The organism is Streptomyces sp. B3I8, assembly GCF_030816915.1.
Classification (GTDB): domain Bacteria; phylum Actinomycetota; class Actinomycetes; order Streptomycetales; family Streptomycetaceae; genus Streptomyces.
This window is the reverse complement of the sequence record NZ_JAUSYN010000002.1, coordinates 5,318,796-5,376,466: the sequence shown is the minus strand read 5'-3', so window position 1 is coordinate 5,376,466 and position 57,671 is coordinate 5,318,796. Positions and strand designations below refer to the sequence as shown.

The following is a 57,671-nucleotide window of genomic DNA, read 5'->3' as shown; positions in this document are numbered from 1 at the left end:
CTTCCCCCCGTGCGCCTTGTTTCCGCCTCCCCGCCGATCAGTGCCTCTATGCACCCTGGAGACGGCAAGCGTCGCCCACCGCTCGCCGGTCCCCGTCAGCCCTCCCGCATCCGACGGCCGGCGCACGGCCGCCTGAAAACGGGGGTTGCTCATATGACCGCACAGACCTCGCCGATACGGAGGTTCCGATCCGCGACCAGAGAAAGGCTGGCCTCGGCCGGCCGCGCCGTCACGGGCCGGTACGGGCGGAAACGACGGCGTGCGGCGCTCGTGGAACAGCACCGGCTCCACTTCGACCTGCTGTGCAAGGCCATGGACGACCCCGCGCTCGCCGCCGTCCTGGACACCTACGACGACGAGGTCCCGCCGGAACGGCAGCGCCAGTACCTGTTCGCCAACGCCCTGTACGTCAACGCGCTGTACTTCCACCGCATCGGGGCGCTGAGCCTGGCCGAGCTCTACGGCCACGTCCGGATGATGTGCCGCAACGCGGTCTTCCGGGAGTACTGGCAGGCGACGCGCAGGCACCGCGACAGCCTGCCCGCGTGGTCGGAGGAGGCGCGGCTCGGCAGGATGATGGACGCCCTGGTGCGCGACATGGAGTCGCTGGTCGCCGAACAGGACGACGGGGAGCACGAGGAGTGGTGGGTGGTGGGTGAACCGCCGTCCGAGTGACGTGGGTTGCTTCTCGTCAACCTCAGGCGTCCGCGTGGAGACGCGTGCATCGAGGGGCGCTATTCTACCCGCAGCTTGCCGGGGTCAAACCTGCTGCGAGCTGCTCTTTCTATGCGGCCTCCGTGCCGCAGGCGTCCCGGGCATCCGTGGGCGGCCCGCCCCCTCACCAGGCTAGGAACGGACTTGAAGATCGTGCGTCGAATCGGCGCCTCGCCCCGGGAGCGCGGCAGCGCGACCGGCCAGAGCTGCCCCGACATCTTCGAGCTGACTGACGGGAACTTCGCCGTCATCGGCACCGAGGCAACAGCGCAACTCGACGCCGAACTGCCCCCGGACGCGTCCCGCGCGGACTACGAACGCATCGTGGTCATCACGCGCGACACGCTGCTGCGCGCGAAGGCCCAGATCCCGGACGCGTGAGCGGGGCAGGGGGCGCCCCACCGGAACCGGGCGCCCCATAAGGGCGCGGGGGCTGTGTCGACATGCGGCTCCGCCGCGTGGGCGCGCGCAACCACCCAGGACGCCTCCGCACTCAACGACCACCCGAACCCCGAGCTCATGGGCGGGACAACCCGGGGGCGAAGAGGCGCGGCCCCGGCCGCCCCCGACCCCACACGGCACGCACGGTGAACTCAGGTTAGGCTCACCTCTGTGAGTACGTGCACCACCGCGTCCCAGGCCCTGGACGAGCCCCTCGCCGGCACCTCCGCCACCGCGCGGACCTGGCTGCTCCTCGAACAGCCCGGCCCCTGGGGCGTCAAGGCCCTCACCTCGAGCCAACTGGACCAGGGGCTCGGCCGCGCTCTGGAGGCCGCCGCGAAGGACACGGGCGTGCGCGTCGCCCTGATCCGCCGCCCCGGCCGCCACGCCGACCCGGACCCGGGTCCACCGGCCGGCGCCGACGAGACGGGCGCGCCCGCCGTGCGGCAGGTGTACGCGGCCCACACCGTCCCCGGCCGCACCTGGCTGCACGGCGCCACCGTCACCGACCCCGCCCACCTGCTCGACCTCGACTTCGCGGCGCTCGGCGCGGGCCACCCGCACACCTTCGACAGCGCCCTGGCGGGCCGCCCGCACACCGGTGACCCGCTGGCCCTTGTGTGCACCAACGGCAAGCGCGACCGCTGCTGCGCCCTCCTCGGCCGGCCCCTCGCCACCGAACTGGCCGCCGCCGGTGTGCCGGGCACCTGGGAGGTCACCCACCTGGGCGGGCACCGCTTCGCCCCCACCGTGCTCGTGCTTCCGTACGGCTACGCGTACGGGCGCGCCTCGGCGCCGCTGGTCCGCGACGCGCTCCGGGGTGTGCGCGAGGGGCGGATCGTGCTGGAGGGGTGCCGCGGCGGCTCGGCCTGGGAGCGGCCCGCGCAGGCCGCCGAGCTCGCCGTCCGCGCGCACACCGGCATCCACGCGGCGGACGCGCTCACCGTGACCCGTACCGAGGGCGCGGCACCCCACTGGGAGGTCACCGTCGCCCACGCGGACGGCCGGCTCTGGCGCGTCACGGTGGTACAGGGCGCCTCCTCGCCGCCCCGGCCGGAGAGCTGCGGCTCGGTCCTCGGCTCCCCGGCGCGGATGGACGTCGAGGCCGTACGCGAACTGCACCCGGCGACGACCTCGGGAACCGGTCGGCACTGACACAGCCACGGCACACGCTTCCCCCGCCTCACTCCCTGGGCGGCGCACGTTTCCCCGCCTCACTCCCTGGGCCACGGCGCTCGCGCCTCGTACCGTCGTACCCATGAGCCCCCGCACTCCCGTTCGCCGGCTGCGCCTCGGCCTGCCACGGCGCATGTTCTCGCAGGTCCTGCTGATGCAGGTGACGATCGCCGCGGGCGTCGCCGTCCTCGCGACCGGGCTGTTCCTCGCCCCGCTCGGGCAGCAGCTCGACGCCCAGGCGATGCGCCGCGCCCTCGCGATCGCCCAGACCACCGCCGCCCAGCCGCAGATCGCCGAGGACTTCCGCACCTCCCGGCCGACGCCCGACGGGCCGGTCCAGCGGGAGGCGGAACGCATCCGCCGGGCCAGCGGGGCGGAGTACGTGGTGGTGATGAACCTGCGCGGGGTGCGCTGGTCGCACACGGACCCCGCACGGATCGGCGGGGTCGTGTCGACCGATCCCAGCAGGGCCCTGGCGGGCGAGGAGGTCATGGGGATCGACCGCGGCACGCTGGGCCGCTCGGCCCGCGGCAAGGTGCCCCTGCGGGACAGCGACGGGAGGATCATCGGCGCCGTCTCGGTGGGCATCGAGTACAACAGCGTCCGCGCCAAGCTCGTGCACGCGATACCCGGACTGTTCGCGTACGCCGGCGCGGCTCTGGCGATCGGCGCGCTGGCGGCGTACCTGATCTCCCGGCGGGTCCAACGGCAGACTCGTGACCTGGCGTTCTCCGACATCTCCGCCCTGCTGTCGGAACGCGAGGCGATGCTGCACGGCATCAAGGAAGGCGTCGTCGCCCTGGATCGCACCGGACGCGTCCGGCTGCTCAACGACGAGGCGCGGCGGCTGCTCGGCATCGGCGAGGAGGCTGTCGGCCGCCCCCTCGACGAGGCGCTCGGCTCCGGACGCACCACGGACGTGCTGGCCGGACGGGTCACCGGCACCGATCTGCTGACGGTGCGCGGGCCCCGGGTGCTGGTCGCCAACCGCATGCCCACCGACGACGGCGGCGCCGTCGCCACCCTGCGCGACCGCACCGAGCTGGAGCGGATCGGGCGCGAACTGGACTCCACGCGCGGCCTCATCGACGCCCTGCGCGCCCAGGACCACGAGCACGCCAACCGGATGCACACCCTCCTGGGACTGCTCGAACTGGAGATGTACGAGGACGCGGTGGAGTTCATCGGAGAAGTCGTCGGGGACCACCGGGTCACGGCGGAGCAGGTGACCGAGAAGGTCCACGACCCGCTCCTCGCGGCGCTGCTGGTCGGCAAGTCGACCGTCGCGGCCGAGCGCGGGGTGGCCCTGTGGGTCTCGGACCGGACCCTGCTGCCGGACCGGCTGATCGACCCCAGGGGGCTGGTCACCGTTCTCGGCAACCTGGTGGACAACGCCCTGGACGCCGTCGGCGGGACAGCGCACGCGCGCGTGGAGGTCGAACTGCGCGCCGAGGGGCGGACGGCGGTGCTGCGGGTGCGCGACACGGGTCCGGGCATCCCGGCGGACCGGCGGGAGCTGATCTTCACCGACGGCTGGTCCACCAAGCAGCCGCCGGCCCACGGCAAGCGCGGGATCGGGCTCTCCCTGGTGCACCGCCTGGCCGACCGGCAGGGCGGGAGCGTGCGCGTGGGCGAGGCGGACGGCGGTGGCGCGGAGTTCACGGTCGTCCTGCCCGAGGCGCTCGCCGAGGAGCCGTCACGGGGCCCGGCCACCGGTCCGGCCGTCGGCGTCGGCGACCCGGTGCGCCCGCAGCGCGCACCTGGGGGCTCCCTGCTGCGGGAGCCCCCTCGATGACCGCTCAGCCGATCGGTCAGCCGGTGGCCTTCTTCACGAACTCCGTGGTGTATGTCTTGCTCAGGTCGATCTTCGCGTTCTTGATGTTGGGGTTGAACGCCTTGAGGACCCGCTCCACGGTGGCCGGACCGTCCGCGGGCATCACGCCGTCCTTGGTGAACATCGGCAGCGTGCTGTCGATCGCGTCCGTGTAGAGCTTCTTGTCGCCCTGGGAGTAGTCGGCGGGCATCTTGTCCGCGATCTGCGCGGCGCTGTGCGTGGACATCCACTTCAAGGTCTTCACGAAGGCGTCGGCCAGCTTCTGGACGGTGTCCTTGTGGCTGTCGACCCACTCGGTCTGCATGTAGAGGCTCGACGACGGGTACGGGCCGCCGAGCGCCTCCTGGGAGCCCTGCGGGGTGCGCATGTCGATGAGCACCTTGCCGATGTCCTTGCTCAGGATCTGCGCCACGGTCGGGTCCGTGGTCATCCCGGCGTCGATCGACCCCTTCTGGAGGGCGGAGATGAACGTGGGGCCCGCGCCGACGGCCACGGGGCTGAAGTCGCTCACCTTCACGCCGTTCTTGACCGCGAGGTACTTGCTGAGGAAGTCCGTCGAGGAGCCGAGGCCGGTGATGCCCAGCTTGCGGCCCTTGAAGTCCTTGGGCGAGGTGATGTCGTCGGCGTGCTTCTTGGAGACGACCTCGACCTCGCCGGGCGCCTGGGAGAACTGCACGACGGACTCCACATGCTTGCCCTTGGTCTGCAGGTCGAGGGTGTGGTCGTAGAAGCCGACGGCGCCCTGCACCTGTCCCGAGACGAGCGCGGTCTCGGCCTGCACACCGGCCGGCTCGCTCAGCAGTTCGACGTCGAGGCCCTCGGCGTCGAAGTAGCCGAGCCGCTGGGTGAGTATCGCGGGCATGTAGATGACCTTGTCCAGGCCACCGACCATGATCTTGACCTTCACGCCCTTGCCGTCACCCTTGCCGCCGGAGCCGGAGGCGGCCGTGCTGGAGGCGTCGTCGGCGCAGGCGGTGAGCGAGGTGAGGGCGAGCAGGGCGGCGGCGGCGAGGGCGGCGTGTCTGGCGGTGCTGTTCTTGCGCATGGTGGTTCACGTCCTTCGTGGGGTGGAGCGGAGAGGCCGGTCGGGGGGCGGGGCGTCGTGAGCCGGGAGGCCAGGAGCGGCGGGGGCGCCGTGGGCCGGGCGGCCGGGGCGTGGCGGGGTGCCTCGGTCCGGTCAGCGGCCGCTCTCGGACGGCTTCCAGCGGAAGATGCGGCGCTCGGCGAAGGTGAGCAGCCCCTCGGCGACGAGGGCGACCGCGGCCAGGATCACCATGGCGGCGTACACACCGGCCGCGTTGAACGTGCCCTGGGACTGCGCGACGAGCAGGCCGATGCCCTTGGTGGCGCCGATGTACTCGCCGACGATCGCGCCGATGAGGGCGAAGCCGAAGCTGACGTGGAGGCTGGTGAAGATCCATGAGGTGGCCGACGGGATGACGACCTGGAAGGTCACCCGGCGGTCGCTCGCCCCGAGGATGCGGGCGTTGGAGACCAGGTTGCGGTCGACCTCGCGGGCGCCCTGGAAGGCGTTGAAGAAGACGGGGAAGAAGACGAGGACCACGGCCGAGGCGATCTTGGACGCGGGCCCGAGCCCGAACCAGATGACGAAGATCGGCGCGAGGACGATCCTGGGGATCGAGTTGAGGATCTTGATGTAGGGGCCGAGGATGTCGGCGAGGAAGGCGATCCGGCCCAGGGCGATACCGAGGACGACACCGGCGACGACGCCGAACACCCAGCCGAGCAGCGCCTCCTGGAGCGTGTACCAGATCTGCTCGCCGAGCGAGCCGAGCGCCGTGCCGTGGGTGATCCAGGTCCAGATCTGGTCCCAGATCTTCGACGGCATCGAGAAGTTGAACGGATCTATGACCTCGGTGCGGGAGAGCAGCTCCCACAGGCCGAGCACGAGGACGAGAACCAGGGCGCGGGCGGCGTTGACCACCAGTCTGCGCCGGCGCGCGGCACGGGCGCGGGCCGGGGAACGGTCGGCGCCGGTCTTCTCGGCCGCCGTCACGGCGACCGCGGTCTCGGGGAGGACTTCAGGCGACATCGGCGACACCCCTCTCACGGGTGATGCGGACCTCTTCGCCGAGGGACTCCCAGATCTCGCGGTAGATCTCGACGAACCGGGGTTGCAGACGTACCTCCTCGACCTTGCGGGGCCGTGGCAGGTCGATGTCGTAGACCCGCTTCACGGTGGCGGGGCCGGCCGTCATGACGACGACCTTGTCGGCCAGGGCGATGGACTCCTCCAGGTCGTGGGTGACGAAGACGACGGAGGCCCGGGTGCCGCTCCACAGCTCCAGCAGCTCGTCCGACATCAGCGCCCTGGTCTGCACGTCGAGCGCGGAGAACGGCTCGTCCATGAGCAGGATCTCGGGGTCGTTGACGAAGGTCGCGGCGAGCGCGACGCGCTTGCGCTGGCCGCCGGAGAGCTGGTGCGGGTAGCGGTCCTCGAAGGCTCCGAGGCCGACCCGGTCCAGCCAGGCGCGCGCCTTCTCGCGCGCCTCCGCCTTGGGCACGCCGCGGAAGCGGGGGCCCGCCATGACGTTGGACAGGACCGTGCGCCAGGGGAAGGTGGCGTCCTGCTGGAAGACGAAGCCGACCTTGTCGCCGACTCCCCGCACCGGCCGGCCGGAAACGAGGACCTCGCCCTCGGTGGGCTCCTCCAGGCCGCTGACGAGGGTCAGCGTGGTCGACTTGCCGCAGCCGGTGGGGCCGACGACGGCCACGAACTCGCCCTGCCCGATGGTGAGGTCGAGCCCCCGGACGGCGGTGTGCAGACCCCCCGAGGGGGTCTTGAAGGTCTTGCCGGCGCCCCGCAGTTCGATGGCGGGGCTGAAGTCTGCGCTCATGGCCGGGAACGGTAGGTGTGACGAGGGCCACGACAGCAGTCTTCTGCGACCTGTACGTTCTTTTGCCTGCGACAGCCTGTTGTGCTCGTTTTGCTCGCGCTACAACCAGGAGGCCGAAAACAAACGGGTACCGCGCCCGTCGGCCTTGAGGGAGAGGCCCGATGATTGACGTCCTGGTGGTGGACGACGACTTCCGTGTCGCCGAGATAAACGCCAAGTACGTGGCGAAGGTTCCCGGCTTCCGGGTGTCCGCCCACGCGCACAGCGGTGCGCAGGCGCTGGCCGCCGTGGCGCGTTCCTCCGTCGACCTGGTGCTGCTCGACCACTACCTGCCCGACCGTACGGGGCTGGAAGTGGTGCACAGCATGCGCGAACACGGCCATGGCAGCGATGTCATCATGATCACGGCGGCCAGTGATGTGGCCACCGTGCGGGCGGCCATGCGGCTCGGCGCGCTGCACTACCTGGTGAAACCGTTCACCTTCGCCGCGCTGCGGGGCCGCCTCGAGTCGTACGCCGCCCTGCGCCGCACGGTGGAGCGGGTCGGCGGCCACGGCCCGGCGGGACAGGAGCAGGTGGACCGGATCTTCGGCGCGCTGCGGACGGGGCCCGCGCCGTCCGCCCCGGGGCTGCCCAGCGGCCACTCGGAGCCGACCACCGACCTCATCTGCGCGGTGCTGCACCGTGCCGGGCACCCTCTGTCGGCCCACGAGGTGGCCGCCGAGACGGGCCTGAGCCGCTCCACCGCCCAGCGCTATCTGCGCCACCTGGAGCAGGCGGGCCGGCTCAGCCTGTCCCTGAAGTACGGCGACACCGGGCGCCCGGAGCACCGGTACGCGTGGGTGGCGCCGTGACGGGCGGAGCTCGGGCGTCGCGGCGGGCCCGGGCGGGTGCCGGCCGGGGGCGCCGGAGCGACGACCCGGGGGCCGACCGGCGCCCCGCGGTCGCGGCTCCCGGTCGGTTCACACCGCGCCGGCGCCGGTGAGCGAGCGGACCTCGGTCTCGGCGTGCCTGGCCTCGTCCGGGGGTTCCGCCGAGACGACCGTGCCCAGCCAGCCGGCCAGGAAGCCGAGCGGGATGGAGACGATCCCGGGATTGCGCAGCGGGAAGTACTGAAGGTCGACGCCGGGGAACAGCGAGTCGGGACTGCCGGAGACCACCGGGGACAACAGCACCAGGAGCAGCGCGGGAATCAGGCCGCCGTAGACCGCCCAGACCGCGCCACGCGTGGTGAAGCCGCGCCAGAACAGCGTGTACATCAGCACCGGCAGGTTCGCGGAGGCGGAGACCGCGAAGGCGAGTCCCACCAGGAAGGCCACGTTGAGGTCGCGCGCGAGCAGTCCGAGCGCGATCGCGACGACGCCGACGCCGACCGCCGCGACCCGCGCCACGCCGACCTCCCCGCGCTGCCGTCCCCCGGTCCGGCGCAGGGCCGCGTAAAGGTCGTGGGCCACGGAGGCCGACGAGGCCAGGGTGATGCCGGCGACCACCGCGAGGATCGTGGCGAAGGCGACGGCGGCGACCACCGCGAACAGCACCGTCCCACCGGTGGTGTCGGGGCCGCCGCCCAGGTCGAGCGCGAGCAGGGGCACAGCGGTGTTGCCGGAGGCGTCGGACTTTCGCAGTGCCTCGGGCCCGACCAGTGCCGCGGCCCCGAAGCCGAGCACGATCGTCATCAGGTAGAAGCCGCCGATCAGCCCCACCGACCACACCACCGAGCGGCGTGCGGCCCGGGCCGTCGGCACGGTGAAGAAGCGCGACAGGATGTGCGGCAGGCCCGCCGTGCCCAGGACCAGCGCCAGCCCCAGGCTGACGAGGTCCGCCCGCGCGGTCCAGCCGCCGCCGTACTTCAGCCCTGGCGCGAGGAAGGCCGCCCCGTGCCCGCTGCGGTCCATGGCGGTGCGCAGCAGGTCGTCGACGTTCCCGTGGAACCTGACCAGCACCAACACCGTCAGCACGACCGTCCCGCCGAGCATCAGCACCGACTTGACGATCTGGATCCATGTGGTGGCCCGCATGCCGCCGAACGACACGTAGACCACCATGAGCGCGCCGACCCCGATCACCGTCCAGGACCGCGCCGCCTCGCCGGTGCCGCCGAGCAGCAGCGCCACCAGGCTGCCCGCCCCCACCATCTGCGCCACGAGATACAGCACCGAGACCGTCACCGACGAGGTGCCCGCGGCGATGCGCACCGGCCGCTCCCGCATGCGCGCCGCCACGACGTCGGCCAGCGTGAACCGTCCGCAGTTGCGCACCAGTTCGGCGACGAAGAACAGCACCACGAGCCAGGCGACGAGGAAGCCCACCACGTACAGCAGTCCGTCGTACCCGAACAGCGCGATGAGCCCGGTGACGCCGAGGAAGGAGGCGGCGGAGAGGTAGTCGCCCGAGAGGGCGAAACCGTTCTCCATCGGTGAGAACAGCCGCCCGCCCGCGTAGAACTCCTCGGCCGAGCCGTGCCGGTTGCGGCTCACCCATGTGGTGATGGCCAGCGTCACCGCCACGAATCCGCTGAACAGCGCCAGAGACAGCGACTGGTGATGCCCCGTCACCGCCGCCCACCCCCACTGCTCCGCGTCAACTCCTGTGTGCTCCAGCGCAGATCCAGGGCCGCTCGGTCCCGGCGCAGCCGGGCGTGCCGCGCGTAGGCCCAGGTGAGCAGGAACGTGCTGAGGAACTGCCCGAGCCCCGCCAGCATCGCCACGTTCACCGCGCCCGCCACCGGCCGCGCCATCAGTCCCGGCGCGGACGTCGCGGCCACGACATAGCCCACGTACCAGGTGAGGAAGACGACCGCCCCCGGGATCACGAACCTGCGGTACCGACGGCGCACCTCCTGGAAGGCGGCGCTGGACCGTACTTCCAGATAGACCTCGGCCACCCCCCGCTCACACTCCCGCCGAGGCGCCGGAACCGCCCGCGCGGTAAGGCCCGCACCGTCCGCCTCGCCCCAGCCGGCGGCGAGCGCGTCGTACCAGGGATCGTCGTATCCGGCGGCCGGCTCGCGCCCCCCGCCCGGGGGAACCGGATCACGGGGTGCGTGGTTCTCCGGGAGGTCCTCGGCGGTACCCCCGACGACAGGGGAACGGTCATTGCGTGACTGCATAGCCCAAGGATGGACAGACCAGGAGGTTCCCCGACTCTTCTTCCCTCAGGTCTTCACCCCATCAGGTGATTCATTCGACAGGTCTCACCAATCCCTTCCGGAAGGCGTAACGCACCGCCTGCGCACGGCCCTTGAGCCCCGTCTTGGCGAACATGTTGTTGATGTGGGTCTTCACCGTGGCGGTGGAGACGTGCAGCCGCCGGGCGATCTCCTGGTTGCTGAGCCCCTCCGCGATCAGCACCAGGACCTCCGCCTCCCGCACGGTGAGCCCGTCCGGTGCCTCCTCGGGGGACGTCACGACCGTCTCGGGCCGGTCCAGCCGCTCCAGCAGTCGGCGCTGGATGCTCGGGGCGAGGCCGGCCTGTCCGGAGACCACGTTGCGCACCGCCCGCACGATCTCGTCGCCCCCCGCGTCCTTGGTCAGATAGCCCCGCGCACCCGCCCTGAGCGCCGGGAACAGTGACTCGTCGTCCCCGAACGTGGTCAGCACGACGACCTGGGTGCCCGGGTACTCGGCCCGGACGCGCCGCGTCGCCTCCACCCCGTCGCAGCGGGGCATGCGCAGGTCCATCAGCACCACGTCAGGTGCCAGTTCCCCGACGAGCCGCACGGCCTCCTCCCCGTCACCGGCCGCGCCCACGACGTCCAATCCCGGCAGCAGTCCGAGCAGCATCACGATGCCCTCGCGCACCACCGTCTGGTCGTCCGCGACGACGACCCGCACCGGCTTCCCGTCCTCCTCCGACGTCATACCGGCACCTTCAACGTCACCACGAACCCCTCCTCGCCCGGCCCGGCCTCCAGCGAACCGCCCAGCAACTCGGCCCGTTCCCGCATGCCCAGCAGACCGTACCCGCCGCCCGTACCGCTCAGTTCACCCGACGGACCCCCGGTGTCGCGCACGTCCAGCGTCACGTGCCGCCGCGCGTACTCCAGCCTGAGGTGCACCCTGGCGCCCGGGGCGTGTTTGCGGACGTTGGTCAACGCTTCCTGGGCGACCCTGCGCACCGCCTGCGACGCCTCGGCCGGCAGCGGGCGACGTTCCCCCAGGACGGTGATGTCGGCCCCGTCCTCCAGAGTGACGAGCTCGGCCAGGAACTCCTCCACCGGGGACACCTCGCCCCGCAGCGCGGACAGTGCCTGCCGCGTCTCGGCCAGCCCTTCCCTGGCCATCCCCCGGGCCGCCACGACCCGCTCGAGTATGCGCTCGCGCTCGGCCCCCCTCTCGATCAGCAACCGGGCCGCCTCCAGGTGCACCAGCTGCGCCGAGAGACTGTGCGCCAGCACGTCGTGGATCTCCCGCGCTATCCGGGCCCGTTCCGCCAGCGCCGCCGACTCCGCCTCCGCCACCCGCGCCGCCCGCTCCTGCGCGAGCAGCCGCTGCGCCTGGCCCCGCGCCTCGGCGTCCAGCCTCAGCACATACCCGGCGAGCGCGAGCCCTGCGGTCGTCGCGACGGTGGTCAGCCGTGCGTCGTCGTTGACCACCGCATACCCCGACAGCGCGAGCGAGCCGACAGGCAGGGCCGCGACGAGGGGAAGCCGCTCCAGCGCCGTCACGGCACAGCCGCACCAGATCACCAGAGCCGGCACGGTCAGCCCGGTGGCCCGGGCCGCGACCCCCGCGGCCAGGAGGAGCGCGAGGAGCGCCAGCGACGGCACCAGCCGGTGCGCGAAGGTCGTGCGGTACAGCGCCCAGACGGCCACGGCCGCCGCGATCGTGCCCGCCACCGCCGCGCCGAGTGCCCAGCCCCCCACCGAGGCGTCCCGCAGCGCGCCCCACAACAGCATGGCCAGAACCGACACCCGTACCGTCCAACTGAACGCTCGCCGGGGCCGGGACGCCCCCGTCCTGCCGAGCGCTTCCCGGGAGGGCCACCGCGTCCACGCGTTGTCCGTCACACGGGCTCCTTCCGTGCGGGCCGGCCCACGGCCCCACCGACCACCGCGGCACGACCGCCCTCCGGCAGCGACGCCTGTGCCCTCCAGACCAGGATTCCCGAACGGACCAGCAGAGTCGCCGCCAGCGCCAGCACCAGGGCCGAGCTGTCCTGGTGGACGCCCAACGCGGCCCCGACCCCGAAGAGCCCGGCCCGCAGGGCTATGCCGACGCCCCACACGACCACCCCGGCCTTGGTGCTCCTGCTCCACACACCGCCGTCCGGCTCCGCCCATATCCGCGAGGTCCAGGCCCAGCCGGCCCCGACGGCCAGACCGATGAGCAGTTCGGCCACGAGCAGCACGACGGATCCCACACGGTGGTGCGCGTCGACGAGTCCCGGCTGGCGCACCGCGAGTACGGCGAGGACGACCGGCACGATCCACCAGCGCCGGTCCGTGTCCACACGACGCGTACGGAACTGGCGGACGACCACCAGCACCACAGCGGCGGCGATCAGCAGAACATCGACGTCACCGGACATCCCGGCCTCCGTGAACGAGAGAAGCGGACGGAACGGCAGGTGCCGTTCACGCCTACGACGCTACGGAGAAGCACGGACGGGCGGATCGGAGCAGGGGTGGAGCGCGGGTGGATCCTCACCCGCGCTCGACTCCACCCACGGGTGGAGACGCCACCGCCCGCCGCGGGCGCGCGGACCCGCCCCCGGCCCGCCGGCCCATCGACCAGAAACTAACCACCGGGCACCGGGCGGCACTCACGCGTCGATGCGCGACCGGTCCAACGTGGCCGCCGAACTGGAGATGAACTCCTTGCGCGGTGCCACGTCGTTGCCCATCAGCAGGTCGAAGACCGTCTCCGCGGCCTCCAGGTCGGTGAGGTTGATCCGCCGCAGGGTCCGGTGCCGCGGATCCATCGTCGTCTCGGCCAGCTGATCGGCGTCCATCTCGCCGAGACCCTTGTACCGCTGGATGGAGTCCTTGTATCGGATGTTCTTGCTCTGGAACTCCAGCAACCGGTCCCGCAGTTCGCGGTCCGAGTACGTGTACACGTACTTGTCCTGGCCCTTCTTCGGCTGGACCAGCTCGATGCGGTGCAGCGGCGGCACCGCCGCGAACACCCGGCCCGCCTCGACCATGGGCCGCATGTACCGGTGGAACAGCGTGAGCAGCAGCGTACGAATGTGCGAGCCGTCCACATCGGCATCGGTCATCATGATGATCTTGCCGTAGCGCGCCGTGTCGATGTCGAAGGTCCGCCCCGATCCCGCCCCTATGACCTGGATGATCGCCCCGCACTCGGCGTTCTTCAGCATGTCGGTGACGGACGACTTCTGCACGTTGAGGATCTTGCCGCGGATCGGCAGCAGCGCCTGGAACTCGGAATTACGGGCCAGCTTGGCCGTACCGAGCGCGGAGTCGCCCTCGACGATGAACAGTTCGCTGCGGTCGACGTCGTCGCTGCGGCAGTCGGCCAGCTTGGCCGGCAGGGACGAGGACTCGAGGGCCGTCTTGCGGCGCTGCGCGTCCTTGTGCTGGCGCGCGGCGATCCGCGTCCGCGCGGCGGCGACGGCCTTCTCCATGACGACACGGGCCTGCGCGGCGGCGTCCCGCTTCGTGGAGGTCAGGAACGCCTTGAGTTCCTTGGAGACGACGTTGGCCACGATGCGGCGGGCCGCGGACGTGCCGAGGACCTCCTTGGTCTGCCCCTCGAACTGGGGCTCGGCCAGCCGGACGGTGACGACCGCGGTGAGTCCCTCCAGCGCGTCGTCCTTGGCGATGTCGTCCTCGGCGACACGCAGCAGCTTCTTGGCGCGCAGGACCTCGTTGAAGGTACGGGCGACGGCCTGCTCGAAGCCGGCGACATGGGTGCCGCCCTTGGGCGTGGCGATGATGTTGACGAAGGACCTGACCGCGCTGTCGTAGCCGGTGCCCCAGCGCAGTGCCACGTCGACGCCCAGCTCGCGCACGACGTCGGTGGGGGTCATCTGCCCGTCGTCGTCGAGGACCGGGACGGTCTCCTTGAAGGTGCCCTGCCCGGTGAAGCGGAGGACGTCGCAGACCGGCCTGTCGGTGGCCAGGAACTCGCAGAACTCACTGATGCCGCCGTCGAAACGGAACGACTCCTCGCCCTTGCTGCCGCCGTCACCGAGCCCGTACTCGTCGCGTACGACGATGGTCAGTCCGGGGACGAGGAACGCGGTCTGCCGGGCGCGCTGGTGCAGGTTCTCCAGGGAGAGCTTCGCGTCCTTGAGGAAGATCTGGCGGTCGGCCCAGTAGCGCACCCGCGTGCCCAGGCGGGACTTGGGGATCTTCTTCGTCTTACGCAACCCCCCGCCGGCCTCGAACTTCGCGTCCGGTCCCGCTCCGGTGAAGGCACCGGGCACACCGCGCCGGAAGCTGACGGCGTGGGTGTGGCCGTTCCGGTCGACCTCGACGTCGAGCCGGGCGGACAGGGCGTTGACCACGGAGGCGCCCACACCGTGCAGGCCGCCGGAGGCCGCGTAGGAGCCGCCGCCGAACTTGCCGCCCGCGTGCAGCTTGGTCATCACGACCTCGACGCCGGAGAGGCCGGTCTTGGGTTCCACGTCGACCGGGATGCCCCGGCCGTTGTCGCGGACCTCGACCGAGCCGTCGTCGTGCAGGACGACCTCGATGTGGTCGCAGTGGCCCCCCAGGGCCTCGTCGACGGAGTTGTCGATGATCTCCCACAGGCAGTGCATCAGACCGCGGCTGTCGGTGGACCCGATGTACATGCCCGGGCGCTTGCGTACGGCCTCGAGGCCCTCGAGGACGAGCAGGTGCCGCGCGGTGTAGTTGGAACCGTCCCGGTCTGCTCCGGTCAGAAGCGCTGTGGACGGCACGGACGTCTCGGCGGTCACGCGGTTCGCTCCTCGCTGAATTTCGGATGAGGCCCTTGAGGGTAAGGGCGCGGCTTCGTCGCGGGTCCGAGCGTACCGAGCCCAGGTAGAGCCGTTGTCACGCCACCCTCCCCCGAAACCCACACTAGTTCAGACTCGCACGGGCGTTCGATCCCTCGATGGAGTGAAGTACATATCACGTTCCCATCGGGGCATGAACCATTTAGGCTCCGGGCACGTCCTCATGAACACCGGCAAGCCGGCCGGGAGGACCGATCCCCCTGACAGACAGCCCCAGACACCCCCTGACAGCGCGAAACCGTACGACACAGAGATACGCACTACGGCACATTCGCCGCCAACCGGCAGCAGACAGCCGGCCCCGGAGAGATTTTTCCGAGGAAAGCGCCGCGAGCGGGAACGTTTTCGGCCTGGTTGGATGTTGACCCTGGTACGACAGCTCGTCGAGCTAGAGAAGAGGCGACGTGACTACTGTTCTGACCCCCGCGACCCCGCTGACGGCGGCCGACCGCTGCGACCGTTGCGGCGCCCAGGCCTACGTACGCGTGGTCCTCCTGAGCGGCGGAGAACTGCTCTTCTGCGCCCACCACGGTCGCAAGTTCGAGCCGGAACTCAAGAAGATCGCCGCTGAGATACAGGACGAGACGCAGCGCCTGACGTCCGTTCCGGCGTCCCCTGCCGAAGAGGAGCGCTGACACTTCGCGTCAACGACGAGCGAGTGCCGGCATCAGGCCGGCGAAACGGGCGGCCGCCCCGGCCAATGGGGCGGCCGCCCGTTCGCATACCCGTGGCGCTCCGTGCCCAGGCGCCGCCGTGCGTTCGATGCTCAACGTCCGGCACCGAGCGTCCGTACGACGTCCGTGACGCGCGTGTAGACCCCCGGGCTCCCCGGCTGCCCACAGCCGCTCCCCCAGGACACCAGGCCGATCAGGCGCCCCCGCGCCACCAGCGGGCCTCCGCTGTCCCCCTGGCAGGCGTCACGGCCCCCACTCGCCTCCCCGGCGCACAGCATCGAACCGGCCAGGTAGGTGCCGCTCCGGCTGCTCGGATACGCCGCCCCGCAGGCCTCGTCGGACAGGACGTGCACGGAGGCAGCCCTCAGGTCACGCGGGTAGGCACCGGCCCCCGTGGTGTCCCCCCAGCCGTACACCGTCGCCTGCTCGCCCGGCGCGTACGCGGGATCCTCGGCGCCCGCCATCCTGATGACCGAGTTCTCGGGCAGCGGCGACGCGAGGGTGAGCAGCCCGAAGTCGCCGGCGTTGGTGTCGCTGTCGTAGCGCGGATTGACCCACACGCTGCGCACGGCGACCTCCTCGCCCTGAGCGGACAACAGATCCGTACGGTTGGCGATGATCTTGAAGTCGTCGGCGCGGGGTGAGCCCAGGACGTCCCGGTCCAGGCAATGGGCCGCGGTGAGTACGACCGTACGGGCGACCGCGACCCCTCCGCAGAAATGTCCCGACCTGTCTGCCCCGAACCGGTCACGGCTGGACAGGGCGACCGTCCAGGGGCTCTGGGAGATGTCGACGGGATGGCCACCGATGACGACGCTGTCGGCGGTGGCGGCGGCGGGTGTGGCCAGCGGTATCACGGCCGCTGCGGCCCCGAGAGCCAGCGCCCGGGCAGAGGGACGGCGCATGCGTACTCCTCACTCAGAGGTGGTCGTGGAACACCCAGAGTGATTCACCGGCTCTTCGCCCGCACACGCAGACGTCCGTCCACACGGGATACGGGGGCCGGGAAGCGGCGGCGCGGCGCAATGGCCGAGGGCCCGGCTCCTGGAGCAGGAGCCGGGCCCTCGGGCGCCGTAGAGGCGCCCCGGTCAGTCGAGGTAGTCGCGCAGGACCTGGGAGCGGGACGGGTGGCGCAGCTTCGACATCGTCTTGGACTCGATCTGACGGATGCGCTCACGGGTGACCCCGTACACCTTGCCGATCTCGTCGAGCGTCTTCGGCTGGCCGTCGGTGAGGCCGAACCGCATGGAGACGACGCCGGCCTCGCGCTCCGAGAGCGTGTCGAGGACGGAGTGCAGCTGCTCCTGGAGGAGCGTGAAGCTCACGGCGTCGGCCGGGACGACGGCCTCGGAGTCCTCGATGAGGTCACCGAACTCGCTGTCGCCGTCCTCGCCGAGCGGGGTGTGCAGGGAGATGGGCTCGCGGCCGTACTTCTGGACCTCGATGACCTTTTCAGGGGTCATGTCGAGTTCCTTGGCCAGCTCCTCCGGGGTGGGCTCGCGGCCCAGGTCCTGGAGCATCTGGCGCTGGACGCGCGCGAGCTTGTTGATGACCTCGACCATGTGCACCGGGATACGGATGGTGCGGGCCTGGTCTGCCATCGCGCGAGTGATGGCCTGGCGGATCCACCACGTGGCGTACGTGGAGAACTTGTAGCCCTTGGTGTAGTCGAACTTCTCGACGGCGCGGATCAGACCGAGGTTGCCCTCCTGGATGAGGTCCAGGAAGAGCATGCCGCGGCCGGTGTAGCGCTTGGCCAGGGAAACCACCAGGCGGAGGTTGGCCTCCAGGAGGTGGTTCTTGGCGCGGCGGCCGTCCTCGGCGATGATCTCCAGTTCGCGCTTGAGCTTGGGCGCCAGTTTGTCGGCGCTCGCCAGCTTGTCCTCGGCGAACAGACCGGCCTCGATGCGCTTGGCGAGCTCGACCTCCTGCTCCGCGTTGAGCAGGGGGACCTTGCCGATCTGCTTGAGGTAGTCCTTGACCGGGTCGGCGGTGGCGCCGGCCGCGGCGACCTGCTGGGCGGGGGCGTCGTCCTCGTCCTCGTCGGAGAGGACGAACCCGGCGCTCTCGGTGCCCTCGGGCTCGTCGGCGCTCTTGGGGGCGTCCTCGAGCGTCTCTTCCTCGGCCGACTCGGCGTCGTCCTTCTTGGACGTCGTCTTCTTGGCAGCCGTCTTCTTGGTCGCGGTCTTCTTCGCGACAGCCTTCTTGGCCGTCGTCTTCTTGGCCGCCGTCTTCTTGGCGGGGGCCTCGTCGTCGGCCGGAGCGACGGCGGGCGCCTCCGGAGCGACGGGGGCGACGGGGGCCGCCTTCTTCGAGGTCACCGGCTTCGCCGCGACCGTCTTGGTGGCGGTGCGCTTGGCCGGACTCTTCGCTGCGACGCTCTTTCGGGTGCGCTTGGGCTCCGCGGCACTGACCATCAGCGTCACACCCTCTTCCTCGAGGATCTGGTTGAGGCTGCGCAGTACGTTCTTCCACTGAGTGGCCGGAATCTGGTCAGCTTCGAAGGCCCGACGCACATCGTCGCCGGCGATCTGCCCCTCAGCCTTTCCCCGCTCGATGAGCGCCATGACAGAGACGGACTCGACGATCTCCGGCGGGAGCGTACGGGATGTGCTGGCCGACACGAACAACCTCTCGGAACGTTGGAAAACGGCTTCCGGCCCCGTCCACGACGGACAGGAGCCGACGACCGCCGACTTGGGGATGGGCCGACGGCGCGGGCGGGCGCCGGGAAGAGGCACAGCGCCGCGTGCGGCGTCCGTATTCCCTCCTCGGCTGTCACCTCTTAGGTCATCGCGCAGTTCCGAGGAGCGTTACGCCCATTCCGCGTGGCCCGAGTCACACCGCGTAACCACTCAAAGGTTGTTGAATCCGATCAGAAGGGAACATCTGTGATCGGATTCAGCGCTGCCGCCAGGTTCGGCCGGACCGGTACGGCAAGGGGCCACTGTCTTGCGCGGTGCCGCGACCGCCGGTACGCCGGGCAGGTACCGGGCGCGCCCTGCCCCAGGAGGCACCCGAGACGCCGTGCCGTCGCGCGTCGGGCCGTGCGGTGCGCCGAGTGGGCCCGGGCGGCACGACCCCCGTCACCGTGCCGCCTCGCCCGGTCCTCGCACCCCGCACCGTCCCGCGCCCTGCCCGCGGCGTTCCCGGAGCGCGGTCAGTGCTCGCGCGGGGCGGGCACCACGCGCTCGCCCTCGGGGTGGGTCGTGAGCAGCTGGCGCATGGCCACCTCGGCCGCCGCGCCGTCCCCCTCGGCGAGGGCGTCGACGATCCGGGCGTGGTGGGTGAGGGACGCCTCGGTCGGTCGGTCGCAGCCGGCGATCGGGCCGCCGGAGACCTGCAGGGCGGCGGAGACGATGCCGGAGAGGTGCTCCAGCATGCGGTTCCCGGCGACCTGGATGAGCAGCGTGTGGAACTCGGCGTCGGCGCGCGCGAAGGTCAGCGCGTCCCCCTGCGCCATGGCGTGACCCATGATCTCCACCATGTCCCCGAGCCGCTGCTGGACGTCCTCCCGGCCGTGGCCGGCCGCGAGCCGGGCGGCGAGCGGTTCGATCGTCCAGCGCAGTTCACTGAGCTCACGGCGCTGGTCGTCCCGCTGGGGTCCGAAGGCGCGCCACTCGATGATGTCCGGGTCCAGAAGGTTCCAGTCGCTCACCGGGCGCACCCTGGTGCCCACGTTCGGCCGGGCGCTGACCAGGCCCTTCGCCTCCAGAACGCGAAGTGATTCGCGGACGACGGTGCGGGAGACCTCGAACCGCTGGCCGATCTCCTCGGGAACCAACGGTCGGTCGGCGCCCAGGTCGCCTGAGACGATCATCTGACCCAACTGCTGGACGAGTTGGCCGTGCAGTCCGCGGCCCCGGCTGCCGGCGGCACGGCGGCCCACCCGGCCCAGTTCCGGATCCGGTGTCTCCCAGACGGGGGCGCCCACGCGCTCGACGGCGGGGGCCTCGGCGAAGGGGTAGCGGTCGAGTTCGCCCGGTCCGGTCAGGCCGGAGTCGGCGGAGCGGGCGGCGGTCATCATGGTCTGCGCAAGGGTAGTCACGGATCCTTTGTCGGCGCTGTTCTCAACTGCCTTGAGGGCTTTGGTGAAAAGCACACGAAAGGGTGATCGCTCACTCCGTCGCAATTGACGCCTTATCGGAAAGAAATGGGCGCTTTGCTGGGAGTTGTGGGCATGGCTGGACGTACGGTCGCGGACCGTCGTCACCGTGCCCTCGTGCGCAGGGTCGCACCCACATAAGCGCACAGGAGTGCCCCCAACGACAACGTCAGTGCCCCGCCGACGGGTTGGGCGATCAGCCGGGCCAGGGCAGTGAGGTAGCGCTCGCCGCCGAAGGGCCACTGCGGCAGGGCCAGCTCGCGCAGTCGTCGGACGATTCCGGCCGCTGTCCGGATGGACGAACCTCCGAACACGTGGTGCAGGAGGGGAACGACCGCCACCGGGACGGCCAGCACCGCGGCGAGCCCGGCGGTCGTCGAGCGGAAGACGCCGGCGGCGAGAACACCGGCCCAGGCACACCCCACGACCAGGGCGAACCATCCCGCGCCGAGTGACAGCCAGTTTCCGGGAACCCTGGTGAGCTCCTGTCCGTAGGCGAGGTAGAGCACTTCGAGGTCGCAGCCGAGCGAGAGGAAGGCGATCATCAGCGCGATGGCCCCGGAGACGAGGAGTTTCGCGGTGAGCAGTCCCAGACGCCGGGGGACGGTGCCGCGGTCCGCGGCCAGGGCGGGGTGGCGGAACTCGTCGCCGAAGGCGATCGCGCCGAGCAGTCCGGCTCCGAGCGCGGCGGGAGGCAGCGGGATCTGCCGCGGCCAGGCCGCCAGCAGACGGTACTGGGGCGTGTTCCCGGCGCGGGCGAGCAGGACGGCGACGAGGGCCGAGGTGACCAGGACGACGCCCGCGGTGAGGTAACCGGTGCCCACTCCGGCGGCGCGCCGCAGTTCGTAGCGCAGCGGCTGCAGGGGACTGGGCGCGGGACGGACGTGGATGAAGCCGGGCGGCACGGTGGCGGAACGCGCGACGAGATCCCGGGCGTGAGGACCCCGCGCACCGGAGGCCGGTGCGCGGGAGCCCGACGCACCGGAGCCTTGAGTGCCCGTGCCGGGTGCACCCGCGCCCGGTACGCCGGGGTTCCGCGTGCCGGAAGGGTGCTTCGCGGGCGAGGTGGATGGGGTCGGACCGGGCACGGACCGGGCCGGCGCCGCCGGACCGGATGCCACCGCTCCGGGTGCTGCGGCGCCGCGCGCCGCGGAACCGGACCGGGCCGATGCGGACTCCGTGACCCCGGACCGCTCCCCGGTACGGGACCGCGCCGAGCCGATCCGCACCGCACTGTCCGCAGAGGGTTCTGCGGAGCAGCCCATGTCGCCGATCTCGTCGGCGAGTTGATGGACGAGGATGCCGTGCCGGAAGGCGGTCTCCCCCACGTCGGCACAGGTGCTGCCGTACACCGAGAGCCGGTTGGCCTCCTCCCGCACCACCTCCAGGGGGCGTCGGTAGGTGCGCGCCTCCTTGGTGAGCAGTGCCGCGAGTCGGGCGGCGTGCGGGCTGCGGACGGCGACCCGCGGGCGCAGCCGGGTGCGGGCGAAGTCGGTCGCGGCGAGGTCGGCGACGACCTTGCCCTCGTTCATCGCGACGACCCGGTCGGCGTGGTGGGCGGCCTCCTTGGAGTCGCCCGTGGTGAACAGGACGGTGCCGCCCCGTTCGGCATGGGCGCGGAGCACGCCGTGCAGCCAGCGCGCCTCGCGGGGGGACAGGCCCGCGGCGGGTTCGTCCAGGACGAGGGTGTGAGGGTCGGCGAGCAGGGCGCAGGCGAGGCCGAGGCGGCGGTCGAGCCCGTGCGAGAGGCTGCTGAGGCGTTCCTCGCGGAGGCTGACCAGTCCGACCGCTTCCAGGAGTTCGTCGGCGCGGCGGACGGGCAGGCCGGTGGCCGCGCACAGCATGCGGAGGTGACCGCGGACGGTACGCGCGGGATGTCCGGGGACGTCACCGAGGAGGGTGCCGACCTCTCGCGCCGGGTGCGGGATCTCGTGCAGCGGGCGGCCCTTGAAATGGGTGACACCGAGGCCGGGTTGGAGTTCGAGCATGAGTCGGAGCACGGTGGTCCGGCCCGCACCCGGCGCCCCGAGGAGAGCCGTGACACGGCCGGCGTACGCCTCGAAGGAGACGTCGTCGACGGCGGGCGGAAGGTTCCTGCGGGGGTGGCTGGAAAGCCCGAGCACCTGGATCACCCGATGCAAGATAGCGTTATTTATCCCTTTTGCCGGGATGTTCGGGTTGCGTCGCGGGCCGGATCACCCGTGGTGCGCGCGGGAGTGAGGGAGTACCTGACAGGCAGTCAGGCATCGGGGCGCAGCATGGGTGGATTGAGCAGGGTGGCACCGCCTGCGCGGAAGAGCTGTGCGGGCCTGCCGCCCTGACGGGTCGTCGTCCCGCCGGTCGGGACGAGGAAGCCGGGGGTGCCGGTGACCTTGCGGTGGAAGTTCCGCGGGTCCAGGGCCACGCCCCACACCGCCTCGTAGACGCGGCGCAGCTCTCCGACGGTGAACTCCGGGGGGCAGAAGGCGGTCGCCAGCGAGGAGTACTCGATCTTGGAGCGGGCGCGTTCGACACCGTCGGCGAGGATCCGCGCGTGGTCGAAGGCGAGCGGTGCGGCCTGCTCGCCGTCCTTGCCGTAGCCGCCCTGCCGCAGCAGGTCCTCCACCGGGGCCCAGCGGGCGCTGTGGGCGTCGCCGCCCGGGCGCGGGGCGGGCAGATCGGGGGCGAGTGCGAGATGGGCGACGCTGACGACCCTCATGCGGGGGTCGCGCCCGGGGTCCCCGTAGGTGGCGAGCTGTTCCAGGTGCGCCCCGTTGTCCTGGGCGGGCGCGGACGGGTCGTGGGCGTGCAGCCCGGTCTCCTCGGCCAGCTCGCGCGCCGCCGCCTGCGCCAGGTCCTCGTCGTCCCGTACGAACCCGCCGGGGAGTGCCCAGCGCCCCTTGAAGGGCGACTCTCCCCTGCGGACCGCCAGTGCGCACAGGGCATGGCGGCGCACGGTCAGCACGACCAGGTCAACGGTGACGGCGAAGGGCGGGAAGGCTGACGGGTCGTAGGGCATGCGGTGATCATAGTCGTCTGCCTGACGATAAACACTCCCTTCTCCGGTCGCCGAACGAGGCCCGGTCCGGCTCCGCCCGTCCGGTGCCGCCATGGCCTCTCCGGGATCGGCCACGACCGCTCGGGCACCCGTCGCGGCGGGCATACAGCCGTGTCAGGCACCCAGTTGCAGTCCCTCTGCCGCCTCTTCGACCATGGCGAGGCCGAGCCGGCCGACCCGTACGGAGAAGGGGGCGCCGGCGACCCTCAGTCCCGTGAGCTCGATCTCGCCCAGCGGGGTGCCGCGCACCGGGTGGAGCGTGACCTTCCCCGCTGGTACGTCCGGCCGGATGCCGGCGAGTGTGGTCAGCAGCAGGAGGCCCGCGGCGGCTGCCGTGGCGGCGGGTCGGCAGGCGGCGGGGTGCGGAAGGGGGGCGCCGCCCTCGGTGCGCTGCTCCCCCGCGTACATCTCCGGCAGCCGGTAGGCGAACATCTCGGCCGCGGCCAGGGCGCCGCGCAGCAGAGAGCTCGCCTCCTTCTCGAAGCCGGCGGCGGCGAGCCCCGCGACGGCGACCGCCGTCTCCTGGACCCGCACCGCACCGCCGCGGTGGCCGAAGGGGTTGTACGCCGCGTCCCTTGTCTCCAGTGCGCGCAGTCCCCAGCCGGAGTCCATGGCCGGGCCGCCGAGCAGCCGGGCGAGTTGTCCGGCGCGCACCGTGTCGAGCAGGCCGGGCGCCGACGCCCCGGAGCCGAGCAGTCCGGTGTCGAGGAGGTGGACGCTGTGGGCGCCGAGGTGGGTCACGGGCCGCCCGTCGGGGGCGCGGGCGGCAGCGGGTCTGCCGCCCGCGCGGTCCTCGATCCAGAACTGTTCCCGGAAGGCGGTTCTGAGCGTCTGCGCCCACTGCCGCAGTTCTGTGCCGGCCGGACGGTCGTACGCGTCGAGGAGGTCGGCTCCCAGGAGTGCGGCACGGTGGGCATGGGCCTGGGTCTCGGCGCGCACCGGCCCGCCGGGCAGCGGGTCGACCAGGAACTCGCCGTCGCCGACGGTGCCGCGCAGCCAGCGCAGACAGCGCTCGGCGGTGGGCAGCAGTTCCTGTGTCCGCCGGTCGGGCAGGCCCCAGCGCCGGGCCTCGGCGAGGAGCACGGGGAACAGCAGGGTGGCCTCCGTAGCGGTGCAACCCGGTGGGAGCCGGGGACCGGCATCGCGCCGGGGGCCGGGGATCATGCCTGAGCGGGGGCCCGGCCCGGTGAGCTGGGTGCGGGCGAGCGCTCGCAGGGTGCCCAGGGCCAGGTCGGTGCCCAGCGGGAGGGTCATCCGGGCGGCCACCAGCGCCTCGGCCGGCGCCGGCCCGCAGCGCCAGGGCGCCCCGCCGGCGAGGTACAGGTCAGTGGGGTGCCCGGGGTCACGCAGCAGCAGGGCCCGCAGATCTTCGAGACAGGTCCGCCACAGGTGCGCGACGCGGGGGTCGTCGCCGCTCGCCCGGGCGGGGGCGAACGGGTTCACCGCAGCCCTGCCGGAGGTGGCGTCCGGGCCCCTGCCGTGCGTGCCCGTGCCGTTCGGGCGGACGCGCAGCTCGACCGTCCAGGTGCCGCCCGGTGGCAGCTTCGCCTCCCAGCGCAGCAGACCCGCGGAGGCGAGGGCGTCGGACGGTGGCGGGTCGGCCGTGACTGCACTGGCTCCCCGCGCGGTGCTCCAGCGCAGACCGGCGGCATGGACGTCGGCCGGGACCTCCGGGGCTTTCGCGCCGGTGGCCACCGCGGCCAGTTCCGCGAGGTCCGTGCCGAGGGCGGCCTCGACGGGCAGGCGCAGGGGACGCGCGGCGAAGCTGCGCAGGGTGATCCGTTCCGTGCCGTCCGCGTGCCGGACGCGTTCGACCAGGACGTCGGGGTCCGGCCCGGTGCCGGGGGACGCACGGACGGTCCCCACGAACCGGGCCCGGTCGGCGCCGACCGTCCGGGCCTGCACGGCGAGCGGTTCCCGTCCCGCCACCCGTACCTGGCACCGGGAGAGCAGCCGCCGGCCCGCGCGGTAGAAGCCCTCCATGCCGCGACCGGTCAGCTGACCGTCCTCCGCCGAGATGACCAGCCCCGGCAGGGACACGCACATCATGGCGGCGTGCACCGGGGGCGGTTCCGCCGGCCCGGGTCCCGGCCCCGCCGACCGGGATCGCGAGGAGGGGCTCCCGGCGCGCGGCGGAAGTTCCCCGGGGCGGACGGGCAGGTCCCGGGGACGGGACGGAACGGGCACCGGAGGCGTGGGCGTCGGCGGTGACGGGGTGAACGCCGTGGGTGGTGTCGGGGTGGGCGCACCCGCATCGAGGAGGCGGGGGGCCGGTGCACTGCTGTGCGGTGGCCGGGGGGAAGGGGGGTCGTCCGGCGCGGGACGGTCGTGGTGGGAGGGCGCGGTGTCGGGGAGGGGTGGGGTCGGCTGGGACATGGGGCGACTTCCTCTGCCCCGGGCGCGCCCGGGGGTGTCCGGCGGCGGGTGGGCGCTCCGGAGTGTCGGTGGCGGTGTGTCGGCGCGACCCGGCAGCGGGTTCCGCCACACAGGTGAACGGAGCGGACCGGCCCGGGGTCACGCTCCTGTTCCCGTGACCCGGCGGTGCGGGGGCGTGAGGGTGGGCGCGGGCTCATTCCCCGGCCCCCGGTTCCTGGGGCACCGCGCTCCCCCGTGCCCGGGAGCCCGTCCGGGTGCCGCGGCCCGGCGCGGCGGGCCCACGGTTGCCTTCGGCGGCGGGTGCGGTCGGATCGGCGGGGCGCCGGCGCCGCGCGTTCCCCGGCCTCGCCGTGCGGCGGTCCGGGCGTGCGGCGGTGTCCGACACGCGCGTCGGCCGGTGCCGTCGTCGTGCGGCGCGCTCCGCACGCGGGTCGGCGACGGACGGGCAGGGCGGTGCCTGCGGGAGCCCGGCGGCCGGTGCGGGGGAACCCGGCCGGGGCACGGCACTCGTGGGGAGGGCGATCGCGGACCCGGGTGGCATGTCGCCTTCCGTCCCGTCCGTCGGGCGGGGCGTGGTGGCGTCCGGGTGATCGTTCTCCCTGCGGCGGCGGTCGGCGCGCAGGCAGGCGCGGACGGTCTCCGGGTCCAGCCCCTCGTTGCAGGCCTGGTGGAGGAGGCGGGCGAAGAGGTAGTCGGGATCGGCGCCCAGGGCCATGGCCAGTGCCTCTCGGGCCTCCAGTTCGTCGCCGCAGGACCAGGCGACCCAGCCGGCCAGGGTCAGTGGCGCGGCGGCATGCTCCCGGTAGGGGCCGACGCAGCGGCGGGCGAGGGCGCGCCACAGGCGCAGGGCGGGGGCGGCTTCGTCGCCCTCCATCCAGGCGGCGGCGCGGTCCCGGGTATTGCGGTCCTGCAGTCCGAGGATCACGCCGGCCGCTTCCGCGTGTCCGATCAGCTCGTCGTCGCGGGCGTCGGCCGAGGCGGTGTCGGTGCCGGGTCCGATGCCGGCCTCGGCCTCGGTCGCGGCCGCGGAAAGGCGGCCGATGAGTTGCCGGGCCACGTCCAGCGTCTCCGCCTCGACCTCGTCACGGGAGGCTCCGTCCAGGATGCGGGGCACGAGTGCCGCGCCGGCCGCGTCGAGGGCGGTCTCCTGTTCCAGCGCCGCCGCGGTCTCCCAGGGCTGGAGCCTCGCCCTGAGGTCCCGCAGACTTCCCCGGACCTGGATGCCGGCGTAGGTGGCGGCCGCGGCCAGGACCGAAGTGCCCGGCAGTCCCATGGGACTGCCCTCGGCCGGGCAGCAGCCCGGGCTCGGGCAGCAGTAGGACCAGAAGCGGCCGTCGGCGATGCAGAGCGCCTCCACCACGGCGACGTCGAGGCTGCCGCAGGTCGTGCGCAGCAACTGGGCGAGCGGCCGCAGGCGTTCCATGACGTCCCGCCCCGTCTCCCCGTACGCGGGATCCTGGACGAGGTAGGCGACCATGCTCTCCGGCCGTGCTCCTCTGCGCTCGCTGCCCCACACCAGGCCGTGCGCCAGTTGACGGGCCGCGGCGGCCCAGTCCTCGCGCTGGGCGGGGATGCCGAGGCGGGCCCGTCCGCCGAACCTTCCGCCCTGCTCACGGTCGTGCAGTGCGACCAGCACGATGCTGTCCTCCGGCCGGTATCCCAGCAAGTAGGGCAGAGCGTCGGCCAGTTCGGCCGGAGTCCGCAGGGTGACCTGGTTCTCGCCGCGGGGGGTGCCGGGGATGCCGTGGCCCACGTACGTCGTGGGGTCTTCGTCGTGATGCGTCATGCCGCGACCTTCTCGCGGATTGTGAGGTTCCGCTTGGCCTGTGGACAACTCCGATCATGGCCACGCCAGGAGTTGTCCACAGGTGGCTCGCTCCGTCCCCAGGATGTCCGAGCCATCGGGTTGTATGGGGGCCGACCACCGCCCGACCGGGCCGATCCCGGCCGGAACGCGGAGGGCGCTTTCCGCTCCGGGCAGAGGGCGCTTTCCGCTCCGGGCAGGCGGCCGCGCCCCGGCTCCGGACAGCGGCCGCTCGCCCGGCGGTCTCCCGGGGAGGCGAGCGTCACCTATCCGGCGAGCGCGAGGACGAGGGGGAGCACATGGGCGGCACCGGCCTGGCGCAGGAGACGTGCGCCGACAGCCAGGGTCCAGCCCGAGTCGGTGTAGTCGTCGACGAGCAGGACCGGGCCGGGAGTGGCGCCCAGGGCGGCGGCGAGGGCGTCGGGCACGGCGAAGGAGCCGGCCAGGGCGCGCAGCCGTTGGGCGGAGTTGCTGCGGTGCGCGGCGTGCTCGCCGGCCCCGGGGGTGTAGGCCAGGCTCCCCAGGAACGGGAGCCGGCCGACCCGAGCCACTCCCTCGGCCAGGGTGGTGACGAGCTGGGGGCGGCTGCGGGAGGGCAGGGCGACGACACCCACGGGCCGCGCCGTCGCGTCGGGGGCGCCGCCGGCCCAGCCGCCCGGCGAGCGGGCCCAGTCCGCCAGCACGGTCACGACGGCGTTCAGCACGTCGTCCGGGACCGGGCCGTCGGCCGCCTGCGCCGACAGCAGCGGCCGCAACCGGTTGCCCCAGCCGATGTCCGACAGCCTGCCGAGGGCGCGCCCCGTGCTCGCCTGCTGCCCCGGGGGGATGCGGCCCTTGAGGTCCATGCCGACCGCGGCCAGCCCCGTCGGCCACATCTTGCGCGGTTCGACCTCGACCCCCGGCCGGTCCAGCTCGCCCGTCGCCTCCGCGAGGGAAGCGGGAGAGACCGCCGCCTCCAGCCACGGCCCGGCGCAGTTGTCGCAGCGTCCGCAGGGGACCGCCTTGTCGTCGTCGAGCTGCCGCTGCAGGAACTCCATCCGGCACCCCGTGGTCGTCACGTAGTCCCGCATGGCCTGCTGCTCCGCCGCCCGCTGCTTCGCGACCCACGCGTACCGCTCCGCGTCGTACACCCACGGTCGCCCGGTGGCGGCCCAGCCCCCCTTGACGCGCTTCACGGCGCCGTCGACGTCGAGGACCTTCAGCATCGTCTCGAGCCGGGAGCGCCGCAGGTCCACCAGCGGCTCCAACGCCGGCAGCGACAGCGGACGGCCCGCCTCCTCCAGCACCGCCAGCGTGCGCCGCACCTGCTCCTCGGGCGGGAAACCCACCGAGGCGAAGTACGCCCAGATCGCCTCGTCCTCCCTGCCGGGCAGCAGCAGCACGTCCGCGTGGTCCACGCCGCGCCCCGCACGGCCCACCTGCTGGTAGTACGCGATCGGGGACGAGGGCGAACCCAGGTGCACCACGAAACCGAGATCCGGCTTGTCGAAGCCCATCCCCAGGGCGGACGTGGCGACCAGGGCCTTCACCCGGTTCGCCAGCAGATCCTCCTCCGCCTGCAGCCGGTCGGCGTTCTCCGTCTTCCCCGTGTAGGAGGCCACGGGGTAGCCGTGCTGCCGCAGGAAGGCGGCGACCTCCTCCGCCGCCGCCACCGTCAGCGTGTAGATGATTCCCGAGCCCGGCAGGTCCCCCAGGCGCTCCCCCAGCCAGGCCAGCCGATGCGCCGCGTTCGGCAGCTCCAGCACGCCCAGCCGCAGGCTCTCCCGGTCCAGCGGCCCGCGCAGCACCAGGGCGTCCCCGCCCCCCGTGCCCAACTGCTCGGCCACGTCCGCCGTGACCCGGGCGTTGGCGGTCGCGGTGGTGGCCAGCACCGGCACACCGGCCGGGAGCTCGGCCAGCATCGTGCGCAGCCTGCGGTAGTCCGGCCGGAAGTCGTGGCCCCAGTCGGAGATGCAGTGCGCCTCGTCGACCACGAGCAGTCCCGCGGTGGCCGCGAGCCTGGGCAGCACCTGATCGCGGAAGTCGACGGAATTGAGGCGCTCGGGGCTCACGAGGAGGACGTCGGTCTCGCCGCGCTCGACCTCGCCGTAGATCGTCTCCCAGTCCTCGGGGTTGGCCGAGTTGATCGTGCGGGCCCGGATCCCCGCCCGTTCCGCCGCCTCGACCTGGTTCCGCATCAGTGCGAGCAGCGGCGAGATGATCACCGTGGGGCCCGCGCCGCGCCGTCGCAGCAGAGCGGTGGCGACGAAGTACACGGCCGACTTGCCCCAGCCGGTGCGCTGCACCACGAGAGCGCGGCGGCGCTCCTCCACCAGGGCCGCCACCGCCTGCCACTGGTCCTCCCGCAGCCGGGCCGCACCCCCCGGGGCGCCGACGAGCTCGGCGAGGACGGCATCGGCTTCGGCGCGCGGTTCCAGGGTGTCCATGCCCCCATGCAACCCGATGAGTGAGGGCGCGGGCCAATCCCCGCACCGCGCACGCCGCCGCGCCGTGTCGTCGTCCCGGGATCGCCGGATCCGCCGGACGGGGCGACGGCCGCGGCCGGACGGCGCCTCCCGCGGGCGACGGCCGGGGCCGTGCGTCCGTCACGGGAGGGCGGAAGCGGCCCGCGAAGCCGCCTCCAACGGGACGGTGGACGCGGCCCCCGAGGGGCCTCCCGAGAGCCGATGGACGTCCCGAAGGGGGCCTCCAGGGGCCGGTGAACCCGACCCGACGGGCGTCTCCCGCGTCACCCACGGAGCGGCGGACGCGGCGCGGGGAAGGTGTTGCCGCTGGTCCTGGCCGTACGGACGGGGCCCACGCATCGTCGGGCGGCCCGCTGGGCACCCTTCAGTCAGGGATATAAGTGACGCATCGCCGGAAAGCGGTCGGTTATCCCGATTGCTCGTTGCCGCAACCAAGTTCGCCAGGAACAATTGAATTCCGCTCCCCGCGTGGCTCGTCCGTCGTCCGGCAGAGCTCTGCCGCGGTGTGCGCTCCCCACCACCGATCCCGCCCGCTGTGTGGGCGCGTAGCCGAAGGGAGGACCGTGACCTTCGGATTCGCTCCGTCCTCGACGGCGTCGTTGTCGGCCTCCACCGATCCGTCCGCCGCTTCCGTCGCCCCGCCGGCCCGCATGCTCGAACCGACGGAGTGGGCCGCCGCCGGGATCCCGCTGCTGCGCAACCCCCGGGACGTCGTCACCGGACTGCACGCACGGCACCGGCCCCGGCCCGCCACGGCCGTCGTGGCGGTCCTCGACCCGGACGAACGGCTGTGTGCCAGCGCCTCCTTCGTCCGGCGGTCCGCCCCGGCGGACGGCTGGATGTTCCGCAACGCGCTGCTCGCGCAGTTGCGCCGGGTGATCCCGCACGACCTGCGACGCCGCACTCCGGTGCGGACGGCGGTGCTGCTCTACTGCCGGGAGGGCGACGCCCGGTGGACGGAGGAGGACGGCGCGTGGATGTGGGGACTGCGCGACGCGTGCACGCTGCACGGACTGCGGTGCGGGGCGTACATCACGCTGACGCGTGACGGGTGGCAGGTGCTCGGCGAGGGGCGCGGGGGACGGCATCCGCATGCCGACTCGGCGCCGGAGGAGCTGGATCAGGGGATGGTGCGGCCGTTGCCGCGCACGGGCGGTACCGCGTCGGACGTGATGCGGCGGGTCGCCGCGCGCTGAGGCGAGCGAGCGGGCGCGGCCGGAACCGGGCCGGTGCCGGCATCCGCCCCGGCGGCGGGTCTGCGGCCCCCGCCGCCGCGCTTCTCGCCCTCCTCACGTTTCGGCCGGCCCGCCCGCCCGCCAGGAGCTCCGTCTCCGGATCTCCCTCGGTATACGCGACCTTCCCCGGCCCTCCGCGACATGCGCGGCTCCCCGCGCCCCTGGAACGTGGGGCGCGGGGAAAATCGGGACAGAGCGGGGCGGGGACGTCGGGAGTCAGGGAACCGGAGTCTCCTGGTCAGACGGTCAGACGGCGGTGCCGAGAACCGCGTTGATCTGCTGCGGATCGCCACAGACGATCAGCAGTGCGCCGGCCCGGGCGAGCGCCAGCGGCAGCGCGGCGGCGACCGTCGTGTCGGCGCCGCCGTTGACCGCGACGACGACCACGGGCCGGGACCCGGCACGGTCGGCCGCGGAGGCGTCGGCGTAGAAGACGTCGTCGCGGGCGTCGTGCTGCGCCCAGTACGACGCCTCGCCGAAGGAGAGCTCGTGCGCGGCCCACGGGTGGAGGTCGCCGGTGGTGACCACCAGCACCTCGTTCGGGGCACGGCCGCTCTCCAGCAGCAGGTCGACGGCCTCCTCCGCGGCGTCCAGCGCGCCCTCGACGGAGGCCGGGATCAGTTGGATCTGCGGAGTGGCCGCCGCCTTGGCGGAGTTGGCGGGTTGGACGGGAGCCGGAGCCGGTTCGCGCGGGGTGCTGCGCTGAGCCGGCACGGGCCGGTTCGGCCCCGGACGGCCGGCACGCGCCGGAGCCGCGGGACGGGGGCCGGGTACGGGGCGAGGGGTCGGCGCGGTACGGCTGCTGGCCGGGGTGGCGCGGGGACCCTGGGCACTCTCGTGAATCTGAGGCTCCTCGGGAATGAGAGGCATGGTCTGATGTTTATCAAACGCCGGTGCGAGTCGCCCCGGCGGGTGGCACATGAGTGCGAGCGGAATCGTCAGAAATCGAAGCCGAGTTGACCCTCGATCTCCGGAGCGCTTCCGTCCGCCCAGCTGCGGGCCTTCTTGAGGTGCCGCCACTGGGGCAGCGCATCAAGATACGCCCACGACAACCGGTGGTACGGGGTGGGGCCCCGGACCTCCAGCGCGGCCCGGTGCACGGGGGACGGATATCCCGCGTTGGCCGCGAAGGCGAAGTCTGCATGGTCGACACCCAGTTCGGCCATCATTTTGTCGCGCTGCACCTTGGCGAGCACCGAGGCCGCCGCGACGGCGACGCAGGACTGGTCGCCCTTGATCACCGTACGGACCTTCCAGGGCGAGCCCAGATAGTCGTGCTTGCCGTCGAGTATCACCGCGTCGGGCCGGACCGGCAGGGCCTCCAGGGCACGTACCGCCGCGAGTCGCAGCGCGGCGGTCATCCCGCGCTCATCGATCTCCTGCGGGGAGGCGTGACCGAGGGCGTACGAGGTCACCCACGTCCGCAGGGTCTCGGCGAGTTCCGTACGCCGCTTGACGGTCAGGAGTTTGGAGTCGGTGAGGCCGGGGGGCGGCCGGCGCAGTCCGGTGACGGCCGCGCAAACGGTGACGGGGCCGGCCCACGCGCCGCGCCCCACCTCGTCGACACCGGCAATGACCTTCGCTCCGGTCGTGGCGCGCAGGGAGCGCTCGACGGTGTGAGTGGGTGGTTCGTACGGCATGGCGCACTCAGCCTACGACGCGCCGGCCCCCGCGCGACACCCCGGTCCGCCCGCGCGCCGAAGAGCGTGCCCGCAGCGCGGTCCGCGGGCGGAGCGGCACGTGTCAGGCGCCGTCGGGACGCAGCAGCGGGAGCATCAGCCGGTCGACCAGTTCCTCGACGTCCCGTTCACTCCATTCGCTGTCGCACATCTTGGTGCGGTACATCATCATGGCCGGGATCGTGTCGTACACGTAGTCGTTCGCCGCGCTCGCGCGCACCTCACCCCGCTCGATTCCACGGTTCACGATCTCCCGGAGCAGTCCGGTGGTCGGGGCGAGGAGCTTCTCGCAGATCAGCACATGGAGCCGCTCGACCTGCACGGTGTCGCATTCGTGAATCACCGAACGCAGGGCGAAACCGGAGCGCGAGAACATCGCGTCGCGCGCCCGCAGGCACAGGGCGATCAGATCCTCGCGCACGCTCCCCAGGTTCGGCGCCTGCTGGAAACTGGGCAGCCCGGCCCGCAGCGCGTCGACGACGAGGTCCTCCTTCGAGGACCAGCGGCGGTAGACCGCGGCCTTGCCGGTCTGGGCACCGGCGGCCACCCCCTCCATCGTGAAGTCCCGCCAGCCGACCGTGCTGAGCTGATCCAGGGCCGCGTCGAGAATCGCGCGCTCAAGAACGGCACCGCGCCGACGCGGAGCCGTGCGGGCGGGGGCCTCGGGCCAGGAGGAAGCAGTCATCGGGGATTCTCCGTTGAGCGGGTGAGCAGGGGAACGGGGGAACGGGGGAACGGGGGAGCAGGAGAACAGGGAGCGGTTCTCGGCGAGACGGGGACGGGAAACGGTGGGGCGGGGGTGGCAGGCCCGGCCGGGGAGCCCGGGGCCGCGGGCGGCGGTGCGTCCGTGGAGAGTCGTCAACCGTCGCGCACTCCCTGTCAGGCGCAGCGGCGCACAGCGCGTCCACAGAGAGGGGAGGACGGCGTACGTCGGAGCCGCCGGCGTCACGGGAACACCTGGAGGCATCCGCGCGCACGGCGTACGCGCGTTCCCACGCACGCGTCCGTCGCGCGTACATACAACCGGCGCACGCACACCGCGCCACACGGACGCGGCGGGAGCGTGCCCCGGGTGCCCGAAGGAACGGGGCGCGCGACGAAGTTAAGTGAACGCTTGCGTTCACTTGGTGGGATCACTACCGTAGCCCCGACAGTGAACGCAAGCGTTCACTAATTCTTCCGTGGGGGATCCACAGTGACAACCTCGCCAACCTCATCAGCCTCTCCATCACTCCAGCAACCCAAGCCGGGCGCCGCTCGCCGACAGGGGCACCCCAACGTCGCGCTCGCCGTCATCGCGGCCTGCCAACTCATGGTCGTACTCGACGCGACGATTGTGAACATCGCGCTCCCGCACATTCAAGACGCGCTCGAATTCAGCACCACCGACCTGACATGGGTGGTCAGCGCGTACACCCTCACCTTCGGCGGTCTGCTGCTCCTCGGCGGCCGTGCCGGTGACATCCTCGGCCGGCGCCGGGTCTTCATGACCGGCATCCTGCTGTTCACCGCCGCCTCGCTGCTGGGCGGACTGGCCCAGGAGCCCTGGCAGCTGCTGCTCGCCCGGGCGCTGCAGGGTGTGGGCGGCGCGATCGCGTCACCCACGTCCCTCGCACTGATCACCACCACCTTCCCCGAGGGACCGGAGCGTAACCGTGCGTTCGGTGTCTTCGCCGCGGTCTCGGCGGGCGGTGGCGCGATCGGGCTGCTGGCCGGCGGCATGCTCACCGAATGGCTCGACTGGCGCTGGGTGCTCTTCGTCAACGTGCCCATCGGTGTGCTGATCGCCGTGCTGGCCCCGATGTACATCAACGAGTCCGAACGCCACCCGGGCCGTTTCGACATAGCCGGCGCGCTCACGTCGACACTGGGCATGGCCGCGCTCGTGTACGGCTTCATCCGGGCGGCCGAGAAGGACTGGCACAACAGCCTGGCCATCGGCTCCTTCGTCGCGGCGGTGGTCCTGCTGCTGGCGTTCGCCTTCATCGAGACGCGGGCCAAGGAACCGATCACTCCCCTGCGGATGTTCGCCGACCGCAACCGCTCCGGGACGTATGTGATCATGCTGAGCCTCGCCGCGGCGATGTTCGGGATGTTCTTCTACATCGTGCTCTTCGTGCAGAACGTGCTCGGGTACAGCCCGATCAGCGCGGGTGTTGCCTTCCTTCCGGTCACGGTCGCGATCGGCATCGGGGCGGGACTGTCGCAGCGGTTCCTGCCGAGGTTCGGTCCCAAGCCGTTCATGGTCGCCGGCTCGACGCTGGCGGTGCTCGGACTGGGCTGGCAGACCTTCATCACCCCCGACAGCTCCTACGCGGGCGGTGTACTGGGACCGATGCTGGTGTTCGGCTTCGGCATGGGCCTCAACTTCGTGACGCTGACGCTCACCGCGGTCTCCGGAGTCGCGCAGCACGAGGCGGGCGCGGCCTCCGGTCTGCTCAACGCCATGCAGCAGGTGGGCGGTTCGCTGGGACTCGCCATTCTGACCACGGTGTTCGGTACCGCCAGTTCGAACGAGGCGGAGAAGCAGGTGCCGAAGTTCCTCGCCAACGGTTCGGCCGAACAGAAGGCGGAGTTCGCCAAGTCGCACCAGTTGCCGGCTCCCTGGAGTCACGAGGTGCTCGCGCACGGCATCTCGTCGGCGTTCATCCCGGCGGCCGCGATGGCCGTCGTGGGCCTGGCGACCGCGGCACTCGTGATCCGGGTCCGCAAGAGCGACCTGGAGGCACTGGCCGGTACGGCGGGGCCGGTGGCCGGCTGACCCGGCGTACGGCGGGGTGGGGCGGGCGCCCTCTCGGGTCTCGCCCCGCCTCGCCCCGCCCCGCCCCGCCTCGCCCCGCCTCGCCTCGCCTCGCCTCGCCTCGCCTCGCCCCGATGACACGTGTATCGCCTTGGCGGACGCGTCGCTCCCTGCCTCATGCCGTCCGGCGGTAGTCAGCGGTACAGCGCTTCCGAGCCCACTTGCCCGCAGGTGATCACGTCGGCGCGCGCCGACACCGGGTGGTCGGCAAGGATGTCCCGGGCCCGTGCCTGGCCCCGACTGGTGGCGTACCAGGGATCGCCGGCCGTGTCCGCGAGGTCCCGCGCGATACCGCGCAGCGCGCAGGAGCGCATCGGCTCCGCCAGCCGGTCGAGCGCCGGTACGGCGTCGGCGGACAACCCGTCCGCGTAGTCGAGGTCGAACGTGCCGGTCTCCTCGTAGCGTTGCACGTTCCGCTCGGCCACCAGGGCGTCGGGGGAAGCGAGCCCGAACGCCAGTACACCGGCGACCGCGCTGGCCGCCACGGCACGCGGCAGCCACCGGGCGCCCCACACCCCGGCCGCCATGATGAACACGATCACCAGCCCGAGCCACCACTCGACGGCGGTCACGGAGATCCTCAGCCGCGTCAGCCCGTACGCCTCCACGTACATGTCCATGCGCCGCACGGCGGAGGCCATCACGACGAGCGCGAGCGCGCACAGGGTGCCCAGGACCGCGCGCACCAGCGTCCGGTCCCGCACGCCCCCGCGCGGCGCCCAGCGCAGGGCGAGGACGATGACGACCAGGGTCAGCAGGGTGGCGAGGAGCAACTGCCAGAACCCCTGCCGCGCGTACTCGGCGTACGACTTGCCGGTCTCGCGCAGCACGGCGTCGTAGCCGCCGAACAGCACGGTCAACTGGACGGCGTTGAATGCCGCGAACAGGAACACCAGCACGACCAGCGGCAGCGCCCATTCGACCCGGCCCCTCGGCCGGCCCTCGGGCACCCGGGCCCGGTCCCAGCGCGGGGGCGCGACCGCCGAGTGCGCCACGGCGAGGGCGCCGACGAGGCCGAGGACGAGCATCAGCAGGTGCCGGAAGCCGCCGGTGAACGAGGCCTGCGGCATCAGATCCCCCAGGAGATCCGCGAAGGCGGCGTCCGCACCGGCGAAGAGCGCACCGAAGACGAGGAGGAGGACGACCGTCACCGCGAGGGCGCGCAGCACGGGGACGACGCGTCCCCGCGCGCCGTCCGAGCGGGCGCGCACGCCCTGCCAGCCCCACTGGGGGCCGGCGACGAGGGACTGGAACACGCCGATGGGGCCGAGCAGCACGGCCGGCCAGCGACGGCCGCCTTGCAGGGCCAGTGAGCCGGCGGCGAGTGCGGTGACGACGGCGAGGAACGAGGGCCAGTCCGCGTCACGCAGGACGGGTATCGCCAGCAGGGCGAGTCCGCCGACTGCCCAGACCAGGCTCCACGCGTGCGTACGACGTCCCGCGGAACGACCGGCGGCATACGCGGCGTACGCCGCCGGGAGGGCGACGAGGAGAAGGTTGGCGGCCACACCGTCGGCCAGGAGGAGGGCAGCGAGGACGCCTGTGGCCAGGGCGGCCCAGAGAGCGGAGGCGGGTACGGGGACGAGGGGCCCGGTGGCCCTGACGGAGGCCAGCCAGTCGGCGTGCGGGGAGGACCGGGCGGAGGCGGAGTCCACGGACGCGGAGTCCACGGACGCGGTCCCGTCAGGGACAGGGACAGACTCGGGGCCGGAACCCGTCTCCGGTGCCGGACGAGCGTCCTTGTCCGGCATGCCCACTTCAACATCCACGTCCGAAGTCGCCTCACCTGCCTCTTGTACGCCACTGGCCCCACCGGCCCCAGGCACCTCCGGGCTCCGGGTCGGCGTCGGCGTCGGCGTCGGACCTGTGCTCTCGGGCCGCTCGCCGGGGTCGGGGGTCGTCGTCGGTCTGTCGGTCACGAAGGTCCTCCCTGCCGGACCGCGGACGGGCCGACCGGCATGATCATTTGACGGGTGCCGGTCAGAGTAGGCAGGCGTGGGCACCTCGGCGGTGCTCGGCGGGGGTGTTCGTGGCAAGCCTGTGACAAAGGTGAAAGGCGAGGACGGAGACGGACGAGGGCCTGGAGTGGGGCGAGCGGCGGATCTTCGTCCGCGCCCCCGACACGCGCGCAGGCGGGCAACGGCCGAGGCCGTCACGGACGCCCCCGCCCCTCCCCGGCTAGTGCTCTGGCCGGGAAGGTTGGCCGGGTTGATGGTTCCGGCGGTTGGATGTCCGGAGACGTCCGTCCGGCTTCTGGGGGTGTGGTGGCTGAGCCTGTCCGTGTGCGCAGACTGACCGACCAGGAAGGGCAGAAGCTGCCGCAGATCGTACGCCGGGGCAGCACCAGTTCGGTGCGCTACCGGCGCGCGATGATGCTGCTGGCCTCGGCCGGCGGCAACCGGGTGCCGGTGATCGCGAAGCTGGTGCAGGCCGATGAGGACACCGTCCGGGATGTGATCCACCGGTTCAACGAGATCGGCCTGGCCGCCTGGACCCTCGCTGGGCTCGCGTTCGACGAGTTCGGCCCTCTCGGCATCCGGCCCACCGCCGGGTCGTGCTGGGCCGGGCAAGGCCGTCCCGAGCGGCATCCCGCTACCTACCACCGCACCCACGGAGTGCGCTACTTCCCCGGCTGCTACTCGATCGGCGACGACACTCTATGGGGCGTCAACCGTCGCAAGAAGGGCACCGCGAACACCCTGGCCGCGCTCAAATCGATCCGCGCCGCCCGGCCCGACGGCGCCCCGGTCTACGTCATCCTGGACAACCTGTCCGCCCACAAAGGCGCCGACATCCGCCGCTGGGCGAAGAAGAACAAGGTCAAGCTGTGCTTCACCCCCACCTGCGCCTCCTGGGCCAACCCGATCGAGGCCCACTTCGGACCGTTGCGGCAGTTCACCGTCGCCAACTCCAACCACCGCAACCACACCGCGCAGACGCGCGCCCTGCACGCCTACCTGCGCTGGCGCAACAAGAACGCCCGCCATCCCGACGTGCTGGCCGCCCAACGACGCGAACGTGCCCGCATCCGCAGTGAGAAGGGCATCCGCTGGGGCGGACGGCTGGCGAAAGCCGCGTGACCATACCGACGGCACCGGCGACACTGACGCCATGACCGTTGATCGCGAGGCACTTCAGGCCGGCTGGAACCGGACCCGTAACCACCTCGACGCCGCCCGGGTCCACCTGACGGGCCTGGCGAACATCGACCTCTCAGCGACGCTTGAGTTCCTGGAGCACAACGAGCTGGGACTGGCCTTCGACTGTCTCGTCGATCTCGGTGACGACCTCGACCTGCCGCTCACCTTCTGGCAGCACCTCGACCGAGCAGCTCGAGAGATGCGGCTCTACAGCGATGCGCTGCACACACCCCACCTCACGGCTGCCGACCTCTGCCGCCGCCACCTCGCAGCCTCCTCCGAGCAGGAGTGACCCCCGCTAACCCGGTAGACCTTCCCGGTCAGAGCACTAGGGAGCCCAGGCCGGAAGGGGTTCCGTTCGCTCCTGCCAGGCGGCGGGCGGGGATCCCCGGGTGCCCGAGGCGACGATGCCACCGACGATCGCGCAGGTCGTGTCGACGTCTCCGCCCACCTGTGCGGTGGTCCAGAAGGCCTCTTCGTAGTCGCTCAGGGCGCGCGCTGCCGACCACAGCGCGAACGGCACCGTGTCGTGCGCCGTCGTACGCCGCCCGCAGCCCAGGACCGCGGCGACCGTTCCGGCGTCGGCGTAGTCGAGCATGTCGCGCGCCCGCCGCAACCCGGCGCCGACCGCGCTGCGCGCCGGCACCAGCGTGATCACCCCGTCGAGCAGCGCACCGGCGTCCGGCGGCCCCTCGGGCGCCCCGACCAGCGCCGCGGCCGCGGCGACGGCCATCGCGCCGACCACGGCCTCACGGTGCTGATGGGTGGGGTAGGCGGAGATCTCGGCCTGGTGGGTGGCCTGCTCGGGGTCGTCCGCGTACCAGGCGCCCAGCGGCGCGATCCGCATCGCGGCCCCGTTGCCCCAGGAGCCCCGGCCGTTGAAGAGCGCGGCGGCGAGTTCGCGCCAGTCGCCACCCTCCCTGACCAGCCGCAGCAACCGGTTGACGGCCGGCCCGTAGCCCCGGTCGAAGTCGTGGTGAACGGCGAACGAGCGGGCCAGCTCGTCCTGGTCGATCCGGCGGTGCGCGGCGAGCACGGCCACCACCGAGCACGCCATCTCGGTGTCGTCAGTCCACTGCCAGGGTTCGGCGGGCAGCTCCCGGCGCTTGAGCAGCGGATAGTTCTCCGGCACGAAGAACTGCGAACCGAGCGCGTCCCCCACCGCCAGTCCGCGCAGGCTCGCCAGCGCTCGCTCCAGGCGCCCACCGGAAGAAAGGGGAGAGAGATCAGAGGTCATCGCGCTGCCACCTTATTACTCCGGCAGCGCTCCGTCCTGGCGCTCCGTCCTGGCGGTGCCTCCTGGCGGTGGTCCTGGCGGTCCGTCTCCCGAGCCGCGTTCGGTAATGGCAGTGGCCGGCGGCGTCGGCCAGGCCGGGGCCCCCGGTCCCCGGCCTGGTCCGGCATCCGCCGCCCAGTGGTTACGCGTGGTCGGGCCTCGACGCGTTGTCGTCGCAGTAGAACGCCGCGCTGCCGTCCCAGTTGCAGACCTTGTAGGTAACCTCGGAGCCCTCTGCGAAGGAGAAGTCGCACGTCACCGGCGGTGCGTCGTAACCGCTGGTGTTCAGGCAGTAGCCCTTGTAGGTGCCGTTGTTCCAGATGTACGCGACCGCGCCGAAGCCGTCGGACTCGTAGTCGTGGACCACGAGTTTCTCACCGTGCGACGTGAAGTCGGCCGCAGCCGAGCAGTCCGGATTGCACAGAGTGCTGTCGGCGGACGCCGCGGGGGCGACCGCGAGCGAGGCCCCCACGGCCAGCGCACCCGCCGCCCCGAGCACGCCGAGGGACCGGCCCAGGCCGAAACGCTTCCTTCTGTCACGTATCCACATATGTGGCTGCCTTCCCTGATCGTCCTTCTCGCAGGGCCTCGCATGCGCCGACACAGCCGAGCTGCCGGCGTCGGCATGGGAACGGCCCTGACCGGAAACGGAGTCGTGGCGGCAGCGGGAACACCGGAGTCGTACGGTCTCTGCCGTTGCCTCGCGCCACCGGTGCCCATCGTCGGCGCATTCCGCACCGGGCACCTTGGCAGGGCGTGCCAACCGCTTGGCTCTGCGCGCCGTCACGGCTTCGAAGGACGCGCCTGCCCGCGGTAGTCGCCGGGCGTCACGCCGTACCGCCTGCGGAAGGCGCGCGTGAAGTCGTCGGGCCGGAGGAAGCCCCAGCGCGCCGCTATGGCGTGGACAGGCCGGGTGGCCAGGCGCGGGTCGGCGAGATCGCGGCGGATTCGGGCGAGGCGCTGGTGGCGGATGTAGGAGGCGACCGTGAACCCGTGGGCGTGCTGGTGAAAGAGGCGGTGCAGGGTGCGCAGGGAGATGTGGTGAGCTGCGGCGACGGTGACCGGCGAGAGCGCGGCGTCACCCAGGTGTCGTCGTATGAAGTTCTGGATCTCCGCGAACTGCACGTATTGACGTGTTTCGACCGGTGTCCGGTCGTCGGCGTCGATGTGGTGGGCCAGCCAGGCGGTGATCAGGTCGGTCAGGACGCCGCTGATGCGTTGGCCGTCGGCGAACCGGTGGGGGCCGGTGTCCGCGGCCAGATTGGTCAGGAAACCGGCGAGGAGGAGATCGACGCCTTCGCGGCCCGGGACCCGGGCCGCCATCACGCGCTCCACGCGATTCGACGGCAGCGGAACCATGGCCCGGGGGATCTGCACCACCACGGAAGCCGCTGTGCCCGGCCCGACATCCACCTCGGCCCGATAGGGGCGGGACGTGCAGTACACCACCAGATCGCCCGTTTCGAGTGCCGATTCGCAACGGCCCCGGGCGATGATCTGCCGTCCCCGGCGAATGAGACCGACCGCGTACATCTCGGGATCGGACTGCCGGATCAGCCTCGGTGTCCGCCGCGACGTCATGGAGGCGTAGGTCAGGGCTGTCACTTGCACCCCGCTCAAGTCCGCCGCTCTCAGGGAAGCCCGGAACTCGAGCGCACGGTCGATGATGAACTCGTTGGGTATGAGCGCGCCGGCCGTGATCTCGCGCCAGGCGTCCACCCGGTCCGCCGCCGGCAGACCTTGACTGTCGAACACGTCCTTCAGCATCGTGCTCATCCCCCTTCGCCGGATCCGCGCGGCCGCGCCCCGAACCGCAGCCGCTGTCGCAGGCGCAGGCGTCCGAGGCACGGGCCATGTTCGCCGATCGCGGGCGGGGCTCGGTGAACTCCCGTCCGATATCGGTCAGTCGGCCTCGCCTCACGCGCGATGATCCAGCCGGCGGCCCGAAGAGCCTCCTACTTCCACCGGTCGAACGGCCTGTCGAGCGTGTACTTGCCGTTCTCCCCCAGTATCAGCATCCGCGTCTCGCCGTTGCCCGGGTTCGCCAGGGACTCGAACTCGGCGACCGTCCAGTGGAACCACCGCATGCAGAAGAGCCGCATGGCCAGGCCGTGGGTGACGATGAGGACGTTGGGCGGGTGATCGGGGGCCTCGAAGCTGCGGAACAGGCTCTCCAGGAAGCCGCCCACGCGGTCGTACACGTCGGCGCCGGACTCCCCCTGTGCGAACCGGTAGAAGAAGTGCCCGTACGCGTCCCGGTACGCCTTCTGCAGGCGTACGTCGGCACGGTCCTGCCAGTTGCCCCAGTCCTGCTCCCGCAGCCGGGGTTCCTCGCGGACGCGGGCGAGGGCGGGCTCCAGCCGGAACTCCTGGAGGGTCTCGTGCGTTCGCCGGTACGGGGACACGTAGACACTCACGCGCTCCTCACCGAAGAGCTCCCTCAGTTCCCGGCCGGTGTCCGCGGCCTGGCGCCGGCCCTTCTCGGTGAGCGCCAGCGCGTGATCGGGCTCGCGTTCGTACACGGTGTCGTCGGCGTTGCCCATCGACTCCCCGTGGCGGACAAGGACAATGCGCCGTGGTCGTGCCATGCCTCGACCCTAGATCGAGCGGGCCCGCTCGAACACCGGACCAGGGTCCGTACGGCACAGATCACACCAGGAGTCACGCCGTGCGCACGCCGCGCACACCGCGTGTGAACCCTGTGTCCCCGCCCCCGTACGCTCCGCGCCGGGCGATCACACCGTCCAGCCCGGCTCCAGGTCGACGAGGTCGCCGTTCAGGGAGGCGACATCCGCCTCGATCTGAGTGCGCAGCGCCAGCCGTTCCACCCGCTCGGCGCGGTACTTCCCGTGTTCCGCGGCCGACTGCCACATCGAGAGGATCAGGAACTCGGGGCCCGGCGCCTCGCCGAACAGCCCGCGGATCATCCCCGGCGAGCCCGCCATCGCCGGGTTCCAGACCTTTTCCTGCATCAGCGCGAAGTGCTCGGCCCGCTCCTCGTGGACACGGCAGTGCGCCACCCGGACCAGATCGGCGTCGCTGAAGCGGGGCTCGAAGCCGGTTTTCACGTCGAAGCGGTAGTCGAACAGCTTGACCTGCTGGTCCTTGAACGTGCCGGACTGCGTGGCGGCCAGCCGGTCGTGCGAGCGGGCCATGAAGGAGTCGTAGAAGGTGCGGCTCTCCCAGAAGGTGAAGACGTGCGCGACACCGGGGCGGGCGCGGCTGAAGCCTCCGCCCTGTCCCCTGAAGCCCGGCTCTCCCGGCAGCCCCGCCCACTTTCGCTGTCCCCGTTCGAAACCGCGGCGGTCCACCACGGTGCAGCGAATCCACTTGACCAGCACGGCGCCATCGTAAGGCCACCGGCGTGGCACCGGTCACGCTCGTCGGGGGCGCGGGGGCGCACGGGTGGACCCCGCCGTGGCACGACCGTGGCAGGATGGACAAACGGCCCACGCTGCCTGGCTGTTGGGGCTCGGGACTCGGGGAAGGGGCACACAGGTGAGCGGCATCAGCAAAGGGATCGACAAGGCCGAGGTCGCGGTCAAATGGGACCCGTCGCCCACCGGCGAGGACCCCATCGACCTCGACATCGTCGCCGGTACCTACACAGGTGACGACCCGTACGGCGCCCCGGTCTACGTGGTGCACTTCGACAGCCGCTCCCCGGACGGAACGATCAACCTCAACCGGGACAGCCACGACGGCAAGGGCTTCGGCTGGGACGAGGTCATGATCCTCGAGCTGGAACGCCTCGACGCGCGGTACGTGCGCGTGGTGGTCGGCGTGGTGATACAGCAACGGCACGGTCACCGCACGTTCGGCGGCGTCCTCAACCCGGCGCTGCGCGTCCGCGAGGGCTACGACGTGCTCGCCGAGGACGACTTCACCGGCGTCCCGGGCGCGACGGCGGCCACGATCGCGGAGTTCGTACGGGACGACTCCGGTGAGTGGCGGTTCCGAGCCGGTCTCGCCGGCTTCGACGACGACGATCTGGCGACGTTCCCGCGCGTCATGGGGCGCGCCCGCGCCTGATCCAGCGGCGCACCCGCGGCCGCTGCCGCGGGCGGCCGGGCCGGCTCACGGCCCGGCCCGGCCCGGCCGGCCCTGCCGCTACTGCTCGGTTCGCGGACGCCCGTCCCCATGACCCGGAGGGTCGGGGAAGGCTCTCAGCCTCAGTTCCGGCGCCCTGTGGTCCGCGAGCCACCGCATCCCGTCGTGCTCCGCCGCGAGGCCTTCGACGGCGACCCGGACCCACTCGTCACGGTCGAGCAGGGACAGGTACGACGTCCGCAGCGCCGCCTGTTGCTCCGCGGTGCACCCGGCGTCCTCGGGGGACTTGGCGGTCAGGTGCTGGGCGAGCAGGGCGTTGGTGAAGTACCGCTCGACCGTCGGACTCAGCGTGCTCGCGGCCCGCACGTGAGCCTCCAGGACGACTGCCGTGTGGGGATAGTGCGAGAGCTGCATTCCCATGCTCAGGCAGTCGCACATCGCGTGGAGCAGACGGCCGACGTGGTCCACCATGACGCTGTCGGTGGCGAGTTCTCGGAGCGCTTCGTGGAGTCCCGCCACGGTGGCGACCTTGCCGGCGAAGTACCGGTCGAGGTAATGACCCTCGCAGGCTCCACGCAGCAGCCACCGCCGGACGGCCGGGGCGTCGTCCAGCCGGCAGAGGTTCCCGACGACGTCGACGCGTCCCCAGCCGGTGACCCGGTCGCCGAGCCACAGCAGGGCATCGACGCCGCCCGGCAACCGCTCGAGAGCGTCGGCGGCCAGTGCCCCGAAGCACTCCAGCAGTCCGATCGTCCGGATCAGCGGGATGTCCTCGGCGGTGCCGACGGCGGCGAGCATCGCGAGTCCGACGGCGACGACGCAGCGGTCGGTCCCGTGCCGGACCAGCCATCGGGCCGTTCGGCGCGCGAGGTCGCCGTCCGCTCTCAGGGCCGCGGCGGAGAGATGCTCATTGCGGTGGTACGGGATGTAGAGGCCGTGGAAGGCATCGGCCAGTTCCCTCGGGTGGGCCGGCGGGCGGGCGAAGTACGCGTTCAGGACGGACGCGGGTTCGATGCCGATGAGGTGTCTGTCGAGCGGGGTCTCCGGACCGAGCCCGCGGTGCGAGGCCTCGTCCGGATACGGTCTGCCCCCGCGCCACAGCGGCTCGTCCGGGTTCTGCCGGTGCAGCCGCAGCGCGTGCTTGAACAGCGGGGTCTTGTTGGTCGTGGGTCCGGGCCATGCTGTCCCGGGCGTCCCGCTCACCGGCGGACGAGGGTCTCGATTCTCTTGATCATGGCCCAGAGGATGCCACGGGGCGCGGTCACGGCCACAGATGACTTTCGGCCCACTTCCGATCAACGCCGGTGGTCGTCGCGCGATACGCCGAGGGCGGGGACCCGGTGTCCGGATCCCCGCCCCTGCCCGGTGCGTTCAGCACCCGGCGGCGTTCACCTCAGCTGCAGCCGCTGGTCGAGCCGCAGCCCTCGCAGATGTAGCAGGAGCCGGCCCGCTGCATCTTCGTGCCGCAGGAGAAGCAGAGCGGGGCGTCCGCCTGGATGCCGAGCTGCATCTCCACCAGTTCGGCGCTGGTGTGCGCCTGCTTGGGAGCCGGCAGGGCCGCGGCGACCTCCGCCTTCGGCGTGGCGACGGCCTTCAGCTCCTGGGCGCGGGGCGCCGACTGGGCCAGGCCCTCGACGTCCATGTCCTCGTCGTCGAGCGGCTCGTAGGAGCCGGTCTCCAGGTGGCGCTGGCGCTCCTCGGCGGAGTGGATGCCGAGCGCGGAGCGGGTCTCGAAGGGCAGGAAGTCCAGCGCCAGGCGGCGGAAGATGTAGTCGACGATCGACTGCGCCATCCGCACGTCCGGGTCGTCGGTCATGCCGGCCGGCTCGAAGCGCATGTTGGTGAACTTGGAGACGTACGTCTCCAGCGGCACCCCGTACTGCAGGCCGACCGAGACCGCGATGGAGAAGGCGTCCATCATGCCCGCGAGGGTGGAGCCCTGCTTGGACATCTTCAGGAAGACCTCGCCGAGACCGTCGTCGGGGTAGGAGTTGGCCGTCATGTAACCCTCGGCGCCGCCGACGGTGAAGGACGTGGTGATGCCGGGACGGCCCTTGGGCAGGCGCTTGCGGACCGGGCGGTACTCGACCACCTTCTCGACCGCGGAACGGATCGTCTCCTCGGCCTTCTCGGTGATCGCGTCCTTCTCGGCGGCCTCCGGGGACTTGGAGCCCTTGGTCTTGGCGGAGAGCGGCTGGCCGACCTTGCAGTTGTCGCGGTAGATCGCGAGCGCCTTGACGCCCAGCTTCCACGCCTCGTAGTAGATCTCCTCGACCTCCTCGACGGTCGCCGTCTCCGGCATGTTGACCGTCTTGGAGATGGCGCCGGAGATCCACGGCTGGATCGCGGCCATCATGCGGACGTGGCCCATCGGGGAGATGGCGCGCTCGCCCATGGCGCAGTCGAACACCTCGTAGTGCTCGGCCTTGAGGCCGGGGGCGTCGATCACGTTGCCGTTCTCGGCGATGTGGGCGACGATCGCCTCGATCTGCTCCTCCTGGTAGCCCAGGCGGCGCAGGGCCTGCGGGACGGTGCCGTTGACGATCTGCATCGAGCCGCCGCCGACCAGCTTCTTGAACTTGACCAGCGCCAGGTCCGGCTCGACACCGGTGGTGTCGCAGGACATGGCCAGGCCGATGGTGCCGGTGGGGGCGAGCACGGAGGCCTGGGAGTTGCGGAAGCCGTTCTTCTCGCCGAGGCGCTGCACGTCCTGCCAGGCCTCGGTGGCCGCGGCCCACACGGGGGTGTCCAGGTCGTCCATGCGGGGGGCGACGGCGTTGGCGTCGGCGTGCTGCTTCATGACGCGCTGGTGCGGCTGGGCGTTGCGGGCGTAGCCGTCGTACGGGCCGACGACCGCGGCGAGCTCGGCGGAACGGCGGTAGGCGGTGCCGGTCATCAGGGAGGTGATGGCACCGGCCAGCGCGCGGCCGCCGTCGGAGTCGTAGGCGTGGCCGGTGGCCATGAGCAGGGCGCCGAGGTTCGCGTAGCCGATGCCGAGCTGGCGGAAGGCGCGGGTGTTCTCGCCGATCTTCTGGGTGGGGAAGTCGGCGAAGCAGATCGAGATGTCCATCGCGGTGATGACCAGCTCGACGAGCTTCTGGAAGCGCTCGGTCTCGAAGGACTGGTGGCCCTCGCCGTCGTCCTTCAGGAACTTCATCAGGTTGAGCGAGGCAAGGTTGCAGGACGTGTTGTCCAGGTGCATGTACTCGCTGCAGGGATTCGAGCCGTTGATACGGCCGGACTCCGGGCAGGTGTGCCAGTGGTTGATGGTGTCGTCGTACTGGATGCCGGGGTCGGCGCAGGCCCAGGCGGCCTCGGCCATCTTGCGGAAGAGGGACTTGGCGTCGACCTCCTCGATGACCTCGCCGGTCATGCGGGACGTCAGGCCGAACTTGCCGCCGTTCTCGACCGCCTTCATGAAGGTGTCGTTGACGCGGACGGAGTTGTTGGCGTTCTGGTACTGGACGGACGTGATGTCGTCGCCGCCCAGGTCCATGTCGAAGCCCGCGTCGCGCAGGGCGCGGATCTTCTCCTCCTCCTTCACCTTGGTCTGGATGAAGTTCTCGACGTCGGGGTGGTCGACGTCCAGGATGACCATCTTGGCGGCGCGGCGGGTGGCGCCGCCGGACTTGATGGTGCCGGCGGAGGCGTCGGCGCCGCGCATGAAGGAGACCGGGCCGGAGGCGTTGCCGCCGGAGGAGAGGAGTTCCTTGGAGGAGCGGATGCGGGAGAGGTTCAGGCCGGCGCCGGAGCCGCCCTTGAAGATCATTCCCTCTTCCTTGTACCAGTCGAGGATCGACTCCATGGAGTCGTCGACGGACAGGATGAAGCAGGCGGAGACCTGCTGCGGCTGGGGGGTGCCGACGTTGAACCAGACGGGGCTGTTGAAGCTGAAGATCTGGTGCAGGAGGGCGTACGCCAGTTCGTGCTCGAAGATCTCGGCGTCGGCGGGCGAGGCGAAGTACTTGTTGTCCTCGCCGGCCTTCCGGTAAGTCTTCACGATCCGGTCGATCAGCTGCCTGAGGCTGACCTCGCGCTGCGGAGTGCCGACCGCTCCGCGGAAGTACTTGCTGGTGACGATGTTGACCGCGTTCACCGACCAGAACTCGGGGAACTCCACGCCGCGCTGCTCGAAGTTGACCGAGCCGTCGCGCCAGTTGGTCATGACGACGTCACGAGACGCCCATTCCACCTCGTCGTACGGGTGTACGCCGGGGGTGGTGTGGATGCGCTCGATACGCAGACCCTTGCTGCCCGCCTTGGTCCCCTTGGCGCGGGAACTCCGTGCCGGACCGCTCGCCGTCTCTGTCATGCCGCCTCCCAGATATCGGGCAAAACGCCCATCAGTGCCCGTTTCTTCCTGGCACTTGTGTGTGGTGTGTCTGCTGGTCACGCGCACCATGTGGTGCCCGGGCGCGCGTGACAGGTCTGTGTGCGCCGCCGCGGCGGCCGGTCCGGCGTCCTCGCCGTCCCCGGCCGGCCGCCGTGTCAGTCGGCGGCGGTGGCGGGCACGGGGACGCCCGCGGGCGCTCCTCCGGACCCGCGGTCGGTGCCCTGGCGGTCCGCCCGGTCGGCGCCTTGGCGGTCCGCCCGATCGGTCCCCTGGCGTTCCGCGACGGCGCCCGCGCGGTCGTCGTCGTCCGCGCCTCCCGCCCCGTCACCGGCGGGGCAAGCCCGCTGCTGCTGCCTGAGTTCCGTGATGGCGGCCTCGAAGTCCTCCAGCGAGTCGAACGCCCGGTAGACGGACGCGAACCGCAGATAGGCGACGAGGTCGAGTTCCTGAAGGGGGCCGAGTATGGCCAGCCCCACGTCGTGGGTGGTCAGCTCGGCGCTTCCGGTGGCACGCACCGCCTCCTCGACCCGCTGGCCGAGCTGGGCGAGTGCGTCTTCCGTGACGGGCCGCCCCTGACATGCCTTGCGCACGCCGTTGATGACCTTGGTGCGGCTGAAGGGTTCGGTGACCCCGGACCGCTTGACCACCATCAGCGAACAGGTCTCCACGGTCGTGAAACGACGGGAGCAGTCGGGGCACTGGCGGCGCCTGCGGATCGAGGTGCCGTCGTCCGTCGTACGGCTGTCGACGACCCGGCTGTCGGGATGCCTGCAGAAGGGGCAGTGCATGGTTCCAAGCCTCCTTCACGGCACGACACGTCAGCCACAAGAGGCCTCACCGGCCCCTCGAAGCGACCCCCAGCATAGGCGATCTCCTGGCCGGTGGAAGACCGGGGGAACACAACTTGTGGGCCGCTGTCGCCATCCAACCACTAGATGTAGCGGTCGGCTCGCACATACGCCGACGACACGCCCGGGGCCGCACAGCCACGCGCGCACGATGTGGGCGGGGTGCGACCACGCGCTCGCGGACAGTGCACGCACGGGGCATGCGGGGCACGCGGGGCCCCAGGGGCACGGACGCCTCCGACCGCCGCGCGCACACGCGGCGCGCGCACGACCGCCTGTGCGCCGCCCGGCCCCGTGCGTGCACGGCAGTCGGACGGGCGCGGGCACCTGCCGGAGGCGGGGACCCGTCGGGTACGCGTGCCCGGAAACGCATACCCGCGTGCCCGCTCCGCCGCGTCCCACGCGTACGGACCGACCGGTGGTGCGCGGATGCGGTGGACACCGCATGGAGAAGGCGGGCCGGTGCCCGGTCCGCGGGAGCCCTGATGGCAGACTGGGCATCGCCGAGGCGGCACCCCGGCCGGCGGGCCGTCGTCCCGGCGGTGAAGAGTACAGCAGCGCGGGGCCCGCCCGGGCCTCGAACAGCGCGTCGGCCATACACCTGAAAACCCGATTCCGACAGGTGAACCGCGGTTTTTCACTCGAACGTGTGTTTGGCGCAACCTTTCGAAAGCAACTACCGTTGTGCTGCACGGGAGACCATCGAGAGGGGCCGACGACGTGACCACCACCGCAGACAGTGCCGCCATCACTGCCCAGGACCGTTCCCAGGGCCGACTCGAGCCGGTGCATGCCATGGCGGAAGTTCCACATCCCGAGGGACCGAAGAGGTCCCTGCCCGGGCGACCTCCTGGCATCCGCGCCGACAGCTCAGGGCTGACCGACCGGCAGCGCCGGGTGATCGAGGTCATCCGGGATTCCGTGCAGCGGCGCGGCTACCCGCCGTCGATGCGGGAGATCGGCCAGGCCGTGGGCCTGTCCAGCACCTCTTCCGTGGCACACCAGCTGATGGCGCTGGAGCGCAAGGGCTTCCTGCGCCGCGACCCGCACCGGCCGCGCGCGTACGAGGTGCGCGGCTCCGACCAGGCCGCTCCCGTGCAGCCCACCGACACGGCGGGCAAGCCGGCCGCGTCGTACGTGCCGCTGGTCGGCCGGATCGCCGCCGGTGGGCCGATCCTCGCCGAGGAGTCCGTGGAGGACGTGTTCCCGCTGCCGCGCCAGCTCGTCGGTGACGGTGAGCTGTTCGTGCTGAAGGTCGTCGGCGATTCGATGATCGAGGCGGCCATCTGCGACGGGGACTGGGTCACCGTGCGGCGGCAGCCGGTCGCGGAGAACGGGGACATCGTCGCCGCCATGCTGGAGGGCGAGGCGACGGTGAAACGGTTCAAGCGCGAGGACGGGCACGTGTGGCTGCTGCCGCACAACTCGGCGTACGAGCCCATCCCGGGTGACGACGCGACGATTCTCGGCAAGGTGGTGGCGGTGCTGCGGCGCGTGTGACCTCGCCCCGCCCCCGGCACCCTTCTGACGGGCCCCGGAACCACTGCGCCGGTTCCGGGGCCTAAGGGCTGTCCCGTGATCCCGCGCCCGCCGGGGATCACGGGACAGCCCTTAGTGCTGCCCGGTGACGGAAGTCCGACGGGGGCCTGTGTGTCTCCGGCGGGAGACCGTGTGCCTTTGGCGACGGTGTTTCTCCTCCCCGCGCCCGGTCGGGAGCGCGAGGAGGACGGCCGTGTCATTCCGCCTGCTTCGCCGCCGCGTCGATCGCCGCGAGGGACCGGCGGACCTGACCGCCGTCCACCGTGTACCAGAAGTCCGGCATCGACGCCTTCAGATAGCTGCCGTAGCGGGCGGTGGCCAGGCGTGGGTCCAGGACCGCCACCACGCCCCGGTCCTCCGTCGCCCGGACGAGCCGTCCGGCGCCCTGAGCCATCAGCAGGGCGGCATGGGTCGCGGCGACGGCCATGAAACCGTTGCCGCCCGCTTCCTCCACCGCTTTCTGCCGGGCGCTCATCAGCGGGTCGTCCGGCCGCGGGAACGGGATCTTGTCCATCACGACGAGCTGACAGCTCGGCCCCGGCACGTCCACGCCCTGCCACAGCGACAGCGTGCCGAAGAGGCAGGTCGCCGGGTCCGCGGCGAAGTTCTTGATCAGCTCACCGAGCGTCTCCTCGCCCTGGAGGAGGATCGGGTACTCGGGGATGCGGGCGCGCAGTGCCTCGGCCGCGAGCTGGGCGCCCCGCATCGAGGAGAACAGCCCCAGGGTGCGGCCGCCGGCCGTCTGGATCAGCTCCGTCAGCTCGTCCAGCATGTCGGCGCGGTCGCCGTCCCGGGCCGGCCGGGACAGGTGCTTGGCGACGTAGAGGATGCCCTGCTTGCGGTAGTCGAACGGGGAGCCGACGTCGATGCCCTTCCACGGCGGCACGTCCTCCCCCTCGGTGCCCTCGGGCGCCAGCCCCAGTGAGGCTCCGACGCCGTTGAAGTCGCCGCCGAGCTTCAGCGTCGCCGAGGTGAGGATCACCGAGCGGTCGGTGAAGAGCTTCTCGCGCAGCAGCCCGGAGACCGACATGGGCGCGACCCGCAGAGATGCTCCGAAGCGGTCGTGGCGCTCGTACCAGACGACGTCCCACTCGCTGCCCTGCGTGATGCGCTCGGCGACGTCGTGCACCGACTCGACCGAGGCGAGGGCCTGCTTGCGGACGGCGTCCTCGTCCTGGACGGACTTGTCGCGTGTGGTGCCGATCGCCGAGATCACCGTGCGGGCGGCGTCACGCAGGGCCGCGAGCGCGTAGCCGAGATCCTCCGGGATCTCCTCCAGGCGCCCGGGCAGCGCCAGCTCCATCAGCCGCTCGAAGCCCTCGGCGGCGGTCTGCAACTGGTCGGCGGCCTTCTCGTTGACGAGCTTGGCGGCCCGCCGCACCGCGCGGTTGACCTGGCCCGGGGTGAGTTCGCCGGTGGCGACGCCGGTGACCCGGGAGACCAGTTCGTGCGCCTCGTCGACGATCAGCACCTCGTGCTGCGGCAGCACCGGGGCGCCCTCGATGGCGTCGATCGCGAGCAGCGCGTGGTTGGTGACGACGACCTCGGCGAGCTTGGCCCGCTCGCGGGCGGCCTCGGCGAAGCACTCGGCGCCGTAGGCGCACTTGGAGGCGCCGAGGCACTCCCGCGAGGAGACCGAGATCTGCGCCCAGGCGCGGTCGGAGACGCCGGGGGTCAGGTCGTCCCGGTCGCCGGTCTCCGTCTCGTCGGACCAGTCGCGCAGCCGCAGCAGGTCCTGGCCCAGCTTGCTGGTGGGGGCCGCGGCCTCGAACTGGTCGAACAGGCCCTCCTCCTCGTCCTGAGGCATCCCCTCGTGCAGCCGGTGCAGGCACAGGTAGTTCGAGCGGCCCTTGAGCATCGCGAACTCCGGGCGGCGGCGCAGCAGCGGATGCAGCGCCTCCACCGTGCGCGGCAGGTCGCGCTCCACGAGCTGCCGCTGGAGCGCCAGCGTGGCCGTCGCGACGACGACCGGCTCGCCGTGGGCGAGCGCCGGCACCAGGTAGCCGAGCGACTTACCGGTGCCGGTGCCGGCCTGGACCAGCAGATGGGAACCGTCGTCGACGGCGTCCGCGACGGCTTGGGCCATGGTCACCTGGCCGGGGCGCTCCGTGCCGCCGACGGCGGTGACGGCTGCGTGCAGGAGTTCGGGAAGTGAGGGCTTCGTCATAGCCCGACCACCCTACGGCCCACCGGTGACAGTCGGGACCGGACGGCCGGAGCGCGGGGCGCGGTCGGGGGCGTGCGGGGGCATGGTCAGGGGTGGTGGGGGCGCCCGGGTGACCGGCGCCCGCAGGACGTCGTCACGGCCCCGTACCCGCTCACATCAGGTGCCGCAGGGAGCGGTCGCGGATCATGAGGGCCGCCCGTTTCCCGGGCTGGGACAGCTCGACGGAGAAGCGGAACCCCGCGCTGAGGAAGGCGGTGAGGGAGGCGGTGTTGCGCAGGTCGGGCTCGGCGACCACGCGGGCGCAGGCCGGGCGGTGGTCGAGGACGAGGTCGGTGACGGACCGCAGGAGCACCGAGCCGAACCCGCGGCCCCGGTCGGCGACGGCGCCGACGAGCAGGTGGACGCCGGTGTCGTGCGGCCGGGCCGGGTAGTGCCGGGCCACGGGGTCGAGGTCGGCGCGGTAGATCTCCCAGTAGCTCATCACCGTGCCGTCCAGCACGCCGAGGCAGGGCACGCTGTGCCCGTCCCCGTCGAGTTGGGCGCGCAGATGCCGCCCGGTGACGTCGTCGGGCCCGTCGAGCTCCCAGAACGCGGCGACCGCCGGATCGTTCATCCACCGCGCGACCAGCGCCGTGTCGCGCTCCGGCCGGACCGGCAGCAACCGGAAGGTGCCGACGGGGGTACGGACCGGGCCCCAGTCCCCGATCCGGCCGAGCAGGTCGTCGGCGGGGCCGGCCGGGGCGCGGGCGGCGTCCGCCCCGTCGGGTGCGGGCGCGGCGAACGCCCGGACCGGCCGCATGCTCAGGGTGGTCTCGCAGGCGGACTCGTCCGGGATCTCGTTCCCGCCGGTACGGGACGCGGGTTCCGCGGCGGGCACGGCGGTGGGTCTCGACGCGGGGGCGGCACCGCGACCGGCACCGGTGCGTGCTTCGTGGGGAGGCACGGCGGCGTTCCTCTCAGCAGGCGGGGACGGGCGGACGCGGGCGGGCCCGCGGTCAGCCGTGCAGGGGGTTGGCGACGGTGACGTACACCGACTGGGTCTCGACGGGGCCGACGAGTTCGTCCAGCCCGTGCAGCCGGGTCAGCAGGTTGGCCTTGCAGCGCAGTACGGGCGAGTCCAGCAGCCGGGAGGGCAGGTGCGTACGGAGCCGGCCCGGACCGGTGGCGACGGTGGTGAGGAAACCGCGGAACGCGGCGAGCAACAGCCGCTCGTCGGCCAGACGCTGGGAGCCGAACGCGCCGATCAGCCCGAACACGTTGTTGATGCCGAGGTAGTAGACGAACCGTTCGTCGGCGACCGCGTCGGGCACGAAGGTGTCGCTGCGGACACCGATACCGGGCAGGAGGACGTCGAGTTCCGCGTGCCGGGAGGCGCGGAAGTAGTAGCCCTGGTTGTCGCGGTACCGGCCGCCGACGGGCCAGCCGCCGGGGTCGAGGAGGACCAGGGTGTTCTGCTGATGGGCCTCCAGCGCGATCCCGGCCTCCGCGTCCAGCCACAGCAGGGGACGCACGACCGCCTCCAGATAGCGCAGGAACCACTCGACGGACACGGCGGCGGGCGGGCGGCCGGTACGGCGGGCGATCCGGATGACGAGACGGCTCAGCCGGGAACCGGTGGAGGCCGAGGTGGTCGGGGCGGCCCGGGAGGCCGTCTCGGCCCCGAAGTCCGAATCGGTGCCGAAGTCCGGGTCGGGGACGGGATCCGGGTCGGGGACGGGATCCGGCTGAGGCAGCGGGCGCGGTGCGACCAGGCCCGCCACGCAGGACACGTCGTCCGTCGCGGCGAACGGGTTGTGGCGGACCACCACGTCGAGCCCGGGCACGGGGGTGCCGTCCGGGCCGTCGGCCCCGAGCCAGGCCGGGTCGCGGACGATGTCGAAGCCGGGGTGTGCGGCCCGCCACCGCGCCCCCAGGCCGGTGCGGAGCAGCCGGTGCACCTCGACGCCGCGGTGCGCCTCCTTGCGCAGGTTCTCCCGACGGGAGTTGGTGATGCGCAGGCCCAGCGACAGCTTGAGCATGGCGGCGGCGCCGGTGCGGTGCACCGTGCGGACGGACGAGGTGGGATGCCAGGGCGGACCGTACGGGCCGAGGTCGCGGATCTGTCCGGCGTCGAACAGCGCGGCGGTGCCCGGCCGCAGGCGCAGTTCGCGCGCCTGCCAGGGGTGGACGGGGAGGGCGGCGTGTCCGGCGGGCAGGGGCAGTCCACGGCCGGCGAGCCGCGCGGCCAGCAGTGCGGCGGGCACCGGGCGTCCGCGTTCGGTCCAGGCCGAGTCGCCGGCGAGGGCGGCGGGGGCCACGGCCAGCCAGTGCAGCGGGAAGGAGCCGCGTGTCTCGGGCGAGTAGCGGTCCGCCTCCCCTTCACAGAACCCTTCGCGGCTCTTCGGCGTGGGGTGCAGCGGGTGGCCGAGCAGCAGCGCCTGTTCGGCCGCGAGGAAGAGGTCGGGGCCGTCGTCGGGGCGGGCCCTGCGGTCGCGTACGAAGACGGCGGTACGGCGCACGGAGTCGGCGACGCGCCCCACCAGGTCGGCGGCCTCCGACTCCGGCCCCGGGGCGCCGGAGCGCGCGGCGGCCTCCCTGGTCAGCAGGGCCGCGAGCGTCACGGCGTCGACGGGCGGGGCGGTCTCGGGCGCCCCCGCCAGGAACGGCGCCCCGAAGCGGTGCCAGCCGGTCGCCGACCAGTGGACGACCGGTACGTGGAGGTGAGTGCCGGACGCGGGGAGCGGGACCCGGAGTACACCGTCGCCCGCCGGGGCCGCGAGGGCGTTCTCCCGCACCCAGCAGCGCAGCAGGTTGTCGACACCGGCCGCCTGGGCGGCGGCGTACGGATCGGGGTGGTCGAGCGGGTCAGTGCGGTCGAGCGCGACGGGGCGAGTGGGGGCGTCGCGGTGCGTGGGCGCGTCGCGGGGGTCACCCGCGGTACTACGTTCGGGTGTGCCGATCGTGCACGGCACCGACGGTGGCTCGGCGACAGCCGACGGACCGGGGGGCGGACCGGGGAGCGGCATGGGGTCGTCGGCGCGCGCACCGGGGGCTGCGTCAGTCGTCTTCACTCGAACTCCTTGGGGCTCCTCGAATACCAGGGGTGCGCTGCGGACCCGGCCACGGCGCACGGATGCCTCACGCGCCGGAGCGCACTCCCCCGGCCACCGCCGCCACGGCGTCCGCGAGGCGGTCCAGTACGGCGGAGGCCTGCTCGTCGGTGATCGTCAGCGGGGGCAGCAGACGTACGACACCGGCGTCGCGGCCGCCCAGTTCGACGATGAGCCCGCGCCGCAGGCACTCCCGCTGCACGGCCGCCGCGAGCGCCGGCGCGGTGGGTCGAGGGCCGCCGACGACTGCCTCCCGACCGCCCGGCTCCGCCTCCCCACCGGCCGGCTCACCCTCCGGTTCGACCAGCTCCACCCCGATCATCAGACCCCGCCCGCGCACGTCCCCCACGCACGCGTGCGCCCGCGCCAGCTCGCGCAGTCGACCGAGCATCCGTTCGCCCAGCTCCGCCGCCCTCCCGACGAGCCCGTTCTCACGGACGTACGCCAGGGTCGCCGTACCCGCGGCCATGGCGAGCTGGTTGCCGCGGAAGGTGCCGGTGTGGGCGCCCGGCGGCCAGACGTCGAGCTCGTCGCGGTAGACGACGACGGCGAGCGGCAGACTGCCGCCGATGGCCTTGGACAGCACCATCACATCGGGCACCGTGCCGCTGTGTTCGACCGCCCAGTAGCGGCCCGTGCGGCCCACCCCGGTCTGCGCCTCGTCCACGATCAGTGGGATGGAACGGGCCTCGGTGAGCGCCCGCATACGGCGCAGCCAGGCATCCGGCGCGGGGAGCACGCCTCCCTCGCCCTGCACCGGTTCGAGGATCACCCCGGCGGGCCGCGGCACCCCGGAATTGGGGTCGTCGAGCACCGACTCGGTCCAGCGCGCGGCGAGTTCGGCGCCACGCGGGCCGCCGACGCCGAACGGGCAGCGGTAGTCCTGCGGATACGGCAGACGCGCCACCCGTACGTCGTGGGCGCCGCCGAACGCCTCGGGCGCCCCCATGGTCTGCCCGTGGTAGGCGCCGGTGAAGGCGAGGATGCCGGTCCGTCCGGTGGCCGCGCGGACCAGTTCGAGCGCGGCCTCCACGGCGTCCGTCCCGGCGGGTCCGCAGAACTGGACGCGGGCGTTCTCCGCGAGCCCCCGCGGCAGTGTGCGGAACAGTTCCGTGGTGAAGGCGTCCTTGACGGGGGTGGCGAGGTCCAGGCAGTTGAGCGGGGCACCCGAGTCGAGGACCCGGCGGATCGCCTCCAGGACCACGGGGTGGTTGTGACCGAGGGCCAGCGTGCCCGCGCCGGACAGGCAGTCGAGGTAACGGCGGCCGTCGGCGCCCTCGACGGTGAGGCCACGGGCGCGTACGGGCACGACCGGAAGGGCACGCGCGTAGGTGCGGGCGCCGGACTCGCGCGCCGCCTGCCGGCGCAGGATGCCCTCGTGCGCCCCGCGCGCACGCCTGGCCGCACGTGCCCGGGCCGCCGCCGAAGCACCCGCCGCGGCCGAGACTTCTGCCGCCTCGGACGCATCCGACGCCCTCGGCACGTCCGACGCGCCCGGTACATCCGGTACGTCCTGTACCTCCGACACACCTGATGCCACCGCAGATTCGGTCACTGCCACGACGACGTTTCCTCCCGCTTCCTGACGGCGAGTCGACGGGGCGCCGGCGCACGCCGAACAGACGGACGGCAGGCCCCGTATCCACCAACGACGGGAGGGGGCCGGGGGAAGCGGGACACGGCCGGGCTCTTTCCGGCCCCTCGACGACGGTCAGTCGCTGTGGCGGAACCGTTGCCCTCCGCTGGGCAACCCCCCACACCGACCGCATAGTGTGTTGCCGTCGCGTCACACCGTCCGGGCACGGGACCACTCGCCCACGACGGTCGGCCGCGCAGCTCGAACCCGTCCGTTCCAGGGGGACTTCACACCATGCGACTCATACGCCCGCTCTCCGCCGCCCGCCGAGGAAGGAGCGGACGCCGTAGGACCTCCCCTGTCCCGGCCGCCGTCGCGCTGGCCGCCGCACTGGCGCTGACGGCCACCGCCTGCGGATCCGACGGCGACACCAAGACGAACGCGGAGACCTCCGCGAGCCCCTCCGCCGGCGACGACGGCCAGATCCACATTCCGGACGACGTCAAGC

46 protein-coding genes (1 of these 46 only partly in view) are annotated in these 57,671 nt (G+C 72.2%); 13 read left to right on the top strand and 33 right to left on the bottom strand.

The window, feature by feature from the left end; all coding sequences use genetic code 11:
* The first annotated feature begins 153 nt into the window (after positions 1 to 153).
* The 4 genes from QFZ64_RS35405 to QFZ64_RS26010 all read left to right on the top strand — a co-directional run bounded on the left by QFZ64_RS35405 (position 154) and on the right by QFZ64_RS26010 (position 4,126).
* Positions 154 to 675: a DUF6082 family protein gene (locus QFZ64_RS35405; RefSeq protein ID WP_307169746.1), complete on the top strand. Its 522-nt coding sequence runs from the start codon at positions 154 to 156 to the stop codon at positions 673 to 675.
* Positions 676 to 858: 183 nt separating this feature from the next.
* Entirely contained in the window at positions 859 to 1,095 is a 237-nt protein-coding gene (locus QFZ64_RS26020; protein WP_307069692.1) for a hypothetical protein, read from the top strand.
* 231 nt (positions 1,096 to 1,326) lie between these two features.
* On the top strand, positions 1,327 to 2,310 hold the full coding sequence (locus QFZ64_RS26015; RefSeq protein WP_307069690.1) for a sucrase ferredoxin: 984 nt from the start codon (positions 1,327 to 1,329) through the stop codon (positions 2,308 to 2,310).
* Positions 2,311 to 2,413: 103 nt separating this feature from the next.
* On the top strand, positions 2,414 to 4,126 hold the full coding sequence (locus QFZ64_RS26010; protein ID WP_307069688.1) for a sensor histidine kinase: 1,713 nt from the start codon (positions 2,414 to 2,416) through the stop codon (positions 4,124 to 4,126).
* Between the two features lie 16 nt (positions 4,127 to 4,142).
* Here the strand turns inward: QFZ64_RS26010 and QFZ64_RS26005 are convergent, their stop codons facing one another.
* The 3 genes from QFZ64_RS26005 to QFZ64_RS25995 all read right to left on the bottom strand — a co-directional run bounded on the left by QFZ64_RS26005 (position 4,143) and on the right by QFZ64_RS25995 (position 7,023).
* Positions 4,143 to 5,210 (bottom strand): ABC transporter substrate-binding protein, encoded by a 1,068-nt coding sequence (locus QFZ64_RS26005; RefSeq protein WP_307069686.1) that lies wholly within the window; start codon positions 5,208 to 5,210, stop codon positions 4,143 to 4,145.
* 132 nt (positions 5,211 to 5,342) lie between these two features.
* Positions 5,343 to 6,218, bottom strand: coding sequence for an ABC transporter permease (locus QFZ64_RS26000; protein WP_307069684.1), 876 nt, complete (start codon positions 6,216 to 6,218; stop codon positions 5,343 to 5,345).
* The gene (locus QFZ64_RS25995; protein ID WP_307069682.1) at positions 6,208 to 7,023 is read right to left on the bottom strand and encodes an ABC transporter ATP-binding protein; all 816 of its coding nucleotides are present in this window, start codon (positions 7,021 to 7,023) and stop codon (positions 6,208 to 6,210) included. The genes QFZ64_RS26000 and QFZ64_RS25995 overlap by 11 nt, the downstream gene beginning before the upstream one ends.
* A 161-nt stretch (positions 7,024 to 7,184) precedes the next feature.
* Between QFZ64_RS25995 and QFZ64_RS25990 the strand changes: the two genes are divergently transcribed.
* Entirely contained in the window at positions 7,185 to 7,877 is a 693-nt protein-coding gene (locus QFZ64_RS25990; protein ID WP_307069679.1) for a response regulator, read from the top strand.
* Positions 7,878 to 7,985: 108 nt separating this feature from the next.
* Here QFZ64_RS25990 and QFZ64_RS25985 read toward each other — a convergent pair whose 3' ends face one another.
* The 6 genes from QFZ64_RS25985 to QFZ64_RS25960 form a co-directional block, all read right to left on the bottom strand.
* Positions 7,986 to 9,578 carry a cation acetate symporter gene (locus QFZ64_RS25985; RefSeq protein ID WP_307069677.1) on the bottom strand — a complete coding sequence of 531 codons (1,593 nt, stop codon included), beginning with the start codon at positions 9,576 to 9,578 and terminating at the stop codon, positions 7,986 to 7,988.
* Positions 9,575 to 10,132, bottom strand: a complete 558-nt coding sequence (locus QFZ64_RS25980; protein ID WP_307069675.1) for a DUF485 domain-containing protein — start codon at positions 10,130 to 10,132, stop codon at positions 9,575 to 9,577. The genes QFZ64_RS25985 and QFZ64_RS25980 overlap by 4 nt, the downstream gene beginning before the upstream one ends.
* Before the next feature lie 70 nt (positions 10,133 to 10,202).
* Positions 10,203 to 10,883, bottom strand: coding sequence for a response regulator transcription factor (locus tag QFZ64_RS25975; RefSeq protein ID WP_307069672.1), 681 nt, complete (start codon positions 10,881 to 10,883; stop codon positions 10,203 to 10,205).
* Positions 10,880 to 12,031: a sensor histidine kinase gene (locus QFZ64_RS25970; RefSeq protein ID WP_307069670.1), complete on the bottom strand. Its 1,152-nt coding sequence runs from the start codon at positions 12,029 to 12,031 to the stop codon at positions 10,880 to 10,882. Before QFZ64_RS25970 ends, QFZ64_RS25975 begins: the two co-directional genes overlap by 4 nt.
* Positions 12,028 to 12,552 carry a DUF1453 domain-containing protein gene (locus QFZ64_RS25965; protein WP_307069669.1) on the bottom strand — a complete coding sequence of 175 codons (525 nt, stop codon included), beginning with the start codon at positions 12,550 to 12,552 and terminating at the stop codon, positions 12,028 to 12,030. Before QFZ64_RS25965 ends, QFZ64_RS25970 begins: the two co-directional genes overlap by 4 nt.
* Before the next feature lie 234 nt (positions 12,553 to 12,786).
* Positions 12,787 to 14,910: a type IIA DNA topoisomerase subunit B gene (locus tag QFZ64_RS25960; protein WP_307069667.1), complete on the bottom strand. Its 2,124-nt coding sequence runs from the start codon at positions 14,908 to 14,910 to the stop codon at positions 12,787 to 12,789.
* Between the two features lie 464 nt (positions 14,911 to 15,374).
* On the opposite strand from QFZ64_RS25960, the gene QFZ64_RS25955 reads away from it, so the two are divergent.
* Positions 15,375 to 15,605, top strand: coding sequence for a hypothetical protein (locus QFZ64_RS25955; RefSeq protein ID WP_006142614.1), 231 nt, complete (start codon positions 15,375 to 15,377; stop codon positions 15,603 to 15,605).
* 131 nt (positions 15,606 to 15,736) lie between these two features.
* Here QFZ64_RS25955 and QFZ64_RS25950 read toward each other — a convergent pair whose 3' ends face one another.
* The 8 genes from QFZ64_RS25950 to QFZ64_RS25915 all read right to left on the bottom strand — a co-directional run bounded on the left by QFZ64_RS25950 (position 15,737) and on the right by QFZ64_RS25915 (position 29,392).
* Positions 15,737 to 16,549, bottom strand: coding sequence for a serine protease (locus QFZ64_RS25950; RefSeq protein WP_307069665.1), 813 nt, complete (start codon positions 16,547 to 16,549; stop codon positions 15,737 to 15,739).
* Positions 16,550 to 16,732: 183 nt separating this feature from the next.
* Positions 16,733 to 18,268, bottom strand: coding sequence for an RNA polymerase sigma factor (locus tag QFZ64_RS25945; protein ID WP_307069663.1), 1,536 nt, complete (start codon positions 18,266 to 18,268; stop codon positions 16,733 to 16,735).
* 536 nt (positions 18,269 to 18,804) lie between these two features.
* Positions 18,805 to 19,692, bottom strand: a complete 888-nt coding sequence (locus QFZ64_RS25940; protein WP_307069660.1) for a FadR/GntR family transcriptional regulator — start codon at positions 19,690 to 19,692, stop codon at positions 18,805 to 18,807.
* 161 nt (positions 19,693 to 19,853) lie between these two features.
* Complete coding sequence (locus tag QFZ64_RS25935; protein WP_307069657.1) at positions 19,854 to 21,881, bottom strand: ATP-binding cassette domain-containing protein; 2,028 nt, start codon at positions 21,879 to 21,881, stop codon at positions 19,854 to 19,856.
* Positions 21,882 to 21,988: 107 nt separating this feature from the next.
* Positions 21,989 to 22,747 carry an NUDIX hydrolase gene (locus tag QFZ64_RS25930; RefSeq protein ID WP_307069654.1) on the bottom strand — a complete coding sequence of 253 codons (759 nt, stop codon included), beginning with the start codon at positions 22,745 to 22,747 and terminating at the stop codon, positions 21,989 to 21,991.
* A 153-nt stretch (positions 22,748 to 22,900) separates the two neighbouring features.
* Complete coding sequence (locus QFZ64_RS25925; RefSeq protein WP_307071865.1) at positions 22,901 to 24,832, bottom strand: glycogen debranching N-terminal domain-containing protein; 1,932 nt, start codon at positions 24,830 to 24,832, stop codon at positions 22,901 to 22,903.
* Between the two features lie 523 nt (positions 24,833 to 25,355).
* Entirely contained in the window at positions 25,356 to 26,948 is a 1,593-nt protein-coding gene (locus QFZ64_RS25920) for a DUF4192 domain-containing protein (protein ID WP_307069651.1), read from the bottom strand.
* 284 nt (positions 26,949 to 27,232) lie between these two features.
* On the bottom strand, positions 27,233 to 29,392 hold the full coding sequence (locus tag QFZ64_RS25915; protein ID WP_307069650.1) for a RecQ family ATP-dependent DNA helicase: 2,160 nt from the start codon (positions 29,390 to 29,392) through the stop codon (positions 27,233 to 27,235).
* A 602-nt stretch (positions 29,393 to 29,994) separates the two neighbouring features.
* On the opposite strand from QFZ64_RS25915, the gene QFZ64_RS25910 reads away from it, so the two are divergent.
* Entirely contained in the window at positions 29,995 to 30,627 is a 633-nt protein-coding gene (locus QFZ64_RS25910; RefSeq protein ID WP_307069648.1) for a hypothetical protein, read from the top strand.
* 285 nt (positions 30,628 to 30,912) lie between these two features.
* On the opposite strand, the gene QFZ64_RS25905 is transcribed toward QFZ64_RS25910, so the two are convergent.
* From QFZ64_RS25905 to QFZ64_RS25895, 3 genes are all read right to left on the bottom strand, one after another.
* A complete protein-coding gene (locus QFZ64_RS25905; protein ID WP_307069646.1) occupies positions 30,913 to 31,536 on the bottom strand; it encodes a hypothetical protein in 624 nt (207 codons plus the stop codon).
* A 68-nt stretch (positions 31,537 to 31,604) separates the two neighbouring features.
* The gene (locus QFZ64_RS25900) at positions 31,605 to 32,306 is read right to left on the bottom strand and encodes a ribonuclease HII (protein WP_307069645.1); all 702 of its coding nucleotides are present in this window, start codon (positions 32,304 to 32,306) and stop codon (positions 31,605 to 31,607) included.
* A gap of 103 nt (positions 32,307 to 32,409) precedes the next feature.
* The gene (locus tag QFZ64_RS25895; RefSeq protein ID WP_307069643.1) at positions 32,410 to 33,030 is read right to left on the bottom strand and encodes a TetR/AcrR family transcriptional regulator; all 621 of its coding nucleotides are present in this window, start codon (positions 33,028 to 33,030) and stop codon (positions 32,410 to 32,412) included.
* A 510-nt stretch (positions 33,031 to 33,540) separates the two neighbouring features.
* Between QFZ64_RS25895 and QFZ64_RS25890 the strand changes: the two genes are divergently transcribed.
* Positions 33,541 to 35,106, top strand: a complete 1,566-nt coding sequence (locus QFZ64_RS25890) for an MFS transporter (RefSeq protein WP_307069641.1) — start codon at positions 33,541 to 33,543, stop codon at positions 35,104 to 35,106.
* Positions 35,107 to 35,279: 173 nt separating this feature from the next.
* On the opposite strand, the gene QFZ64_RS25885 is transcribed toward QFZ64_RS25890, so the two are convergent.
* Positions 35,280 to 37,064, bottom strand: a complete 1,785-nt coding sequence (locus tag QFZ64_RS25885) for a DUF4153 domain-containing protein (RefSeq protein WP_373430665.1) — start codon at positions 37,062 to 37,064, stop codon at positions 35,280 to 35,282.
* Between the two features lie 345 nt (positions 37,065 to 37,409).
* Between QFZ64_RS25885 and QFZ64_RS25880 the strand changes: the two genes are divergently transcribed.
* On the top strand, positions 37,410 to 38,225 hold the full coding sequence (locus QFZ64_RS25880) for a transposase (protein WP_307069636.1): 816 nt from the start codon (positions 37,410 to 37,412) through the stop codon (positions 38,223 to 38,225).
* A gap of 31 nt (positions 38,226 to 38,256) precedes the next feature.
* The gene (locus QFZ64_RS25875) at positions 38,257 to 38,577 is read left to right on the top strand and encodes a MafI family immunity protein (RefSeq protein ID WP_307069634.1); all 321 of its coding nucleotides are present in this window, start codon (positions 38,257 to 38,259) and stop codon (positions 38,575 to 38,577) included.
* A 36-nt stretch (positions 38,578 to 38,613) separates the two neighbouring features.
* On the opposite strand, the gene QFZ64_RS25870 is transcribed toward QFZ64_RS25875, so the two are convergent.
* The 5 genes from QFZ64_RS25870 to QFZ64_RS25850 form a co-directional block, all read right to left on the bottom strand.
* Positions 38,614 to 39,522: an ADP-ribosylglycohydrolase family protein gene (locus tag QFZ64_RS25870; protein WP_307069632.1), complete on the bottom strand. Its 909-nt coding sequence runs from the start codon at positions 39,520 to 39,522 to the stop codon at positions 38,614 to 38,616.
* Positions 39,523 to 39,703: 181 nt separating this feature from the next.
* A complete protein-coding gene (locus tag QFZ64_RS25865) occupies positions 39,704 to 40,111 on the bottom strand; it encodes a hypothetical protein (protein ID WP_307069630.1) in 408 nt (135 codons plus the stop codon).
* 233 nt (positions 40,112 to 40,344) lie between these two features.
* Positions 40,345 to 41,337, bottom strand: a complete 993-nt coding sequence (locus QFZ64_RS25860; RefSeq protein WP_307069628.1) for a helix-turn-helix domain-containing protein — start codon at positions 41,335 to 41,337, stop codon at positions 40,345 to 40,347.
* Positions 41,338 to 41,516: 179 nt separating this feature from the next.
* Positions 41,517 to 42,149, bottom strand: a complete 633-nt coding sequence (locus QFZ64_RS25855; protein WP_307069626.1) for a histidine phosphatase family protein — start codon at positions 42,147 to 42,149, stop codon at positions 41,517 to 41,519.
* 147 nt (positions 42,150 to 42,296) lie between these two features.
* Positions 42,297 to 42,902: a YdbC family protein gene (locus tag QFZ64_RS25850; RefSeq protein ID WP_307069624.1), complete on the bottom strand. Its 606-nt coding sequence runs from the start codon at positions 42,900 to 42,902 to the stop codon at positions 42,297 to 42,299.
* Positions 42,903 to 43,059: 157 nt separating this feature from the next.
* Here QFZ64_RS25850 and QFZ64_RS25845 point away from each other — a divergent pair, with 157 nt between their 5' ends.
* The gene (locus QFZ64_RS25845; protein WP_307069621.1) at positions 43,060 to 43,593 is read left to right on the top strand and encodes a TerD family protein; all 534 of its coding nucleotides are present in this window, start codon (positions 43,060 to 43,062) and stop codon (positions 43,591 to 43,593) included.
* Between the two features lie 78 nt (positions 43,594 to 43,671).
* Here the strand turns inward: QFZ64_RS25845 and QFZ64_RS25840 are convergent, their stop codons facing one another.
* From QFZ64_RS25840 to nrdR, 3 genes are all read right to left on the bottom strand, one after another.
* Positions 43,672 to 44,814 carry a hypothetical protein gene (locus tag QFZ64_RS25840; protein ID WP_307069619.1) on the bottom strand — a complete coding sequence of 381 codons (1,143 nt, stop codon included), beginning with the start codon at positions 44,812 to 44,814 and terminating at the stop codon, positions 43,672 to 43,674.
* 190 nt (positions 44,815 to 45,004) lie between these two features.
* Complete coding sequence (locus tag QFZ64_RS25835) at positions 45,005 to 47,923, bottom strand: vitamin B12-dependent ribonucleotide reductase (protein ID WP_307069617.1); 2,919 nt, start codon at positions 47,921 to 47,923, stop codon at positions 45,005 to 45,007.
* A 176-nt stretch (positions 47,924 to 48,099) separates the two neighbouring features.
* Positions 48,100 to 48,732 (bottom strand): transcriptional regulator NrdR, encoded by a 633-nt coding sequence (nrdR, locus tag QFZ64_RS25830; protein WP_307069615.1) that lies wholly within the window; start codon positions 48,730 to 48,732, stop codon positions 48,100 to 48,102.
* A gap of 780 nt (positions 48,733 to 49,512) precedes the next feature.
* On the opposite strand from nrdR, the gene lexA reads away from it, so the two are divergent.
* Positions 49,513 to 50,292 (top strand): transcriptional repressor LexA, encoded by a 780-nt coding sequence (lexA, locus tag QFZ64_RS25825; protein WP_307069613.1) that lies wholly within the window; start codon positions 49,513 to 49,515, stop codon positions 50,290 to 50,292.
* 235 nt (positions 50,293 to 50,527) lie between these two features.
* Here lexA and QFZ64_RS25820 read toward each other — a convergent pair whose 3' ends face one another.
* The 4 genes from QFZ64_RS25820 to QFZ64_RS25805 form a co-directional block, all read right to left on the bottom strand.
* A complete protein-coding gene (locus QFZ64_RS25820; protein ID WP_307069611.1) occupies positions 50,528 to 52,498 on the bottom strand; it encodes an ATP-dependent DNA helicase in 1,971 nt (656 codons plus the stop codon).
* A 151-nt stretch (positions 52,499 to 52,649) separates the two neighbouring features.
* Positions 52,650 to 53,441 carry a GNAT family N-acetyltransferase gene (locus QFZ64_RS25815; RefSeq protein ID WP_307069608.1) on the bottom strand — a complete coding sequence of 264 codons (792 nt, stop codon included), beginning with the start codon at positions 53,439 to 53,441 and terminating at the stop codon, positions 52,650 to 52,652.
* Positions 53,442 to 53,493: 52 nt separating this feature from the next.
* Positions 53,494 to 55,503 (bottom strand): IucA/IucC family siderophore biosynthesis protein, encoded by a 2,010-nt coding sequence (locus QFZ64_RS25810; RefSeq protein ID WP_307071864.1) that lies wholly within the window; start codon positions 55,501 to 55,503, stop codon positions 53,494 to 53,496.
* Between the two features lie 112 nt (positions 55,504 to 55,615).
* Positions 55,616 to 56,959, bottom strand: a complete 1,344-nt coding sequence (locus QFZ64_RS25805) for a diaminobutyrate--2-oxoglutarate transaminase family protein (protein WP_307071863.1) — start codon at positions 56,957 to 56,959, stop codon at positions 55,616 to 55,618.
* 498 nt (positions 56,960 to 57,457) lie between these two features.
* Here QFZ64_RS25805 and QFZ64_RS25800 point away from each other — a divergent pair, with 498 nt between their 5' ends.
* Positions 57,458 to 57,671 carry the start of a serine protease gene (locus QFZ64_RS25800; RefSeq protein WP_307069606.1) on the top strand. Its footprint extends 1,016 nt past the window's final position, so the window shows 214 of its 1,230 coding nt (coding positions 1-214); the start codon lies at positions 57,458 to 57,460; its stop codon lies beyond the right edge, outside the window.

Excerpts from the sequence above, each read along its gene's own strand:
- QFZ64_RS35405 (WP_307169746.1), top strand. The coding sequence starts at position 154 with ATGACCGCACAGACCTCGCCGATACGGAGGTTCCGATCCGCGACCAGA.
- QFZ64_RS26010 (WP_307069688.1), top strand. The coding sequence starts at position 2,414 with ATGAGCCCCCGCACTCCCGTTCGCCGGCTGCGCCTCGGCCTGCCACGG.
- QFZ64_RS26005 (WP_307069686.1), bottom strand. The coding sequence starts at position 5,210 with ATGCGCAAGAACAGCACCGCCAGACACGCCGCCCTCGCCGCCGCCGCC.
- QFZ64_RS26000 (WP_307069684.1), bottom strand. The coding sequence starts at position 6,218 with ATGTCGCCTGAAGTCCTCCCCGAGACCGCGGTCGCCGTGACGGCGGCC.
- QFZ64_RS25995 (WP_307069682.1), bottom strand. The coding sequence starts at position 7,023 with ATGAGCGCAGACTTCAGCCCCGCCATCGAACTGCGGGGCGCCGGCAAG.
- QFZ64_RS25990 (WP_307069679.1), top strand. The coding sequence starts at position 7,185 with ATGATTGACGTCCTGGTGGTGGACGACGACTTCCGTGTCGCCGAGATA.
- QFZ64_RS25980 (WP_307069675.1), bottom strand. The coding sequence starts at position 10,132 with ATGCAGTCACGCAATGACCGTTCCCCTGTCGTCGGGGGTACCGCCGAG.
- QFZ64_RS25975 (WP_307069672.1), bottom strand. The coding sequence starts at position 10,883 with ATGACGTCGGAGGAGGACGGGAAGCCGGTGCGGGTCGTCGTCGCGGAC.
- QFZ64_RS25965 (WP_307069669.1), bottom strand. The coding sequence starts at position 12,552 with ATGTCCGGTGACGTCGATGTTCTGCTGATCGCCGCCGCTGTGGTGCTG.
- QFZ64_RS25950 (WP_307069665.1), bottom strand. The coding sequence starts at position 16,549 with ATGCGCCGTCCCTCTGCCCGGGCGCTGGCTCTCGGGGCCGCAGCGGCC.
- QFZ64_RS25930 (WP_307069654.1), bottom strand. The coding sequence starts at position 22,747 with ATGCCCTACGACCCGTCAGCCTTCCCGCCCTTCGCCGTCACCGTTGAC.
- QFZ64_RS25925 (WP_307071865.1), bottom strand. The coding sequence starts at position 24,832 with ATGTGCGTGTCCCTGCCGGGGCTGGTCATCTCGGCGGAGGACGGTCAG.
- QFZ64_RS25920 (WP_307069651.1), bottom strand. The coding sequence starts at position 26,948 with ATGACGCATCACGACGAAGACCCCACGACGTACGTGGGCCACGGCATC.
- QFZ64_RS25915 (WP_307069650.1), bottom strand. The coding sequence starts at position 29,392 with ATGGACACCCTGGAACCGCGCGCCGAAGCCGATGCCGTCCTCGCCGAG.
- QFZ64_RS25905 (WP_307069646.1), bottom strand. The coding sequence starts at position 31,536 with ATGCCTCTCATTCCCGAGGAGCCTCAGATTCACGAGAGTGCCCAGGGT.
- QFZ64_RS25900 (WP_307069645.1), bottom strand. The coding sequence starts at position 32,306 with ATGCCGTACGAACCACCCACTCACACCGTCGAGCGCTCCCTGCGCGCC.
- QFZ64_RS25895 (WP_307069643.1), bottom strand. The coding sequence starts at position 33,030 with ATGACTGCTTCCTCCTGGCCCGAGGCCCCCGCCCGCACGGCTCCGCGT.
- QFZ64_RS25875 (WP_307069634.1), top strand. The coding sequence starts at position 38,257 with ATGACCGTTGATCGCGAGGCACTTCAGGCCGGCTGGAACCGGACCCGT.
- QFZ64_RS25870 (WP_307069632.1), bottom strand. The coding sequence starts at position 39,522 with ATGACCTCTGATCTCTCTCCCCTTTCTTCCGGTGGGCGCCTGGAGCGA.
- QFZ64_RS25865 (WP_307069630.1), bottom strand. The coding sequence starts at position 40,111 with ATGTGGATACGTGACAGAAGGAAGCGTTTCGGCCTGGGCCGGTCCCTC.
- QFZ64_RS25860 (WP_307069628.1), bottom strand. The coding sequence starts at position 41,337 with ATGAGCACGATGCTGAAGGACGTGTTCGACAGTCAAGGTCTGCCGGCG.
- QFZ64_RS25855 (WP_307069626.1), bottom strand. The coding sequence starts at position 42,149 with ATGGCACGACCACGGCGCATTGTCCTTGTCCGCCACGGGGAGTCGATG.
- QFZ64_RS25835 (WP_307069617.1), bottom strand. The coding sequence starts at position 47,923 with ATGACAGAGACGGCGAGCGGTCCGGCACGGAGTTCCCGCGCCAAGGGG.
- nrdR (WP_307069615.1), bottom strand. The coding sequence starts at position 48,732 with ATGCACTGCCCCTTCTGCAGGCATCCCGACAGCCGGGTCGTCGACAGC.
- QFZ64_RS25820 (WP_307069611.1), bottom strand. The coding sequence starts at position 52,498 with ATGACGAAGCCCTCACTTCCCGAACTCCTGCACGCAGCCGTCACCGCC.
- QFZ64_RS25810 (WP_307071864.1), bottom strand. The coding sequence starts at position 55,503 with ATGCCGCTCCCCGGTCCGCCCCCCGGTCCGTCGGCTGTCGCCGAGCCA.